This is a genomic window from Enterobacter sp. LM3, from assembly GCF_046622475.1.
Classification (GTDB): domain Bacteria; phylum Pseudomonadota; class Gammaproteobacteria; order Enterobacterales; family Enterobacteriaceae; genus Enterobacter; species Enterobacter cloacae_P.
Map to the genome: position 1 here is coordinate 1 of NZ_JBJURN010000010.1, position 56,070 is coordinate 56,070.

The window sequence follows — 56,070 nt, forward strand, 5'->3', positions numbered from 1 at the left end:
GAAGAACCCCGTACCGGAAGGTGCGGGGTTTTTTGCTTTGCGTGTTTTAAAATGCCCGGCGGCGGTTGCACCTGACCCAGCCGACAGGATACCCCCACATAAAAGTGTGAAACTAAAATTGGCTTACATACAAAGTAATCCTGTAGAACTATAATTTCTGAGGTGGGGACTCATCAGCTACGAACAAAGGGGGGTGACAATGTCCCGCATCTACCAACTCATCACAGGTGTTGTTCTCGCAATGGTTCCTGTTGCAACGACTTTAGCCGCCAACGTCCATACAGTGACAGGAACAAAGGGGCAACCCAACCAGACAATTGGCACGTCTGTGACCGGCAGTGTTACACCCGGAAACGCCATCAATGCTCCGGGTTCTGCATTCAACCCCGATGGAAATGCGGGGTCCCATTATGCGGGTACTCAGCCGCAGAATTCTAAAAATTCCAATAGCGTATCTCAGTATGATGTCGCGGGTTTCCAGCAGTCACACAAAACAAATTGATAAGTATTGCTGAGCTACACTTTCTGCTGAAACGCAAAAACCCTGAGCTGATAACTCAGGGTTTTTATTTAATCGATCAATTTCAGGCCTGAGTTACGCTGTCTCTTCTGTGAACGTCGCTTCTGATGAACTGCTTTACGGATGTAGTCGGTTCTGGGCTGCTCATTTTGTACAACGGGAAGCGGACCTGGAGGAGAGATAAGGGCGGTAACTACTGGTAAGCCAACAAGTTGTTGGCTCAGAAAGCAAAAACCCGCCTTTTGGGCGGGTTCTTTAAATAGTGGTGCCCGGACTCGGAATCGAACCAAGGACACGGGGATTTTCAATCCCCTGCTCTACCGACTGAGCTATCCGGGCAACGGAGCGCATTAAACCGCAATCGAGCATGGCCGTCAACATTATTTCGGGAAAAACGGTTCAACTGCTTAAGTTTGCGGCAATTTGTCGGTTTGTGCGTCGAAATTGCATAAATCGTTCAGACCGAGCCCGTGTTAAGTGGTTCCTGATGATATCCGTTGCACGTCCCTGAATCAGGTCAGTGCGCCACCCATACGACACTGGGCAAAACGCAGTATGTCTTCAGCCAGACGGTGCGCGGTATCCACATCGGCCTGGCTACGGTTCACCAGCATGCGGCTCAGGCAACCTTCCAGCACCAGTTCCATCTGTTTCGCCACCATCGCCGGGTCATCCACTTCAAGCATGGTCAGCAGCTCGTGGGTAAAATCATGCGCCGCACGTTTTTGCTGATCTGCTAACTGGTGGATCGGATGGCTGGGGTCGGGGAAGAACGTACAGGCAGCGATAAAAAGGCAGCCCGGATAGCGGTTGTTGCTCACACATTCGGTCAGCGCGGTATAGCGTGCCAGCAGCTTTTGTTCCGCAGTCAGTTCTTCATTCAGCATCAACTGTCTGCGCCAGACATCAACCTGTTGGCTGAGATGGCGCAGGGCATCATAAAGCAGCGCTTCTTTATCGGGCCAGAAGCGCTTTAGCTCATTCAGAGGGTAATCGATACGGTCGGCTACCATCTCAAGCGTGGTGCTGGCGATCCCTTGAATCTCAAGTAATTGCAGGGCTTGTCCCAGTACGTCTTCACGTTGCACGGTTTTCTCCTCCGCTATTCCCAACGGTTGTCCCGTTTAAAGTGTTGTTTATGGTTGGTGATCGCGCAAATGTGCGCTGAATGCCGCCGCATCCATAAACCCGGTTACACGCTGCATCGACTGCTCTTCACCTTGTTCATTGAAGAATAAGATAGTGGGCAGCCCAAGCACATTAAGTTGCTTCAGCAGGGTCTTATCCTGCGCGCTGTTTGCTGTAACGTCCACCTGAAGCAGAACCGTTTCTTTCAGCGCGTTTTGCACCTGTGGGTCGCTAAAGGTGTATTTTTCAAACTCTTTACAGGCCACACACCAGTCAGCATAGAGATCGAGCATAACCGGTTTACCTTTAGCCTGCGCCAGGGCACTGTTAAGTTCGTCTACGTTCTTAATCTGCGTGAAGTTCAGGTGTGCCTGCGTTTGCGTAGCCGGAGCGCCAAATGCCCAGTCCTGAAGTGGGCGCACGCTCACCAGTGCAGCCGCGAGCAGCAGGATTTGCACCAGGCGCATCCACGGTTTTTTTGCCCCCAGGCTAACGATAAACGCCCAGGCAAAGAATGCGACGCCAAGCATCGCCCACAGACGAATGCCCCAGACGTCACCAATGATGCGCTCCAGCAGGAACACCGGCAGCGCCAGAATGACAAAACCAAACGCGGTTTTCACCGTCTCCATCCACGGGCCACTCTTCGGTAGCAGACGGTTACCAAACACCGTCATCATGATCAGCGGCAGACCCATGCCCAGTGCATACAGATACAACGTACCACCGCCAAGCCACATATTGCCGCTCTGAGCGATGTACAACAAGATAGCGCTGAGTGGTGCGGTTGTGCAGGGGGAGCAAATCAACCCGGCAATGGCACCCATCGCAAATACGCCACCTGCCGATCCGCCTTGCTGACGGTTGCTCATCAACGTTAAGCGGGTTTGCAGGGAGGAGGGCAACTGCAGGGTGAACAGACCAAACATCGACAGGGCCAGCAGAATAAACACAACTGACAGGCCGATGAGCACATAAGGGTGTTGCAGCGCTGCCTGGAACTGTAGCCCGGCAGCAGCGACCACGAGACCAAGTGCCGTGTAGGTCAATGCCATACCCTGCACGTAAATAAAGGCCAGCAGCAGCGCACGGGCGGTGGAAAGACGTTGCTTACCGCCAAGCACAATACCGGAAATCAGCGGGTACATTGGCAGTACACACGGCGTAAAGGCGATGCCAATGCCAATCAGTAAGGCCCAGAGTGCGGAGAAGGGGAGGTCTGAAGTGGTTTCGCCTTCTCCCCTCACACTGACCCTCTCCCCGGAGGGGCGCGGGGAAACGTCAGTGACAGTTTTCACTTCGCTCAGCGGAACAATCTTCGTTTCCGGTGGATAGCAGAAGCCAGCGTCGGCGCAGCCCTGATATGTGACGGTCAGCGTGGCTCCTTTCCCGGCCTGATTAACCGTGACGGGTACGCTTAAGTGCTGGCGATAAATTTCACTTTTGCCATAAAACTCGTCTTCATGCCACTCGCCTGCGGGCATCTGCAATGCACCCACGTTTGCCTGAGCCGGCGTGATGCTAACTTGCTTGCGATAGAGGTAATAGCCCTCTTTCACCTGCCATGTGAGGTTGAGGTCATGCTGGTTCTGTTGAAAGTCGAAAACGAATGCCTGGTCGGCAGGGATAAAATTCGAGCGGCCGGGTGTGTCAAACAACCCGGCAAAAACTGACGTGCTGCAGAGCAGCAGGATCAGCGTAAAGAAGCGTTGAGCCATGAGAGATAATCGTTATCGCCGTGGGCCACTGGCAGTACCAGCAGTTCCGGGGTTTGATAGGGATGATGAGATTTGAGGCAGTCCAGGAGCGCCTGCTGGTTTGTCAGATTGGTTTTTAGCAGCATCTGGACTTCGTATTCCTGCTCCAGTTTCCCTTCCCAGTAGTACAGGGAGGTGGCTCCTGGGAGGAGTGTAACGCAGGCTGCCAGTTTTTCGGCCAGCACTTTGGCGGCGAGATCCTGGGCAGAGGCTTCATCAGGGGCGGTACAAAGTACAACAACAGCATCAGGCGTGTTCACAGGTCGACCTCCTCATCACGAAAGTCTTCACTATATCACGCAAGGCGATTGCTCATTAATGAATCGGGCCGCAGAGCGGCCCGATTTTAACTATTTTTACAACTCCCCGGCGTTTACAGCACAACGCCGCCGATGATAAAGCCGAGAATGACGCAAAGGGTGATCGCGACGACGCCCGGGATCAGGAATGCGTGGTTAAACACGTACTTACCGATACGGGTAGAGCCGGTATCATCCATCTCAACCGCTGCCAGCAGGGTTGGGTAGGTTGGCAGCACGAACAGTGCAGAAACCGCTGCAAATGAGGCAATCGCCGTCAGAGGGGTCACACCCAGCATCAGTGCCGCAGGCATCAGCGCTTTGGTGGTGGCCGCCTGGGAGTAAAGCAGGGTGGCGGCAAAGAACAGTACCACAGCCAGCAGCCACGGGTAATTGTGCAGCAGGTCACCCGCAACGGTCTGGATATCGCTGATGTGTGCTTTCACGAAGGTATCACCGAGCCAGGCTACGCCCAGTACGCACACGCAGGCGCTCATACCGGATTTGAAGGTGCTGGCATTCAGCACTTCACTGGTGTCGATTTTACAGGTGATGCTGATAAGTGTTGCGATCGTCAGCATGAACACCACGATTGCTTCGTTACGTGGCAGTACCGGGTTCTGGATCAGACCCACGGTGTCACTGATGGCGGTCGCGTAGAACATCACCGCGACAATACCGATCAGGAACAGCAGCACGGAACGTTTTGCGTGTGGCTTCAGCTTGAAGACCTGGCTGCCACGCAGTTTCACTTCACCTTTTGCCAGACGTTCCTGGTAAACCGGATCGTCTTTCAACTCAGCGCCGAGGAAGTTGCACAGCACGGCAGTGATCATGACGGCAATCAGCGTCACCGGAATACAGATTGCCAGCAGCGTCAGGTAGCTCACACCCATCGGTTCGAGGATACCGGCGAAGAAGACCACGGCGGCAGAAATGGGTGATGCGGTGATCGCAATCTGGGACGCGACCACGGCGATAGAGAGCGGACGAGATGGGCGAATACCCTGCTCTTTCGCCACTTCAGTGATCACCGGCAGCGTAGAGAACGCGGTGTGGCCAGTACCGGCGAGAATGGTCATAAACCAGGTCACCAGCGGGGCAAGGAAAGTGATGTATTTTGGATGGCGGCGCAACATACGCTCCGCCAGGCTCACCAGGTAGTCCATACCGCCTGCCACCTGCATGGCTGCGATAGCGGCAATGACCGCCATGATGATTTCGATGACGTCAAAAGGAATTGCGCCGGGTTTGATTTGAAAGATAAGGGTAAGAACGAGCACCCCGAGACCACCAGCAAAACCGATGCCGATACCCCCGAGTCTTGCTCCCAAATAAATCGCCAACAAGACGATGACGAGTTCTGCTCCAAACATAAGGACCTGCCTTGTTTATTAACAAGTTGATATTGAATTGTTGTATTTTGGTAACGCCTAAAAAGAAAAAAGGCACGTCACAAGTGACGTGCCTTTCGCAAGCTTAGCCTGAACTGTTACTGTTCGCTTTCATCGGTATAACGTTTCGCTTTATAGGCCGGGTGCATCAGGTTTTGCGCCGAGAAAATATCGTCCAGCTCGGCTTCGGTCAACAGCCCACGCTCCAGTACCACTTCACGCACGCTCTTACCGGTTTCGGCACAAATCTTACCGACGATGTCGCCGTTATGGTGGCCGATGAACGGGTTGAGATAGGTGACGATCCCGATGGAGTTATACACATAGCCTTCACACACGGATTTGTTCGCGGTAATGCCGTTAATGCATTTTTCCAGCAGGTTGTAGCAGGCATTAGTCAGGATGTGGATAGATTCAAACATCGCCTGGCCAATGACGGGCTCCATCACGTTCAGCTGCAGCTGACCCGCTTCAGAGGCCATTGTCACGGTGGTGTCGTTACCGATGACTTTAAAGCAGACCTGGTTCACGACTTCTGGCACCACCGGGTTAACTTTCGCTGGCATGATGGACGAACCCGCCTGCAGTTCTGGCAGGTTGATTTCGTTCAGGCCAGCGCGTGGGCCGGAGGAGAGCAGGCGCAGGTCGTTACAGATTTTGGACAGTTTCACCGCCAGACGTTTCAGGGCGCTGTGTACCATGACGTATGCGCCGCAGTCAGAGGTGGCTTCAATCAGGTCTTCAGCAGGCGTAACCGGCAGGTTAGAGACTTCAGCCAGTTTCTGTACGGCCAGTTGCTGATAGCCATCCGGCGTATTCAGTCGTGTGCCGATGGCGGTTGCCCCCAGGTTCACTTCCAGCAGCAGCTCGGAGGTGCGCAGCAGGTTTTTGGTCTCTTCGTTCAGCAGAACGTTAAACGCGTGGAACTCCTGGCCGAGGGTCATTGGCACCGCATCCTGCAGCTGGGTACGACCCATTTTCAGGATATCCTGGAACTCAACCGCTTTATGCTGGAAGCCATCGCCCAGTTGATTAATCGCGTCGACCAGTTTCACCACAGAGGCATACACTGCGATGCGGAAGCCGGTTGGGTAGGCATCGTTGGTAGACTGACATTTGTTAACGTGGTCGTTCGGGTTCAGGTACTGGTATTCACCTTTCTGGTGACCCATCAGCTCCAGGCCAATGTTTGCCAGCACTTCGTTAGTATTCATGTTGACGGAGGTACCCGCGCCGCCCTGATAGACGTCAACCGGGAACTGATCCATGCATTTTCCATTGTTCAGCACTTCATCGCACGCGGCGATAATCGCATTTGCAGCGCTTTTTGGAATGGTTTGCAGCTCTTTGTTTGCCAGTGCTGCCGCTTTCTTCACCATAACCATGCCACGTACAAATTCAGGGATGTCACTGATTTTGCTATTGCTGATGTAGAAGTTTTCAATCGCTCTCAGAGTGTGAACACCATAGTAGGCATCCGCTGGAACTTCCCTGGTACCCAACAAATCTTCTTCGATACGAATGTTGTTTAACATGTGAACCTTCTTTTCAAGCTGCCGATGGATTGTACTAAACACACAGTATATATGTGGTTTTGAATATTTTCTGACCGACGATTATTCCCTCAATCAGCCAGATGCTCGAGATCATATGCTGATGATAGCGAATTGCCGTAAGCTGGATCACTTATTATCGTCTCGAATGCATGATAATTATTAATCTGTGAAATGAGTCACCGCTTTAATATTTCCAGAAAAAATATCCGTGCAAACCGATTGAATTTTGGCTAACCGTCTCCATCTCTTACAGACGCGTTTCGCGAACACATTCAGACAGGGGCCAGATGGCACCTGCCATACAGGAGATGCCAGTGCGCTGGGTACCGTTTATTGCTTTCTTTCTCTATGTTTACATTGAGATTTCAATTTTCATCCAGGTTGCCCATGTGTTGGGTGTCCTGCTGACACTGATTCTGGTGATCTTCACCTCTGTCATCGGCGTGTCGCTGGTGCGCAACCAGGGTTTCAAAAATTTCCTGTTAATGCAGCAAAAGATGGCTGCAGGCGAAAGCCCGGCTGCCGAGATGATCAAAAGCGTGTCGCTGATTATTGCGGGCCTGCTGCTGATCCTGCCGGGGTTCTTTACTGACTTCCTCGGTCTGTTGCTGCTGTTGCCGCCGGTGCAAAAGCACCTGACCATGAAGTTGCTGCCACACCTGCGTTTCAGCCGCATGCCGGGTGGTGGGTTCAGTACAGGGCCAGGGGATACGTTTGAAGGGGAGTATCAGCGTAAGGACGAGCAGAACGACCGTTTAGATCACAAAGACGATCGTTAAGCTGATTTTGCCCGGTGGCGTTGCACCTGCCGGGCCTACAACACCTTAAACCACACTGCGCTTCGGTAAGAACAGCCACAGTCCCGTCAGCATAATAATGGCGTACAAACTCTTCCATCCCACCATCGCCAGCAGTAGCAGACACAGCACACCCCCTATGACTGCCAGCGCTTTAAAACGCCCCTTTAGCAGACGACAGCCCGCCAGCATGCACAGCAGATAGATCATGATGAAGATGCCGTTGGCGTAGACAATCAGCGCATCCAGATTGATGTTCAGCCCGTAAATACACAGCGTGCTCAGCACGCAGCAGCCGAGTACGGTATTCAATGCATTTAACGGGAGCTGACGTTTTGACAGGCGAGCAAGGCGGCTTTGCGGTTTATATTGCGCCTGAGACCACACCAGACGGGCAAAGCTCTGAATATAGATATTGAGGCTGGCAAAACAGGCCAGATAGCCGATGACGCAGGCGACCCATAGTGCTTTCACGCCAAACAGCGCAACCACGATGCCCGGCAGCGATGCGGCGGCGGCTTTATCCGCCCCGAACGCGTTGAAGTGCAACACCAGCACGGTACAGGCCCAGTAAACCGTGCCTGCCAGCAGCAGGCCAATCATCAAGGCTCGGGGAAAATCACGTTCCGGCTGCTTAAACTCGGATGCCAGGTGAGCGAACGCTTCCAGACCGACAAAACACCAGAACATTACCGAAAGTGCGGCGAACAGCTGGGAATGATCGACATCCGTGATAGCCGGGAAAGGGATCTCTGCCAGGGAGATATCGCCCGCCCACCAGATGGCGGCAATGAGTGCGACGATCAGCACCGCGACCAGCGTTTGCAGGTTGGCGCTGGAACTGGCTCCGCGTGAGCCGACCCACCAGACAATTGCCAGCGTGCCCAGTTCGGCCAGCAGCAGTTGTTCGTTATGCCAGCCGAAGAGTGCCTGCCCAAAGCCCGTCGCGATATGCAATGCCGCAGGCAGGCCGACCGGGATCACAGAAAGAAATAGCCAGCCGGTAACGCGTTCCAGACGCGGGCCAAATGCCATGCCGACAAAGTGTGCAACACCGCCTGCGCTGGGAAAATGTCGCCCGAGCACGGCAAAGACAATCGCTACCGGAAACACCAGCACAATCAGTACCGGCCATGCCCACAGGCTGTTATTTCCGGCCACCAGTGCCGCCAGCGCGGGTACTGCAAACACGCCCGTGCCTAACAAGGAGGTTGAGAGCAGGCCAATGCCCTGTGCCAGCCCCAACTCCTGCTTGAGTCCACTCATTTACATCGTCCTGCCACCATCAAAAGAGAAGCGATGGTAACACTTTCGCAAATTTTTTTTCGACTCCCCCTTGAAGGGGGAAAAAGCTATCCCCATCTCTCAGAGCACTAGCCGGAAAACCGCATGCGGATCGGCGTCATCCATAACTGATAAAGACTTTCTCAAAGGAGAGCTATCAATGAGTATTCGTCCGTTACATGATCGTGTGATCGTCAAACGTAAAGAAGTTGAAACCAAGTCTGCTGGCGGCATCGTTCTGACCGGTTCTGCAGCAGCCAAATCAACGCGTGGCGAAATCATCGCTGTCGGTAAGGGCCGCATTCTGGAAAACGGAACTGTGCAGCCACTGGACGTTAAAGTTGGTGACATCGTCATTTTCAACGATGGCTACGGCGTGAAATCCGAGAAGATCGACAATGAAGACGTGTTGATCATGTCCGAGAGCGACATTCTGGCAATTGTTGAAGCGTAATTTACGCACGAGAATTTGAGGAAATAAGAACATGGCAGCTAAAGACGTAAAATTCGGTAACGACGCTCGTGTAAAAATGCTCCGCGGCGTAAACGTACTGGCAGACGCAGTTAAAGTAACCCTGGGCCCGAAAGGCCGTAACGTAGTGCTGGACAAATCCTTCGGCGCGCCAACCATCACGAAAGATGGTGTTTCTGTAGCACGTGAAATCGAGCTGGAAGACAAGTTCGAAAACATGGGCGCGCAGATGGTGAAAGAAGTGGCCTCTAAAGCGAACGACGCTGCAGGCGACGGTACCACCACCGCGACCGTGCTGGCTCAGGCTATCATCACCGAAGGTCTGAAAGCCGTTGCTGCGGGCATGAACCCAATGGATCTGAAACGTGGTATCGACAAAGCTGTCGCGTCCGCTGTTGAAGAACTGAAAGCGCTGTCCGTACCGTGCTCTGACTCTAAAGCCATTGCTCAGGTAGGTACCATCTCCGCTAACTCCGACGAAACCGTAGGTAAACTGATCGCGGAAGCGATGGATAAAGTCGGTAAAGAAGGCGTGATCACCGTTGAAGACGGTACCGGTCTGGAAGACGAACTGGACGTGGTTGAAGGTATGCAGTTCGACCGCGGTTACCTGTCCCCATACTTCATCAACAAGCCAGAAACTGGCGCTGTTGAGCTGGAAAGCCCGTTCATCCTGCTGGCTGACAAGAAAATCTCCAACATCCGCGAAATGCTGCCAGTGCTGGAAGCCGTTGCGAAAGCAGGCAAACCGCTGGTTATCATTGCTGAAGACGTTGAAGGCGAAGCGCTGGCGACCCTGGTGGTTAACACCATGCGTGGCATCGTGAAAGTGGCTGCGGTTAAAGCACCTGGCTTCGGCGACCGCCGTAAAGCGATGCTGCAGGATATCGCTACCCTGACCGGCGGTACCGTCATCTCTGAAGAGATCGGTATGGAGCTGGAAAAAGCGACCCTGGAAGACCTGGGCCAGGCTAAACGTGTTGTGATCAACAAAGACACCACCACCATCATCGATGGCGTGGGCGACGAAGCGGCGATTCAGGGCCGTGTTGGTCAGATCCGTAAGCAGATCGAAGAAGCCACTTCCGATTACGACCGTGAAAAACTGCAGGAGCGCGTAGCGAAACTGGCAGGCGGTGTTGCGGTAATCAAAGTCGGTGCTGCGACTGAAGTTGAAATGAAAGAGAAAAAAGCACGCGTTGACGATGCCCTGCACGCGACCCGTGCTGCGGTAGAAGAAGGCGTGGTTGCTGGTGGTGGTGTGGCGCTGGTGCGTGTTGCCGCGAAACTGTCCGGCCTGACTGCTCAGAACGAAGATCAGAACGTGGGTATCAAAGTTGCGCTGCGCGCAATGGAAGCTCCACTGCGTCAGATCGTGTCCAACGCCGGTGAAGAGCCATCTGTTGTGACCAACAACGTGAAAGCAGGCGAAGGTAACTACGGTTACAACGCAGCAACTGAAGAATACGGCAACATGATCGACTTCGGTATCCTGGATCCAACCAAAGTGACCCGTTCTGCTCTGCAGTACGCGGCATCTGTCGCTGGCCTGATGATCACCACCGAGTGCATGGTGACCGACCTGCCTAAAGGCGACGCACCTGACTTAGGTGCTGCAGGCATGGGTGGCATGGGCGGTATGGGCGGCATGATGTAATCATGTTGTTCTGCGTCTTGCGGAAATAAAGAAGCCCCCGGCAGAAATGCCGGGGGCTTTCTTTTAGAAGAGTAATTGCATCACCCAAAGTGAAAGCAGGGCGTTAATCACGCAGATAGTAATGATGTGTGGATAGTATTTAGGGTTCACGCCTGCAGTGCCGAGGCAACGGCCAGTGTTTTGCACTGGATTACCCATCAAATAAATCGCAGGCAGGAGAATAGTCGCATCATGGCCGTTAAGCGTACTGGTGGCAACCAGGCTCGCACAGACGCCGACGCCACCTCCCATGCTCATGACTGCTGCCAGCAGAACGGTAGCGGCTTCGCCGGGCAATCCCCAAATCGCCATAATGGGGGCGCACACCTTGCCGACAATATCCAAAAGCCCCGTAACTTTCAGTGCCTGAATAATGACAAAGGCCATCACGACGTTAGGCAGCAGGCTGGTGGTGGCAATGGTAAACCCACGGCGGGCTCCATCGATAAACATATCCATGATGTTTTTACGCACGAGTGCTGTCACTTTGTGGCTCCTTTAGCTGTCGGTTTTCAATCCGGGCAATCCACAGGCGTAAAAAATTGGCACCGATAAACTTAAAAATAAGGATAACGACCAGGGGAGTAATCACCGGAACCGTGATACTGGTAAACAGCGCAGCACCTGATGAGAAGTAATTGGTAATAATGGCGCTGCCGCTGGTCTGGAAGGTGGCGAAAATAGCCCTCTCCCTGTCGGTGATCGTGCCGTCATCCGCCATTTCTTTCGTCATCCCGGCAGCGGCATCGGTGTTTTGCAGGTTGGCGATCAGCGCCAGAGAGCAAATACCAGGGATACCCAGCAGGGGTTTGAGGATCGGCGTCATCAGCTGTTGTGCTGCGCGAAGACCGCCCAACCCTTCGGTTACGGCAATAATACCCAGAGATAAAATGACCGATGGGGCGAGCTCTAAGGCAAAAAGAAAGCCATCCTTTGCACCTGTGCCACCAATACCGCGAAAAGAGGCGGGGGTTGCCGCGACCCCATTGACCTGACCAAACGTGCCGTTCAGTACGGTAAAATCAAACACTCGCCACCATTCGGTGGTTTTCGAGAACAAACCGGAAAAGAAAATAATGGTGATAATGAAAACGAGATACCCCGACCATGTTACTTTTCTCTGGCTGTGGGGGGGATTGCTCATGTTGCCTCCTTATGAATTTATCCCTGGGGCGCAGGAAAATACGCCAATGGAGTGCTACTTAGAGCAAAAAAAGCCGTAAAAGACGATACCGATACGGCTATTATCAGAATCTATTTAGGGACGTAACGCTTTCTCGCGGGGATGTCGCAGATAATGACCGGTGGTTTTTCTTTTGGTCATCTTTTTAGTATAAGATTTACACACGGACAACTACTGTCCAGCTTATTGAAAACGAGGAATAACATGCGCGTAAAAGTCTGTGCAGGGATCGTAGGGGCAGCATTGCTGCTGGCGGGTTGTAGCTCCAGCAATGAGCTGTCGGCCGCGGGTCAGGGTGTTCGCTTTGTGGAAGATAAGCCGGGCAGCGAATGCCAGTTTTTAGGCACGGCAAGCGGTGAGCAAAGCAACTGGATGTCGGGCCAACACGGCGAAGAAGGTGGCTCTATGCGTGGTGCGGCAAACGCCCTGCGTAACCAGGCTGCGGCAATGGGTGGTAACGTGATTTACGGTGTGAGCAGCCCAACGCAGGGTATGCTGTCCAGCTTCGTGCCAACGGCCAGCCAGATGAATGGCCAGGTGTATAAGTGCCCGAACTGATTGTCTTTTTCCCTCTCCCCTGTGGGGAGAGGGTGAGGGAAACTAGCTCTGCCGCAGTTGCAAATCCAGTGGTGTCTTACTCGGCTCACCGCCAATTTCACGTGCCAGCTTTGGCACCATATAGCCAGAAACCAGCGTTAACAGTTCGCGCATAATCTGCCGGGCTTCTTCATCCGTGACCATGAAATGCGCCGCACCCTGCACGCGATCCAGCACGTGCAGGTAATAAGGCATCACACCCGCATCAAACAAGGCATTGCTCAGGTTGGCCAGCACGTGGGCACTATCATTCACACCGCGCAGCAACACGCTCTGGTTCAACAGCGTCACACCCGCTTTACGCAGACGCGCCATTGCGGAACGGAACGCTTCGTCGATTTCGTTCGCGTGGTTGATATGGTTTACCAGCAGTACCTGCAAACGAGACTGTTCAACGCGCGACACCAGCCCGTCAGTAATACGTGCCGGGATCACGACCGGCAGGCGGCTGTGAATACGCAGGCGTTTAATGTGCGGGATAGCTTCAAGCTGGGTCAGCAACCAGTCCAGCTCATGATCTTTTGCCATCAGCGGATCGCCACCGGAAAAAATAATCTCATCCAGCTCTGAATGGGCCGCAATGTAATCCAGCGCAACCTGCCAGTTGCGTTTATTGCCCTGATTTTCGGCGTACGGGAAGTGTCGACGGAAGCAATAACGACAATTTACCGCACAACCGCCTTTCACCAGCAGCAGCGCGCGGTTGAGGTATTTGTGCAGTAAACCGGGCACCACGCTGTTCTGCTCTTCCAGCGGATCGGTGCTGTAACCCGGTGCAGTCACAAACTCATCCTGTGAGGTAAGTGTTTGTTTTAATAGCGGGTCATCAGGATTGCCTTTCTCCATGCGGGCAACAAATGCGCGGGGAACGCGCAGGGCAAAGAGCCGCTTCGCCTCACGGCCTGCAAGCAACTCTTGATGCTGATCGAGGTCTAAAAGACGCAGCAATTCATCAGGACTGGTGATTACATCGGCAAGTTGCGATAACCAATCTTCTCTGGACGGGGTGTTTAGGGTTACAATATGCGCCATTTTGTGGCTTAGCTACCAGTTAACAAATTTAGAGGGCCTTATGGCAACGTACTATAGCAACGATTTTCGTGCTGGTCTTAAAATCATGATGGACGGCGAACCGTATGCGGTTGAAGCCAGCGAATTCGTTAAACCAGGTAAAGGCCAGGCATTCGCACGCGTTAAGCTGCGCCGCCTGCTGACTGGCACCCGTGTTGAGAAAACCTTCAAGTCTACTGACTCTGCTGAAGGCGCTGATGTTGTTGATATGAACCTGACCTATCTGTACAACGACGGTGAGTTCTATCATTTCATGAACAACTCAACTTTCGAACAGCTGTCTGCTGATGAGAAAGCAGTAGGCGACAGCGCTAAATGGCTGCTGGATCAGGCTGAGTGCATCGTGACCCTGTGGAACGGCCAGCCTATCGCTGTGACCCCACCAAACTTCGTAGAGCTGGAAATCGTTGAAACCGATCCAGGCCTGAAAGGTGACACCGCAGGTACCGGCGGTAAGCCAGCCAAACTGTCTACCGGTGCAGTGGTTAAAGTTCCACTGTTCGTACAGACTGGCGAAGTGATCAAAGTGGATACCCGCTCCGGCGAATACGTGTCCCGCGTGAAGTAATTCATGTAAATGACGTAAGGCGCAGTGTCCGCTGCGCCTGATTTTTCAGGCAGGGATGATGAAACGTACCGTTAAAATTCTGCTTCTGTTAGCGCTTTCTGGCGCACTCCTTTCTGGCTGTAATACTGCCCGTGGCGTCGGTGAAGATGTCCAGGATCTGGGGCATATCATCTCTCACGCCGCCAGCTGATTACGTCCAATTTTCTGAAAACCGTATTCCTTTCCGTCAACTAACGGGATTTTGTCTATCCTTAAATGGCTATACACAACATCACGTTGGCGATAAAAGGACGACATTATGGTTAAAAAGACAATTGCAGCGATCTTTTCTGTTCTGGTGCTTTCATCAGTTTTAACCGCCTGTAATACCGCGCGTGGCGTCGGTCAGGATATTTCTGAAGGTGGTAGCGCAATCTCTGGTGCGGCAACCAAAGCTCAGCAGTAATCATAAACGGTACGGGACTAACGGGTGCCGTACCGTCAGCTTTCTGCTTCCTGCAGAGCTAAAAACGGTGAGAAACGCGTATCCATATGCAGCTTCATGCGGATATTCCGTTTATAGGTATACACCGTTTTTCCATTGATACTCAGGTGGCTGGCAATTTTCTGATTGCTTGCGCCGTCCATCCACAATGTCAGCACCTTCTCCTCCTGGCGGGTCAGCAGAGGGGCGGCAACTTGCGGTATTTCAAAGCTTGCACAGGATGTTAAGGCGTCGTTGATCACCACAGCCAGCTCCTCAAGGTCGGCGTTTTTCAACAACGAAGACCATACCGGGAACTGTGCCAGGTATCCCGCCATTTCCTGTTCTTCACCCGACTGCAGTAAAATAAAGGGTAACGTTTTACTGGCATGCAGCAGAGAAGAGAGTTGCTGAAAATGATGAAGATCCTGCCGGAAACCGTGCAGATCGGCGATAACCAGCGTCGGTTTCCATTGCAGGATGTGCTCTCTGGCGAGGATGAGGTTATTCAGCCCGGTCACGACGAAATGGCCAGGGAATAAACCGGAATGATTGAGCCACGCTTCAAACCCTGCGCGGGTGAAGTGACACCGGTCAATCAAAAGAATTTTGAACATATTGTATTCGCAGTCGGCTAGTGGTTTGGCTTCCTGCCATCAGAAAGCACACCATCATAGGGAAGTCGGATGAGTGGTAAATGCCGGAACTACGCGGCATACTGAGGCTATTTCTTGCCTTAACCCGTTCAGCACAAAAGTATTGAAAAAAAATCGCACGCTAACCAAAATATGCGGCGTAATCTCTGCCTTACGGGACGACCCGTAAGCGCTTTACTCACCGGGGACGGCCCCAACTTACCTTTAAGTTAAGGAGCCTGATATGTCCTGGATTATTCTTGTTATTGCCGGTCTGCTCGAAGTGGTATGGGCGATAGGCCTGAAGTACACCCACGGTTTTACCCGCCTGACACCCAGCGTGATTACTCTTACTGCAATGATTGTGAGCATTGTCCTGCTGTCGTGGGCTATGCGCTCCCTGCCAGTGGGGACGGCTTATGCCGTCTGGACGGGAATTGGTGCCGTAGGCGCAGCCATCACCGGCATTCTGCTGCTGGGGGAGTCAGCGAGTCTGGCGCGCATCGCCAGCCTCGCCCTGATTGTGGCGGGTATTATTGGGCTGAAGCTCAGCGCACATTAATGCGGCTGTTCAACCCAGATAAGTTTTGAGACATCAAAACCTTGCCGGGTCGCGACGTCCAGCATCTGCTGTTTCATTTCTGGTGAAAGGGTCGGGGTGCGGGAGAGTATCCACAGATAATCGCGATCCGGCCCGCAAACCAGCGCATGGCGGTATTCTCTGTCGAGCGCTATCACGTTATATCCGCCGTAGAACGGGCCAAAGAATGAGACTTTCAGCGCGGCCCGGTGCGGGTCGCCGGTAAAGTACGCCTGACCAATTGACTGCTGCCATATCCCCCGTTCCGGGTTGTAACCACGGTTGATGACCTGAATACCGCCATCATCCATTGGGCTGTAATTGGCTGTGACTTTCTCTAAGCCCCGTTCGAACCGATGATCAAAACGGGCGATTTCATACCATGTGCCGAGGAACCGTTGCGCGTCGAAATTACTGACGACGGTGACACCGGGAGGCGGAGTAGGGGAACTGCAGGCAACCACTAAAAACGCGGCTGTCACTGCGGCGATAACAGGCAGAATGCGCATAGTTGTTTCCTTACTGTTTTTTGTTAAGTGTAGATTACAGCAAGGAAAATGTAGGGGGTTTTGCCGGGTAAGCATAGCGCCACCCGGCAATGTTTTACTGCAGAGAACTTAAGATACGGTAAGCCGCTTCAACGCGCGCCGGATTTGGGTAGCTCTTATTCGCCAGCATCACGATGCCGAGCTGCTTTTCCGGAATAAAGGCCACATAGCTGCCGAACCCGCCCGTCGACCCCGTTTTATGTACCCAGGAGGCTTTCACAGCAGGTGCTGCCGGGTGAATTTCCACGGCAGGCAGTGGAGCCAGTGCCACGTTATTGTCGCTGCCATTAACAACGGTTTTGGCATCTACCGGCCAGTTGAGCATCTCCCAGCCGAGTCCCTGATACATTGCACCGACTCGCCAGTAGCGCGACTGTGCAAGAGCGATCCCTTGTTTCAGGGAAGTATCTGATACGGCATCAGATGACATATTGGCCATCACCCAGCGCGCCATATCTTTAATGCTGGTTTTAACGCCATAAGCTTCGGCGTCCAGCATTCCCGGCGAAACGTGAACCGCTTTACCGTCACGATATCCCCACGCGTAGTGCTGTTCTTCTGCTTCTGGAACATGAATCCAGGTATGCGTGAGCTTCAGGGGTTTAAAGACCCGCTCAGTCATCGCCTGTTCAAAGTTCATGCCGGAAGGTTTAACCGCCAGTGCGCCAAACAGACCGATGCTGGCGTTCGCATAAAGGCGGGTTGTGCCCGGTTTCCACTGTGGCTGCCAGGACTGGTAAAAGCGCAGCAGCGACGCATTGTCAGTAACCTCATCCGGTACCTGCAACGGCAGGCCACCGGCGGTATAGGTCGCCAGATCCAGCAGGCGAATGTCCTGCCACTGCTTGCCCGTCAGTTCAGGCCAGTATTTTGTTACCGGATCGGTCAGCGAAATCTCACCGCGGGCAATCGCATCACCACCCAGCACGCCAGTGAAGGTTTTGCTGACTGAACCTAATTCGAATAAGGTCTGTGCTGTGACGGGCTTGTTTGCCGCGACATCGGCTTTACCAAAGGTGAAATAGTAAGGTTTACCCTGATAAATCACCGCGACGGCCATCCCTGGAATGGCCTGCGCTTTCATCAGGGGGGTAACGGTTTGTTCAACGGTGTCAGCAAGCTGTTTTTCTGACAGGGTTGCCGCCAGGGCGGAACACGAGAGGCCGAGCAGAAGCGCACAGCAAAGGGTTTTTTTCATCATCAGATATCTTCCGTAATAGCGAGTCAATGGGGATGTCCTGGCCGTCAGACAAGCGTAGTCTGTTGGATTTGACTGTGTCTGACAAACGGTTAAATTTAGCATTAGCTGTTAATTTTTCTAACGGAAAGACCGATGACACGTAGCTATCTCCCTCTCAATTCGCTTCGGGCCTTCGAGGCCGCCGCAAGACATCTCAGTTTTACTAATGCTGCAATCGAGCTGAATGTGACCCATTCTGCTATCAGCCAGCACGTTAAGACGCTGGAGCACCACCTTAACTGCCAGCTGTTTGTTCGCGTTTCGCGTGGGCTGATGCTGACCACGGAAGGGGAGAATTTGCTGCCGGTACTGAACGATTCGTTCGATCGTATTGCCGGTATGCTGGATCGTTTTGCCAGCCACCGGGCTCAGGAGAAGCTGAAAATTGGCGTTGTGGGGACTTTTGCCACGGGGGTTTTATTCTCGCAGCTTGATGATTTTCGCCGCTGTTATCCGCATATCGACCTGCAGCTTTCCACTCATAACAACCGTGTCGACCCGGCAGCCGAAGGGCTTGATTACACAATCCGTTACGGCGGAGGGGCGTGGCACGGCACGGAGGCTACGTTTCTTTGCCATGCGCCGCTGGCTCCGCTTTGTTCACCTGACATTGCCGTGGGGCTACACACCCCGGCCGACATCCTGAAATTTACTCTGTTGCGCTCCTATCGGCGTGACGAGTGGTCAGCGTGGATGCAGGCTGCGGGAGAACATCCACCGTCACCAACGCATCGGGTGATGGTATTTGATTCGTCTGTCACCATGCTGGAAGCGGCACAGACAGGTGTGGGGGTAGCCATCGCACCTGTCAGTATGTTTACCCATCTGTTGAATAGCGAGCGCATTGTACAGCCGTTTGCGACGCAGATTGATCTGGGCAGTTACTGGCTGACAAGGCTGCAGTCACGGGCAGAAACGCCTGCAATGCGCGAGTTTACACAGTGGCTGGTGGGGAAAATGCAGAAATGACAGGCCCGCCGGAGGGCGGGCCTGGTGAATCAGATGGTGATCACAGCAATCAGCGTTACCACGGTCAGGATAGTTGCCAGACCGTAGAACACCCATTTACCGCTTGGCACATGGATTTTCAGGTCATGCATCGCGTGGTGAATGCGGTGCAGGCCACACCACAGCGGCAGGACGATCATCAGGAAGATGAACACACGGCCAATAAAGCTGCCCGCAAACGCCAGCACGCGCTCATAGCTCAGCGCATCTCCCGGGAACAGCCCCAGCGGCAGCATAATGCCGACCAGCAGGATGATTACCGGTGCAATGATGGCACTCCACATGCCGCCTGCGCCAAACAGACCCCAGAAGACTGGCTCATCAGAACGTTTTGGATTTGGATTGATCACAGTAGTCTCCTTACCAGAACAGTGCGACAAACAGAATGACCACGGTGGCAATGGCCGTCACTGCCCAAAGCCCTTTAATGACCGGCTCTGGTCCCATTTTCTCGCCTTTAACGATGATGTTCGCCGCTTTGGGTGCCAGTTCAAACCAGGTTTTGGTATGAAGCAGCGCCGCCGCGAGGACGATCAGGTTCAGGATCACAATGACAGGGTTTTGCAGGAACCCGACAAAACTGGCCCAGGTTTCAGGGCCATGTTTGAGGGCAAACACACCGTACATCAGCTCAAGGCTGAACCAGACCGCGGGCACTGCAGTGCCCTCACGCAGCATATAGAAGCGATAAAACGGCAGTTTCTTCCACCAGGTGGACGGCATTGGCCGCACATAGGCTTTGCGTTTAGTCGTCATCATGCACTCCTTAGCGTGGTTTCAGGGTTGCGATAAGAAAGTCTTTCGAGCTTTCCACTTTACCCTGCTGAATAGCGGCGGCCGGGTCGACGTGCTTCGGACATACTTCGGAGCAGAAACCCACAAAGGTGCAGCTCCAGACGCCGTTCTGGCTGTTAAGCTGCGCCATACGTTCTTTTTTACCGTGGTCGCGGCTGTCCTCGTTGTAACGGTGCGCCAGAGTAATAGCGGCCGGGCCGATGAACTCAGGGTTCAGACCAAACTGTGGACAGGCGGCGTAACACAGGCCGCAGTTGATGCAGCCGGAGAACTGATGGTATTTCGCCATCTGTGCAGGCGTCTGGGTATTTGGCCCCTGATCCGGCGTGCGCGGGTTGCCAATGATGTACGGCTTAATGGCTTCCAGGCTTTCGATAAAGTGGGTCATATCGACCACCAGATCGCGCTCGATCGGGAAGTTGCCTAGTGCTTCAACCTTGATGCCCTTGGTGTATTCACGCAGGAAGGTTTTGCAGGCAAGCTTAGGCACTTTGTTGACCATCATGCCGCAGGAGCCGCAGATTGCCATACGGCAGGACCAGCGGTAGCTCAGGTCTGGTGCCAGGTTGTCTTTAATGTAACCGAGCGCATCCAGCAGAGAGGTTTGCTCGTCATAAGGGACTTCATAGAAAGCGCTGTGCGGTGCGGAGTCCACTTCCGGGTTGTAGCGCACCACTTCAACTTTCAGTTTTTGCATCTCAGCCATTCGCCGTCTCCTTCTTCTCGGCTGCTTCTGCTTCTGCACCGTACACGCGTTTAGCCGGTGGCAGCGTGGTGATCTTCACGTCGCTGTAGTCCAGGCGAGTCGTGCCATCCGCGTCGCGCCAGGCGAGGGTGTGTTTCAGGAAATTGACGTCATCACGTTCGGTGCAACCTTCATCCAGACGCTGGTGCGCCCCGCGCGACTCTTTACGTGCCAGGGCAGAGTGCGCCATACATTCCGCTACGTTCAGGCCGTGACCCAGTTCGATGGTATAAAGCAGGTCGGTATTGAACACGCTGGAAGTATCGGTGATGCGCACGCGTTTGAAGCGTTCCTGCAGTTCCGCCAGTTTGTCGACGGTTTTTTGCATCAACTCTGGTGTACGGTAGATACCACAGCCTTCTTCCATCGACATGCCCATCTCGTCGCGGATTTTCGACCAGTTTTCGTTACCTTCCTGATTGACCAGATCTTTCAGACGTTTTTCGACGTCTGCGACCTGGGCATCCAGCGCGGCGCTGTTGGCTTCGCCCACGGTTGCTGCACGCTCCATTGCGCGTTCACCCGCCATGCGGCCAAAGACGACCAGCTCGGCCAGTGAGTTAGACCCCAGACGGTTTGCGCCGTGCAGGCCGACAGAGGAACACTCGCCCACGGCGAACAATCCTTTGATGCGCGTTTCACACTGCTGGTCGGTTTCGATACCGCCCATCGTGTAGTGCGCGGTTGGACGCACCGGAATCGGCTCTTTCACCGGATCGACACCCACGTAAGCTTTCGCCAGTTCGCAGATGAACGGCAGACGCTCCAGCAGTTTCTTCTCGCCCAGGTGGCGCAGGTCAAGATAGACCACATCGCCGCGTGGCGTAGAAATGGTGTTGCCTTTACGCCACTCGTGCCAGAAGGCCTGAGAGACTTTGTCGCGTGGGCCGAGTTCCATGTATTTGTTTTTCGGCTCGCCGAGCGGGGTTTCCGGGCCCATGCCGTAATCCTGCAGGTAGCGGTAGCCATTTTTGTTGACCAGAATACCGCCTTCACCGCGGCAGCCTTCCGTCATCAGAATGCCAGAGCCCGGCAGGCCGGTTGGGTGGTACTGCACGAATTCCATATCGCGCAGCGGCACGCCGTGGCTCAGCGCCATGCCCATGCCGTCACCGGTGACGATACCGCCGTTGGTGTTATAGCGGTAAACACGACCCGCGCCACCCGTTGCCATCACCACCGCATTGGCGCGGATCTGGACAAGGGTGCCTTCCATCATGTTCATCGCGACCAGACCACGCGCCTGGCCGTCATCAACCAGAATGTCGAGAACGAAATGTTCGTCAAAGCGTTGGATCTGGGGGAACTGAAGGGATGTCTGGAACAGGGTGTGCAGCATGTGGAAGCCGGTCTTATCGGCGGCAAACCAGGTGCGTTCAATTTTCATCCCGCCAAAACGGCGAACGTTGACGCTGCCGTCCGGGCGGCGACTCCACGGGCATCCCCACTGTTCAAGCTGGGTCATTTCCGTTGGACAATGATGCACGAAGTAGTCAACGACATCCTGTTCGCAAAGCCAGTCGCCCCCTGCAACCGTGTCGTGGAAATGGTATTCGAAGCTGTCATGATCCTGCGCAACGGCGGCGGATCCTCCCTCTGCGGCAACCGTGTGGCTGCGCATCGGGTAGACTTTTGAAATCAGTGCGATTTTAGCGTTCGGATTAGCTTGTGCTGCAGCAATCGCAGCACGTAATCCAGCACCGCCAGCGCCTATTACGGCAAGATCGGCTTGAAAAGTTTGCACGACATTCCTCCAGATTTTTGTTATTTCGCAATGCGATGAACTAAAGGTAGTTCAACTGTCCGAAGAGACGATTGCGAAAGCGTTTCCACTGCTCCTTTATGGGTAAAACAGTATAACCGTGTGGATGTGAGGGAAATTTGACGTGTTCGATTTTTTTGCTGTTCTGTGCGGTGATTTATCATTGCGATTGATGGAATGGGTCACATAATTTTTCCCCTAAATGAAATCGCACCTTTAGCTGTGCAAAATTTGTCTCTGTCCCCGCTAACGAGTAGACTTCGTGCCCTTGTCTGAAATCGGAGAAAAACTCATGAGCGAAACGGCCACCTGGCAGCCGAGCGCATCCATCCCTAACCTGTTAAAACGCGCTGCAATTATGGCGGAGATCCGTCGTTTCTTTGCCGATCGCGGAGTCCTGGAGGTGGAAACGCCGTGCATGAGTCAGGCAACGGTAACGGATATTCATCTGGTCCCGTTTGAAACCCGTTTTGTTGGTCCTGGTCACTCCCAGGGGATGAATCTGTATCTGATGACCAGCCCGGAATACCACATGAAGCGCCTGCTGGCAGCGGGTTGTGGCCCGGTGTATCAGCTGTGCCGCAGCTTCCGTAATGAAGAGATGGGGCGTCACCATAATCCGGAATTCACCATGCTGGAGTGGTACCGTCCGCATTACGATATGTACCGCCTGATGAACGAGGTGGACGACCTGCTGCAGCAGGTACTGGATTGCTCAGAAGCGGAAACGCTTTCATATCAGCAGGCGTTCCAGCGTTATCTTGAAATCGATCCGCTATCTGCGGACAAAACCCAGCTGCGCGAAGTGGCGGCAAAACTGGATCTGAGCAACGTGGCGGATACGGAAGAAGACCGCGATACGCTGCTGCAGTTACTGTTCACTTTTGGCGTTGAACCGCAGATTGGCAAAGACAGGCCGGCTTTTGTTTATCACTTCCCGGCAAGCCAGGCCTCGCTGGCGCAGATTAGCACGGAAGATCACCGCGTGGCGGAGCGTTTTGAGGTCTATTACAAAGGCATTGAGCTGGCGAACGGTTTCCATGAGCTGACCGACGCGCGCGAACAACAGCAGCGCTTTGAGCAGGATAACCGCAAGCGTGGCGCGCGGGGGTTACCGCAGCAGCCGATCGACACTAACCTGCTTGACGCCTTACAGGCTGGTCTGCCGGATTGCTCCGGCGTGGCGCTGGGCGTTGACCGTCTGGTGATGCTGGCGCTGGGTGCGGAACAGCTGGGCGATGTGATTGCGTTTACGGTTGACCGCGCTTAACGAAATGCCGGGTGGCGCTGTCGCTTACCCGGCCTATATCCCCCTCTGGCAATAATCCTTTCCATTTCCGCACGACAACATGAAAAACTGCCACTTTCTCTATACACAGGTTAATTTCTTAATTTGCCCGGCATAGCCACAATATTTGTCTGGTCATCTGTTACCATCCGCGGAGCTTAATACTTCTTCGGATGGTTCTATGTCTCACTCACTCAAAAAAATGACCCTCACCGGGCTCATCCTGATGATTTTTACGTCGGTCTTTGGCTTTGCCAACAGCCCGTCGGCTTTCTACCTGATGGGTTACAGCGCGACGCCGTTCTATATCGTCTCGGCGCTGTTCTTCTTTATTCCGTTTGCGCTGATGATGGCGGAAATGGGCTCGGCCTACCGGAAAGAAGAGGGTGGGATCTATTCGTGGATGAATAACAGCGTCGGCCCGCGCTATGCATTTATCGGCACGTTTATGTGGTTCTCCTCTTACGTTGTCTGGATGGTCAGCACGGCAGCGAAAGTCTGGGTACCCTTTTCCACATTTTTGTTCGGGGCAGATAAAACGCAGGTCTGGTCTCTGGCAGGTCTGAGCTCAACACAGGTGGTGGGTATTCTGGCAGTCTGCTGGATGGTCGTCGTTACGCTGGTGGCCTCGAAAGGGATCAACAAAATTGCCCGCATCACTGCCGTGGGCGGTATTGCTGTAATGTGTCTGAACCTGGTGCTGCTGCTGGTCAGTATCGCGATTCTCTGTCTGAACGGTGGGCACTTTGCACAGGAGGTGAATTTTGTGTCGTCACCGAATCCGGGCTATCAGTCCGGCCTTGCCATGCTCTCTTTCGTGGTGTTTGCCATCTTTGCCTACGGTGGTATTGAGGCGGTGGGCGGCCTGGTCGACAAAACCGAAAACCCGGAAAAGAACTTTGCCAAAGGGATCATCTTCGCGGCGATTGTTATCTCCATCGGCTACTCGCTGGCGATTTTCCTGTGGGGCGTCAGCACCAACTGGCAGCAGGTGTTGAGTAACAACACCACTAATCTGGGTAACATCACCTATGTGCTGATGAAGAGTCTTGGCATGACGCTGGGGCAGGCCATGCACCTGACGCCGGACGCAGCGACAATGATGGGAGTCTGGTTTGCGCGCATTACCGGGCTGTCGATGTTCCTCGCCTATACGGGGGCCTTCTTCACGCTGATTTACTCTCCGCTGAAAGCCATTATTCAGGGCACGCCAAAAGCGCTGTGGCCCGCGCGTATGACACAGCTCAACACCACCGGGATGCCAGCCAACGCGATGTGGATGCAGTGCCTGCTGGTATGTGTGTTTATTCTGCTGGTGTCATTTGGCGGGGATACCGCCTCGGCGTTTTATAACAAGCTGACTCTGATGGCGAATGTGTCAATGACGCTGCCTTATCTTTTCCTGACGCTGGCGTTCCCGTTCTTTAAAGCAAAGCAGGATCTGGAACGTCCGTTTGTGATTTTCAAAACCCGCGCGGCTACGCTGCTGGCTACCACGGTGGTGGTGCTGGTGGTGGCGTTCGCTAACATTTTTACGGTTATTCAGCCAGTGATTGAGGCGAATGACTGGAACAGCGCGCTGTGGATGGTAGGTGGCCCAATCTTCTTCTCTCTGCTGGCGATGGGGATTTATGAGAATTACCGTCGCCGCTCAACGGTCTATATCGCGGAAACGGTGTAGTGGTTTAAAACCCCCTCCCGAACGGGAGGGGGAGATGGTTACAAACTTCCCGCCGGGCGGCTACGTGCCGCTGATGTTAACGTTCTTCCCGTCTTACGCCCGTCCAGTGTTTCCAGACGCATCTGGAACGGTGGGAATGGCATATCAATACCGTGTTCACGGAAGCCTGCCAGAATCAGCTGGTGGATCTCATGACGTAGCGGCATGCGGTGTCCCATTTCGGCGGCGTAGATACGCAGTTCGAAGATCTGGATCCCCTGCTGTAAATCCACCAGGAATACTTCCGGGGCCGGGTTGTCGATCACCAACGAGCAGCGTTCTGCTGCGGTGTAGAGGATCTGCGTTACCTCTTCGCTGTTGGCATCCGACGGGGCCGGTACGGTCAACACCACACGGGTAACGGAGTCGGACAACGACCAGTTAATAAACTGCTCAGTGATAAACGCCTTGTTCGGCACGATGATCTCTTTACGATCCCAGTCGCTGATCGTCGTGGCTCGGGTGTTGATCTTCGTGATGCTGCCGGTCAGGTCGCGGATCGTCACCGTATCGCCAATGCGAATCGGTTTTTCGAACAGGATAATCAGGCCGGAAATAAAGTTGGCGAAAATCTCCTGTAAACCAAAACCTAACCCCACACCGAGCGCGGCGACCAGCCACTGCAGCTTCGACCACTCAATACCAATCATCGAGAAGCCAACCAGCCCACCAAACAGCATGATTAAATATTTGGTGATGGTGGTAATGGCATAACCCGTGCCGGGGGTTAAATCCAGGTGTTGCAGCAGTGCCAGCTCCAGCAGAGCAGGGAAGTTACGCACCAACTGGGTCGTAATGATCAGCACCAGAATGGCAACCAAAACCGCACCCAGCGTAATGGGCTCCAGACTTTCTACCCCCCTCACCGTGGATGTTACGTCCCACAGAGAGATGTTCTCCAGGAAGCCAAATGCAGAGTGGATCTCTGACCACAGGACGATCACCGAGAGCAGGGCAATCAGCATCAGGATGGAGCGTACCAGCCGCAGGGACTGGGTACTGATGGCGTCCAGATCCAGTTCGACATCGTCCGTTTCTGACGTTCCTTCGGTACTGTTGGTGTGGTGGGAGTCTTCTTCTCCCCGTGCGCGCTGGGCCAGAATTTCAGCCCGGCGATGCCTGGCGCGGTCAAACGCCAGACGGCGTCGCTGGATCAGCATCCAGCGGCGGATGATGTGGTAGACCACCAGAAGCAGGAACCAGATCGCGACGGAGGTTTCCAGACGCGCCAGCAGCGCCTGTGCAGTGGCGAGGTAACCGACCACTGCCGCCAGAATCGCCGCCAGAGGGGCACTAAGCAGCAGGTTCCACAGCAAACGGTTGAACATGTTTTCACCGCTACCCGTTTTATCGAGGTAAAGCGGTATACCGGCACGCTTCAGGCTAAGCGTCACTATTGCCAGCGCGCCGCAGATCAACATAAAGCACAGGCGACCCAGGGAACCAGAAAATTCACGGTCGTTGAGATTATCGAACATGATCAACGCCATAATCAGCGGCACGATAAGCCCGATGCTCATCAGGTAGTAGCGCATGGCGCGCGCAACGCGATTACGCGGCCAGCCAAAGTGGGCAATGAACAGACCATTTGGCCGCGCGAACGTGGCGCAAATCATCACCACCCACAGCAGGGGAACGGTGGCAGTGACGCCATCGCCAATCGCCACCGCGAGCGGGTAGGGCCAGGCTTCCCGCAGGCCGTATCCCAGCGTCATCCAGAGCACTGGCAGCGGTGAGGCGACGAGGATCGACCAGAAGACGGTGCGTAGCGTCAGCCAGAAGTGATCCTGGGTGACTTTCCCCACCCGGGCGCTGGAGCGCTCAAGGAAACGGGTAAAATGCCGGCGTGAGTAAATGCTGAAGCCCACCAGAATCAACGCCCCCAGCAGCGGGAAGATAGTCTCTTTGCTGGTAATCATCATCACGCTGGCCTGGCCTAACTGGCTGAAGGTATCCAGCGAAATCAGGCGGCGCAGGTCTTGTACGATCTCAATCGGCCACGCGAAGGTCATCGGGCGCACGTCGGATGTCCAGAAGAGATAGCGGTGCGTCGCTTCGCTGACCTCTTTCAGCGCATCTTCCAGCTGGCTGTTGGAGACTTTCAGCTTGGTTAGCTCAAGGATCAGCGTATCGCCACCCTGTAGCAAGGAGTTCAACAGCTCACGCTGGGTTCGCAACTGGGCTTCCAGAATGCGGTTTTGCTCGCTGGTGAGCGGTTGCCCGTCCGCCTGACGGATCTGACGGATTTGTGGCTGTTTGTTGAGGAGGTCTTCAAAGTGCAGGCGCTGAACGCGCAGCTGCGCCATCTCAGTATCCAGCTGCTGTGGTTTCGGCATTTCCGGCAGGCGGGCAACCTGTGCACGTAACGCTTCGCCCAGAAGGTTTGATGAACCCAGCCACTGGGACTGTTCGCGCAGAGTGTTCAGTGCCTGGCGAACCTGTAGCGTTTGGTTGGTGGCCTGGCGCTGTTGCGACGCCACCAAATCCATACGCTGTGCCTGCTGGTTCAGCGCGGCAGACAGTTCACGGTTGACCTTAAACTGGTCGACTATCCCGGTGGGCAGGTTAGCGCTGTTTTCCGCCAGCAGTTCGGTGCTTTCCAGTGCGCGCTCGGCTTCACGCTGGCGCTGGCTGTTTAACTGGTTGCGAAGAGCCTGGAGGTAAGCATCAAGTTGCTGGCTCTGCTTTTGCGCCAGCTCAGACCGCATCCGCGATAGCTCCTGGCGGTTGTTGGCGGAGAGCTGAGCAAGTTCCAGTTCATCAACCAGCGCTTTGAGCCTGGCAGATTCGGCCTGCAGCCCAAGATTTTGTGCCTGGATTTGCGGCGTATTGCCGGATTGCGTACCGACGCGGCGTTCGACATCGTTTAGCTGACGACGGGCATCGGTTTGTTGTTGCGGAAGCTGGCTGAGCGAGTCGGCAATTTCACGCGCGCGCTCTTGTTCCTGCTGGGCTATACGACTCGTGTCCAGAAGCTGGCTGCTGACCTGCAGGATCTCCTGGTTCAGCGCGTCGGAAGTCATACCTTCCGGCACATCGCGCGGTTCATCACGCAGGTTATTAAGCTGAGAGCGTAACGTCTGGGAGAGTTTGGGGAAGTTATCGATAACCTGCTGATATTGCCGCGCACGCTCAAGGGAGCCTTTTCGCTCCTCAAGTGCGTTCAGTGCGGCCTGGAGCGACTCGACGGTGTCTGGCTGAGCGGGTTTTGCCGCTTTTGCCTGCTCCAGCTCCTGGGTGATTTGTTTGGCGTCGGGGGCCGTCGCTGCGTACGCCCCCATGCTGAGGCACCAGGCCATCAGTAGTACGATAATCGGGCGCACGTCAGCAATCCTTCTGTTGTTAGCCTTCGTCTTTTTTGTCGTCAACCTGCGGGCTGACGTCGTGTTCGGCGTTCATCTCTTCCTGTACCAGCGGTGCTGGCTCAGCATCTGGCGTCACGAACGTTTCGGTAGACATCGCCAGCGGCTGACCCAGTTTAGTGACTGACAGGCTTTCCAGCTGTTCAACCAGGTTCACTTTACCCGGTGCAAACAGGTTGATTACGGTAGAGCCCAGTTTGAAGCGACCCATCTCCTGGCCTTTCAGCAGAGCCACAGAGCCTTCTGCTTCACCTGCAGGCCATGTCCAGCGCTTGATCACACCTTCACGAGGTGGGGTGATGGTGCCCGCCCAGACGGTTTCAATGCTGCCTACGATGGTCGCACCTACCAGGATCTGCGCCATTGGACCAAATTCCGTATCAAACAGGCAAATGACGCGCTCGTTACGGGCGAACAGGTTCGGTACGTTTTGCGCGGTCAGGTGGTTCACAGAGAACAGGTCGCCCGGCACGTAGATCATTTCGCGCAGAATACCGTTACACGGCATGTGGACGCGGTGGTAATCACGTGGTGACAGATAGGTGGTCGCGAACGAACCGTTGCGGAACAGGTCTGCCATCAGGTAATTACCTGCCAGCAGTGCTTCCAGGCTGTAGTTGTGACCTTTCGCCTGCAGAATTTTGTCGTCTTCGATTGTCCCCAACTGGCTGATGACGCCGTCAGCTGGCATGACCAGCACGTTGGGATCGGTATCCACCGGGCGCACTTCTTCGCGCAGCGGGCGTACAAAGAATTCGTTAAAGGTGCGATAGCTGGCTGTATCCGGCTTTTGCGCCTCTTTCATGTCGACCTTGTAGTATTTTACGAACAGGTCGATGACCAGTTTGGTCAGCCAGCCTGCTCGTTTGCTTGCGCCCCAGCCCGCCAGGCGAGTGAGCCACAGTTTCGGCAGAATGTATTGAAGCGAAAGTTTAAATGAGTTTAACAAGGTAGCCTCCAGGCCATTGTTTTGTCGTTCCTGATCCGGCTGTGAGCAGCCGGAACCTGAAAAAAGGGGGACGATTTTAGCGATGCTTAGCTTAGTTGTCAGTCATCAGTTTCAGAAAAGCTTTTACGTGTTTTTACCTGCGCCATGCTCTCAAGAATACGGTGATAGTTTTCGAAACGGGTTTCCGCAATGTCACCGTTCTCAACCGCTGCACGGATAGCACAGCCAGGATCATTATCATGTTTACAGTCGCGGTATTTGCAAGCGCCTAAATAATCATGGAATTCGACAAATCCGTTGAAGATTTGTTCCGGCTCCAGGTGCCACAAGCCGAATTCACGCACGCCTGGGGAGTCAATTACATCGCCGCCGTGCGGGAAATGATACAGACGTGAAGCGGTGGTGGTGTGCTGACCAAGACCAGAGACATCGGACACATCGTTGGTGAGGATCTCTTGCTGGAGGCCGAGAAGGTTGTTCAGCAGGCTGGATTTACCGACACCGGATTGACCCGCAAAGATGCTGATACGATCGGTAAGCGCCTCTTCCAGTGGTTTCAGACCATCTTTGGTGTAGCTGGAGACCATCAGCACGCGATACCCAATCTTGCGGTAGATATCCATCTGCTCATTCACGAAGTCCATGCCTTCGTCATCCAGCAGATCGATTTTGTTGAGCACGATGATAGGTTCAACCTGTAGCGTTTCACAGGCGACGAGATAGCGGTCGATAATATTGAGCGAAAGCTCGGGTAAAATCGCCGAAACGATGACTATCTGGTCAATGTTGGCCGCAATAGGTTTGACCCCGTCGTAGAAATCAGGGCGAGTCAGCACCGACGTGCGTTCATGCACGGCTTCAACGATACCTTTTACCGTGACCCCAACCGCGGCCTCTTTACCCGGACGCCAGACTACACGGTCACCGGTGACCAGCGAGCGAATTGTGCGGCGGATGTTGCAGCGGTGAACGCCACCATCGGCGGATTCCACGTCGGCATGCATACCGAAACGGCTGATAACGACGCCTTCAGTGGGTTCGCCAAACAGGTTGTCGTCGTAATCCGGCTTCTCCGAAGTGGTTTTAAGACGGCGCTGGTGGTTGGCGTTGACGCGGCGCTGCTGCCCTTTGGAGAGTTTATTTTTACTCAATCGCGCTGGCTCCTGGTCGCCCGTGATGGGCAAAACCTCTATGATACACTCTAATTAATACTAGTTAACCTGCTACCGCTGGTTATACGAGAAGGGTGGAAAATAACATGAGCGCAGATGAAAACAACCTGATTTGGATTGATCTTGAAATGACCGGGCTGGATCCCGAGCGCGATCGCATCATTGAGATTGCCACGCTGGTCACTGATGCAAACCTCAATATTCTGGCGGAAGGGCCAACCATTGCAGTTCATCAGTCTGATGAGCAACTTGCGCTGATGGACGACTGGAACGTGCGTACCCATACCGGCAGCGGTCTGGTGGATCGTGTGAAGGCCAGCACGCAGGGCGATCGTGATGCCGAGCTTGCGACCATTGAGTTTCTGAAACAGTGGGTTCCGGCAGGTAAATCACCTATTTGCGGTAACAGCATTGGGCAAGATCGCCGCTTCCTGTTTAAGTACATGCCAGAACTGGAAGCCTACTTCCATTATCGTTATCTGGATGTCAGCACCCTGAAAGAGCTGGCTCGTCGCTGGAAACCCGAAATTCTGGACGGCTTTAAAAAACAGGGCACCCATCAGGCGATGGATGATATCCGTGAGTCCGTCGCGGAACTGGCTTACTACCGCGAGAATTTTATTAAGCTGTGATTTTTGAGGCCCGGTACCCTTGCGCTGCCGGGTTTTTGTCGCTAAATTGTGCAGCTTGCCGATTAATTAATCACTTGAACAAGATTTTGAAAAAATCGCTTTCAGGGGGGTTGCAGCTAAAAGGATTTCTCGTATAATGCGCCTCCCGTAACGACAGAGAATTACACGTTACGACAGCAACAAAAGCAGTGCAGATTTGCGGGAATAGCTCAGTTGGTAGAGCACGACCTTGCCAAGGTCGGGGTCGCGAGTTCGAGTCTCGTTTCCCGCTCCAAAATTTGAAAGTATCGTAAGATACGCACAGCACCAGAACCACCCAAGCGGGAATAGCTCAGTTGGTAGAGCACGACCTTGCCAAGGTCGGGGTCGCGAGTTCGAGTCTCGTTTCCCGCTCCAAAATTTGAAAGTATCGTAAGATACGCACAGCACCAGAACCACCCAAGCGGGAATAGCTCAGTTGGTAGAGCACGACCTTGCCAAGGTCGGGGTCGCGAGTTCGAGTCTCGTTTCCCGCTCCAAATTCTTCTTCGTCTCAAAAATATCCACAGCGAAATGCTTCGTTGGGGACGTTTTCTATTGTATCTGAAATACTCTTGTAAACAGAGTTATCCACAGAACCTGTTGTTTATCTGATAATGGTAAAAACTTCGCAGGGTGAATAGTATCTCTTTAATTTATTGAATTTTATTAAGAAAATTTGATTTCAAAATGTTAGTGAGATCACTTGACCTGTTTGCCAGGCCAGATGGCGCTTGAGTTTTTATTTTTATTCACAGGCTGTGAATATATCAAGCATCCCGTGTAAGCCCTTTTTCAATTACCCGCACCAGACGTTGTTTCTTCGGTAACTGCACCTCGACCACGCAGGCATTTCGCTTCTCGATTTGCTGCGCAATCGCCCATTCTATGTGCTCATCGAGAAGTGGGTGCTCACCTCTACGGTTTTCGAGTGCCTGAATGTTGGCTTCATCCCACGGGGCGTTACCCAGTGCAACGGCGACATTACGCAGCCAGCGCAGATGGCCGATACGGCGAATGGCCGAACCTTCTGTTACTTTCAGGAACCAGGCTTCGGTCCAGGCAAACAGCTCGATAAGTTGAGGGGCGTGCAGCGCTTTACGCGGGCTGAAGTCCTCTTCGTCCGTGAGCTGTGAATAGCGGTTCCACGGGCAGATCAACTGGCAGTCGTCGCAGCCGTAGATGCGGTTGCCGATAAGCGGGCGAAATGCTTCGGGGATCGCCCCTTCCAGTTCGATGGTGAGATAGGAGATGCAGCGGCGGGCGTCAACGGTATAGGGCTCGACAATAGCGCCGGTCGGGCAGATGGTCATGCAGGCTACACAGCGGCCACAGCCTTCCTCTACCGGGCCATCCACCGGCAGCGGTAAATCAATGAGCAGTTCACCGAGAAAGAAGAACGATCCGGCGTCGCGGCTAAGGATAAGTGAGTGCTTACCTGTCCAGCCAAGCCCGGCTTTTTCGGCGATAGGGCGCTCAAGAACAGGCGCAGAGTCGACAAACGGTCTAAAATTCAGCGAAACACAGTGCTGCTGAATAGTTTCCCCGAGTTTTTTTAAGCGGTTACGCAGGAGCTTATGGTAATCACGCCCCAGGGCATACCGGCTGACGTAACCGAGGGAGGGGTTTTTGAGCGTGCGCGCAAATGCCGCGTTAGCCGGCAGGTAGTTCATGCGCACGCTGATGACGCGTAATGTGCCCGGCAAAAGCTCGTGTGGACGCGCACGCATCATGCCATGACGCGCCATCCATTCCATTTCGCCGTGGTATTGTTTGTCCAGCCATGCCTGAAGTTTCGGCTCGCTGGCGGAAAGGTCGGTATCGGTAATACCTACCTTCTGGAAGCCAAGCTCAGCACCCCACTGTTTTATGTTTTGCGCTAACTGATTGAGATCGAGGGGCTGTGACATGACGGACCATACAGTGAAGAAAAACCCTGCAAGTATACCACATTCCATCTGGCATGCGGATGACCTCCGACGCACCGAAAAAGAGGCCGCAGACAGCCTCGGCATTACCCTTTATGAACTGATGCAGCGCGCGGGCGAAGCGGCGTTCAACGTTGCCCGGGAGGCCTACCCGTGCTCCTCACACTGGTTGATTTTATGCGGGCATGGCAATAACGGTGGAGACGGCTATGTCGTGGCGCGTCTGGCCGTTGCGACCGGGCTCCGTGTGACGTTGCTGGCGCTGGAGAGTGATAAGCCGCTTCCTGATGAAGCTCGTATGGCGCGGGAAGCCTGGCTGAATGCCGGTGGTGTGATTCACGCGGCGGATATTGTCTGGCCGGATGAGATCGACGTGATTATTGATGGCCTGCTGGGTACTGGCCTGCGCAGTGCTCCGCGTCAGGATCTTGCGGCGCTGATTGAGCATGCTAATGCGCATACCTCGCCGATCGTGGCACTGGATATTCCTTCGGGTCTGATAGCGCAGACCGGAGCGACCCCGGGTGCGGTGATCTATGCCTCGCACACCATAACGTTTATTGCCCTGAAACCTGGATTACTCACCGGGAAAGCGCGGGATGTGGTGGGTACACTACACCATGATGCGCTGGGGCTGGCGCACTGGCTTGCCGGACAGGTGACGCGCCTTTCGCGCTTTGATGCTTCGCAGCTTGTGCAGTGGCTACCACCGCGCCGTCCGACATCGCATAAAGGCGAACATGGCCGTCTGGTGATTATTGGCGGCGACCACGGCACGGCAGGTGCTATCCGCATGGCGGGTGAAGCGGCTGTACGCAGCGGTGCGGGGTTGGTTCGCGTGCTGACGCGCAAAGAAAATATTGCGCCAATAATCACCGCCCGCCCGGAACTGATGGTGCATGACCTGACGCCACAAATGCTTGAGGAAAGCCTCGAATGGGCGGATGTCGTGGTGATTGGTCCTGGGCTCGGGCAGCAGGCCTGGGGCAAACAAGCCCTGAAAAAAGTTGAGAATTTTCGTAAACCGATGCTGTGGGATGCCGACGCGCTGAACCTTCTGGCAATCAACCCGGATAAGCGTCACAATCGCATTCTGACACCACACCCCGGCGAAGCCGCGCGGCTGCTTAACTGTAGCGTGGCAGAAATTGAAAGCGATCGCTTACTTTCTGCTCAGCGTCTGGTAAAACGTTATGGAGGTGTTGCCGTGTTAAAAGGGGCGGGAACCGTTATCGCCAGCGACGATGCACAAGGCATTATTGATGCCGGAAACGCAGGTATGGCGAGCGGCGGCATGGGCGATGTGCTTTCTGGTATTATCGGCGCATTGCTTGGACAGAAACTTCCCCTTTATGATGCAGCCTGTGCGGGCTGCGTGGCCCACGGCGCAGCGGCTGACAGGCTTGCTGCACGTTATGGAACACGCGGTATGCTGGCCACCGATCTTTTTTGCACGCTGAGGCGTGTTGTTAACCCGGATGTGATTGACGTAGAAAATGACTAATCGAGCGATTCCTTTACCTGATGAACAAGCCACTTTAGATCTCGGCAAGCGCGTGGCGCAGGCCTGTCAGGGGGCAACCGTCATTTATCTGTATGGTGATTTAGGCGCGGGTAAAACAACCTTCAGCCGTGGTTTTCTGCAGGCGTTAGGCCATAACGGAAACGTAAAAAGCCCAACCTACACGCTGGTAGAACCGTACGCGCTTGAAAACCTCATGGTGTATCACTTCGATTTATATCGCCTTGCGGATCCTGAGGAGCTGGAGTTTATGGGGATCCGCGATTATTTTGCCAACGATGCCATTTGCCTGGTGGAGTGGCCGCAACAAGGTGCGGGTGTGTTGCCTGACCCGGATGTCGAAATTCACTTAGATTACCAGGCACAAGGGCGTGAGGCACGCATCAGTGCTGTTTCCTCATCAGGGTGTTCCTTACTGGCGCGTTTAGCCGGTTGAACGTAGGGATAACGGGATGATAAATCGCGTTAAAGGTTGGTTGCTGGCTGCGACGGTACTGCTGTGCGCACAGGCCGGGGCGGCAAGCCTCTCGGATATTCAGGTGTCGAACGGGGATAGCCAGGCCCGGATCACGCTCAGCTTTATGGGCGATCCTGAGTATGATTTTTCACAACCAGACAGCCACAGTGTGGCGCTGGATATCAAACAGACTGGTGTGATCCAGGGATTGCCGCTGCAGTTCAGCGGTAACAACCTGGTGAAAAGTATTCGTTCCGGTACGCCTAAAGACAGTCAGTCGCTCCGACTGGTGGTCGATTTGACCGAAAAGGGCAAAACGAAGGCCGTGAAGCAGCAAAACGGCGCGAATTATATGGTGGTCTTTACCATCAATGCTGACGTACCTCCGCCTCCACCACCGCCACCGGTTGTGGCAAAACGCGTGGAAGAGCCAGTTTATACCCCGCGTCCTTCTGAACCTGCGCGTAACCCGTTTAAATCGGACAATGATCGTATTACCAGTCTCACCAGCAGTAATACGGCAACACCGCGTCCGGCGGCCAGTGCGCGTCGTGCGGTCAGTGGCGATAAAGTCATTATCGCTATTGATGCAGGCCACGGTGGACAGGATCCTGGTGCGATTGGCCCTGGCGGTACGCGAGAGAAAAACGTCACTATCGCTATTGCCCGTAAGCTGCGGATGCTTTTAAACGACGACCCGATGTTTAAAGGTGTGCTGACCCGCGACGGGGATTATTTTATTTCGGTCATGGGACGCTCGGACGTTGCACGTAAGCAGAATGCCAACTTCCTGGTCTCAATCCATGCGGATGCTGCGCCAAACCGCGATGCAACCGGCGCTTCCGTCTGGGTGCTCTCAAACCGTCGGGCCAACAGCGAAATGGCGGGCTGGCTGGAGCAGCATGAAAAGCAATCTGAACTGTTAGGTGGTGCGGGAGATGTGCTGGCAAACAGCCAGTCTGACCCTTACCTCAGCCAGGCAGTACTGGATTTACAGTTCGGTCATTCTCAGCGCGTCGGGTATGATGTGGCCACTAATGTATTGAACCAGTTGCAAAGCATTGGCGTGCTGCACAAGCGTCGTCCTGAACATGCCAGCCTCGGGGTTCTGCGTTCGCCGGATATTCCGTCCATCCTTGTAGAGACGGGCTTTATCAGCAATAACGGTGAAGAACGTTTGTTGGGAAGCGACAGTTACCAGCAGCAAATTGCCGAAGCGATTTATAACGGTCTGCGTAAATATTTTGACGCGCATCCGCTGCAGTCCGCCCCGCAGGGTGGAGCAGGCCAGACGGCCAGTGCCGCGCTACCGGGTGAGATGACCGCGACAAACTAAGGAGAATTCATGCCGATTCAGGTTCTACCGCCGCAGCTTGCGAACCAAATCGCCGCCGGTGAGGTGGTGGAACGTCCTGCATCGGTGGTGAAAGAGCTGGTAGAAAACAGCCTTGATGCGGGCGCAACCCGCATTGATATTGATATCGAACGTGGTGGCGCAAAGCTTATCCGCATACGTGACAACGGCTGTGGCATCAAAAAAGACGAGCTGGCGTTAGCGTTGGCGCGTCATGCCACCAGTAAAATTGCCTCGCTTGACGATCTGGAAGCGATTATTAGCCTCGGTTTTCGCGGTGAGGCGCTGGCCAGTATCAGTTCTGTTTCCCGTTTAACGCTCACCTCCCGCACGGCTGAACAGCAGGAAGCCTGGCAGGCTTATGCTGAAGGGCGTGATATGGACGTGACGGTCAAGCCTGCGGCTCATCCTGTCGGTACCACGCTGGAAGTATTAGACCTGTTCTACAACACTCCCGCCCGGCGCAAGTTTATGCGTACCGAGAAGACCGAATTTGGCCATATTGATGAGATTATCCGCCGTATCGCGCTGGCGCGTTTCGACGTTACCATCAATCTCAGCCATAACGGCAAGGTGATGCGTCAGTACCGCGCGGTGGCGAAAGGCGGGCAGAAGGAGCGCCGCTTAGGCGCTATCTGCGGAACACCGTTCCTGGAAAATGCGCTGGCCATCGAGTGGCAGCATGGCGATTTGGCCCTGCGCGGCTGGGTTGCCGATCCAAACGCAAGCAGCGCCGCATTTGCTGAGATCCAGTATTGCTACGTAAATGGTCGTATGATGCGTGACCGTCTGATTAACCACGCCATTCGTCAGGCGTGTGAAGACAAGCTGGGCGCGGATCAGCAGCCCGCGTTTGTGCTCTATCTGGAGATCGACCCGCATCAGGTTGACGTGAATGTCCACCCTGCCAAGCACGAAGTTCGTTTTCATCAGTCACGTCTGGTGCATGATTTTATCTATCAGGGAGTGCTGAGCGTCTTGCAGCAGCAGGTTGCACCGACGCTGCCGCTGGAAAATGAGGTTCAGGTACCGCGTCCGTTGCCGGAAAACCGGGTAGCGGCGGGGCGTAACCATTTTGCTGAACCTGCTGTTGCACGCGAACCGGCAGCGCCGCGTTTTTCATCGACGGAGAGCGCACCGCGCCCAACCGGAGCGAACTATCCGAACGCCCAGCCCGGCTATCAAAAGCAGCAAGGGGCATTGTACCGTAAATTGCTGGATACTCCGGCTGTGGAGCGTAAGGCACACATTGAGGTGCCGACGTCTTCCCTGGAAGGCCATAGTCAGAGTTTTGGGCGGGTACTGACGATTGTTGCTCCTGACATGGCATTACTTGAACGTGATGGCAGGCTGGTGCTGTTGGCCTTACCGGTAGCGGAGCGTTGGCTAAAACAGGTGCAGCTCACGCCGGGGGAAAATGCGGCCTGCGCACAGCCGTTGTTGATCCCGGTCCGGCTAAAAATATCCCCTGAAGAAACAAAGGTATTACAGCGTGTAGAAGCGCAGCTTGCCCGGATGGGTATTGAAATCGTACTGGAAGCACAGCATGTGACAATTCGTGCAGTGCCTTTACCCTTACGCCAACAAAATTTACAAAACTTGATTCCTGAACTGATAGGCTACCTGGCGCAGCAAACTACGTTTGATGCGGCCAATACCGCGCAGTGGATCGCCCGCCATCTGGCAAGCGAACACGCACCGTGGAGCATGGCGCAGGCGATTACCGTGCTGGCGGAGGTTGAACGCCTTTGCCCGCATCTGGTGAAAATGCCGCCGGGTGGATTATTACAACCTGTTGATTTACAAACGGCGATGACCGCCCTGAAACATGATTGACGTAAGCAAGGCGAGCCTGCCTAAGGCGATTTTTTTAATGGGGCCAACGGCCTCCGGCAAAACGGCGTTAGCCATTGAGTTACGTAAAGTTTTGCCTGTAGAGTTGATTAGTGTTGATTCCGCCCTCATCTATCGGGGAATGGACATCGGCACGGCGAAGCCAGACGCAGAAGAACTGCGCGCGGCACCGCATCGTTTGCTGGATATTCTTGACCCGGCTCAGGCTTACTCCGCAGCGGACTTCCGCCGCGATGCCTTAGCCGAAATGGCCGAGATAACGGCGGCGGGACGTATACCGCTGTTGGTTGGCGGAACCATGCTCTATTTCAAGGCGTTGCTGGAAGGGTTATCACCACTGCCATCTGCGGATCCGGAAGTCAGAGCAAAAATTGAGCAGCAGGCAGCAGAGCAGGGATGGGACGTTTTGCATCAGCAACTGGCGAAGATTGATCCCGTTGCCGCAGCACGTATTCATCCAAATGATCCGCAAAGGCTTTCCCGGGCACTGGAAGTTTTTTTCATTTCGGGTAAAACTTTAACGGAACTGACGCAAACGTCAGGAGACGCTCTGCCGTATCAGGTGCATCAGTTCGCCATCGCCCCGGCGAGCCGTGAACTGCTCCATCAACGAATTGAGCAGCGTTTTCATCAGATGTTAGCTTCAGATTTTGAAGCAGAAGTGCGGGCGCTTTTTGCCCGTGGAGATTTGCATACGGATATGCCTTCCATTCGTTGTGTGGGATACCGCCAGATGTGGTCGTATCTTGAAGGTGAGATTTCATACGATGAAATGGTTTATCGAGGTGTTTGCGCCACAAGACAGTTAGCGAAGCGCCAGATTACCTGGTTACGCGGTTGGGACGGTGTTCACTGGTTAGACAGTGAAAAACCGCAACAGGCGCTAAACGAAGTGATTGAGGTTGTTGGTGATATCGCTCACTGAATGTGTACAATTGAATCGTATCGTGCGCAATTTTTCAGAATCGCAAGGTTCTAAGTACAAAACAAGCATATAAGGAAAAGATAGAATGGCTAAGGGGCAATCTTTACAAGACCCATTCCTGAACGCATTGCGTCGGGAACGTGTTCCAGTTTCTATTTATTTGGTGAATGGTATTAAGCTGCAAGGTCAGATTGAATCTTTCGATCAGTTCGTGATCCTGTTGAAAAACACGGTCAGCCAGATGGTTTACAAGCACGCTATTTCTACCGTTGTTCCGTCTCGTCCGGTATCTCATCACAGCAATAACGCTGGCGGCGGCACGGGTAGTAACTACCATCATGGCAGCAGCGCGCAGGGTTCTTCAACTCCAGCGCAGGACAGCGAAGAGAACGAATAAGGTCTCTGGCTGTTATCCACACGGGGAGCCAGGGATCCTGCGTTCCCCGCTGATCATTTTTGAGGGGTTTACGCTTGTTTGACCGTTATGATGCCGGTGAGCAGGCGGTGCTGGTACACATCTATTTTTCGCAAGACAAAGATATGGAAGACCTCCAGGAGTTTGAATCTCTGGTCTCTTCCGCCGGTGTCGAAGCAATGCAGGTGATTACCGGTAGCCGTAAAGCGCCGCACCCAAAGTATTTTGTTGGTGAAGGTAAAGCAGTTGAAATTGCGGATGCCGTAAAAGCAACCGGTGCGTCAGTCGTGTTGTTTGATCATGCGCTGTCTCCGGCTCAGGAGCGTAACCTTGAAGCGCTTTGCGAATGCCGTGTCATCGATCGCACAGGATTGATTTTAGATATTTTTGCTCAGCGCGCGCGTACCCACGAAGGGAAGCTGCAGGTTGAGCTGGCGCAGTTGCGCCATCTGGCAACGCGGCTTGTGCGTGGCTGGACCCACCTTGAAAGACAAAAGGGCGGGATTGGTTTGCGCGGTCCGGGTGAAACCCAGCTCGAAACCGACCGCCGTTTGCTGCGTGGCCGTATTACCCAGATCCTTTCGCGTCTGGAAAGAGTCGAAAAACAGCGTGAACAAGGGCGTCGGGCGCGAACAAAAGCCGACATCCCGACGGTGTCGCTGGTGGGGTATACCAACGCCGGTAAATCCACCCTGTTTAACCAGATTACTGAGGCCCAGGTGTATGCCGCAGACCAATTGTTTGCGACCCTGGATCCTACGTTGCGTCGTATTGACGTTGCCGACGTCGGTGAAACCGTTCTGGCGGATACCGTAGGGTTTATCCGTCATTTGCCGCATGACCTGGTGGCGGCGTTCAAAGCCACCCTGCAGGAGACGCGACAGGCGACCCTGCTGCTGCACGTGATTGATGCTGCAGACGTGCGCGTGCAGGAGAACATCGACGCGGTAAACGTGGTGCTCGAAGAGATCGACGCTCACGAAATTCCAACGCTGTTGGTGATGAATAAGATCGATATGCTGGACGATTTTGAACCGCGTATCGATAGAGATGAAGAGAACAAACCGATTCGGGTCTGGCTTTCTGCCCAGACCGGTATTGGCGTGCCACTGCTTTTCCAGGCTTTGACAGAACGTCTTTCCGGTGAGGTAGCTCAGCACACGCTGCGATTGCCGCCACAGGAAGGCAGGCTGCGCAGCCGGTTTTATCAGCTTCAGGCGATAGAAAAAGAGTGGATGGAGGATGACGGCAGCGTGGGGATGCAGGTGCGTATGCCGATCGTTGACTGGCGTCGCCTCTGTAAACAAGAACCTGCACTGGTCGACTATATCGTCTGATCGGAAAGGGGATGCCTGAATAATTCGCCCTTGCATAACAAATATGGAGCATATACATGGCGTGGAATCAGCCCGGTAATAACGGACAAGACCGCGACCCGTGGGGAAGCAGCAATAATCAAGGCGGCAACTCTGGGGGAAATGGCAACAAAGGTGGTCGCGAGCAGGGGCCGCCGGATCTGGATGATATCTTCCGCAAGCTCAGCAAAAAGCTGGGTGGTCTTGGCGGAGGTAAAGGTTCTGGCTCGGGTGGAAATTCCACTCAGGGGCCGCGCCCGCAAATGGGTGGCCGCGTGGTGGGCATTGTTGCCGCTGCCGTGGTGATCATCTGGGCTGCCACCGGGTTCTACACCATTAAAGAAGCAGAACGCGGTGTGGTCACCCGTTTCGGTAAGTTCAGCCATCTGGTTGAACCGGGTCTGAACTGGAAACCGACCTTTATCGACGATGTGACCGCAGTGAACGTGGAGTCTGTCCGTGAACTGGCGGCCACCGGCGTAATGCTGACCTCTGACGAAAACGTGGTGCGCGTTGAGATGAACGTACAGTACCGCGTGACCGATCCTGAACGTTATCTGTTTAGCGTAACCAGCGCTGATGACAGCCTGCGCCAGGCGACCGATAGCGCACTGCGTGGCGTGATTGGTAAATACACGATGGACCGTATCCTGACCGAAGGTCGTACCGTTATTCGTAGCGATACCCAGCGTGAGCTGGAAGAGACCATTCGTCCGTACAACATGGGTATTACCCTGCTGGACGTCAACTTCCAGGCAGCCCGTCCGCCGGAAGAGGTGAAAGCCGCGTTTGATGATGCGATTGCCGCTCGTGAAAACGAACAGCAGTACATCCGTGAAGCGGAAGCGTACACCAACGAAGTTCAGCCACGTGCTAACGGTCAGGCACAGCGTATTCTTGAAGAAGCGCGCGCGTACAAGACCCAGACTGTCCTGGAAGCGCAGGGTGAAGTGGCTCGTTTCGCGAAGATCCTGCCGGAATATAAAGCCGCGCCGGAAATTACCCGCGAGCGTCTCTATATCGAGACGATGGAAAAAGTGCTGAGCCATACGCGTAAAGTGCTGGTTAACGACAACAAAGGTGGAAACCTGATGGTTCTGCCGTTGGATCAGATGCTGAAAGGCGGTTCTGCTCCGGCAGCGAAGGCTGACACCAGCGGTGCCAACAACCTGCTGCGTCTGCCACCTGCATCATCCAGCAGCTCAAGCGCAACAACCACGCCTTCTTCGAACGATGGTGACATTATGGACCAACGCCGTGCTAACGCGCAGCGTAACGACTACCAGCGTCAGGGGGAATAAGGATGCGTAAGTCAGTTATTGCGATCATCATCATCGTACTGGTCGTACTTTATACCTCTATCTTTGTCGTGAAAGAGGGTGAGCGTGGGATTACCCTGCGTTTTGGTAAAGTTCTGCGCGACAGCGAGAACAAACCGCTGGTCTATGCGCCAGGCCTGCACTTTAAAATCCCACTGATTGAATCAGTGAAAACGCTCGACGCTCGTATCCAGACGATGGATAACCAGGCTGACCGTTTCGTGACCAAAGAGAAGAAAGACCTGATCGTTGATTCCTACATCAAATGGCGTATCAGTGATTTCAGCCGCTACTACCTGGCAACGGGCGGTGGTGACGTTTCTCAGGCGGAAGTGCTGCTGAAACGTAAGTTCTCTGACCGTCTGCGTTCTGAGATTGGTCGTCTGGATGTGAAAGACATCGTGACCGACTCCCGTGGTCGTCTGACCCTGGAAGTGCGCGATGCGCTGAACTCCGGTTCTGCGGGTACAGAAGACGAAGTCTCTACCCCGGCAGCAGATGATGCGATTGCCAAAGCGGCTGAGCGTGTTCAGGCTGAAACCAACGGCAAAGTGCCGGTGATTAACCCGAACAGTATGGCGGCACTGGGTATCGAAGTGGTCGATGTGCGTATCAAGCAGATCAACCTGCCAACGGAAGTGTCTGAGGCGATTTACAACCGTATGCGCGCTGAGCGTGAAGCGGTTGCCCGTCGTCACCGTTCACAGGGCCAGGAAGAGGCTGAAAAGCTGCGTGCTGCGGCGGATTACGAAGTGACCAAGACGCTGGCTGAATCTGAGCGTCAGGGCCGTATTCTGCGCGGTGAAGGTGATGCCGAAGCGGCGAAGCTGTTTGCCGATGCATTCAGCCAGGATCCGGACTTCTATGCCTTTATCCGTAGCCTGCGTGCATACGAGAATAGCTTCCAGAGCAACCAGGATGTGATGGTGCTCAGCCCGGACAGCGATTTCTTCCGTTATATGAAGACGCCAGCTAACGCAACGCGATAAACTCAGGCTCGTTTGAGTATTCAAACCACCGCTCTCTACGGAGCGGTGGTTTTCTTTTATAAGGAACCAAAATGAATTCAACGATCTGGCTGGCACTGGCGCTCGTTTTAGTCCTTGAAGGGCTGGGGCCGATGCTTTATCCACGCGCCTGGCGTCGTATGATCGCCACCATGAGCCAACTTCCGGATAATATTTTGCGTCGATTTGGCGGTGGTCTTGTGGTTGCAGGTATCGTTGTCTACTACATGTTGAGTAAAACGATTGGCTGATCAAAAAGTGGTCGGATTTGGCATGTTTTAAGGTCAAAAAGTGCTGTATATCTGAAAAAGCGGTGGTAGAATCCATTTTTAAGCAAACGGTGATTTTGAAAAAAATGGGTAACAACGTCGTCGTACTGGGCACCCAATGGGGTGACGAAGGTAAAGGGAAGATTGTTGATCTTCTGACTGAACGGGCTAAATATGTTGTACGCTATCAGGGCGGTCACAACGCAGGCCATACTCTCGTAATCAACGGTGAAAAAACCGTCCTCCATCTTATTCCATCAGGCATTCTTCGTGAAAACGTCACCAGCATCATCGGTAACGGCGTTGTGCTGTCTCCTGCTGCGCTGATGAAAGAGATGAAAGGCCTGGAAGACCGTGGTATCCCGGTTCGCGAGCGTCTGCTGCTCTCCGAAGCCTGCCCACTGATCCTTGATTATCACGTTGCACTCGACGTCGCGCGTGAAAAAGCACGTGGCGCGAAAGCGATCGGTACCACCGGTCGTGGCATCGGCCCGGCTTACGAAGACAAAGTTGCACGTCGCGGTCTGCGTGTGGGCGACCTGTTTGATAAAGCGACCTTCGCTGAAAAACTGAAAGAAGTGATGGAATATCACAACTTCCAGCTGGTGAACTTCTACAAAGCGGACGCTGTTGACTACCAGAAAGTGCTGGATGACGTCATGGCGATTGCTGACATCCTGACCGGTATGGTTGTTGATGTTTCCGATCTGCTGGACCAGGCGCGCAAGCGTGGCGATTTCGTCATGTTTGAAGGTGCGCAGGGTACGCTGCTGGACATCGACCACGGTACCTATCCGTACGTAACCTCCTCTAACACCACCGCTGGTGGCGTGGCGACTGGCTCTGGCCTGGGCCCACGTTATGTGGACTACGTTCTGGGTATCATCAAAGCTTACTCCACTCGCGTGGGTGCAGGTCCATTCCCGACCGAGCTGTTTGATGAAACCGGCGAGTTCCTGTGTAAGCAGGGTAACGAGTTTGGCGCGACCACCGGTCGTCGTCGTCGTACCGGCTGGCTGGATGCGGTTGCAGTGCGTCGCGCAGTGCAGATCAACTCCCTGTCTGGCTTCTGCCTGACCAAGCTGGACGTGCTGGACGGCCTGAAAGAAGTAAAAATCTGCGTAGGCTACCGTATGCCAGATGGCCGCGAAGTGACCACCACTCCGCTGGCTGCTGACGACTGGGAAGGCATTGAGCCAATTTACGAAACGATGCCAGGCTGGTCTGAAACGACCTTTGGTGTGAAAGAGCGTAGCGGCCTGCCGCAGGCGGCGCTGGATTACATCAAGCGTATTGAAGAACTGACTGAAGTGCCGATCGATATTATTTCTACCGGCCCGGATCGTACTGAAACGATGATCCTGCGCGACCCGTTCGACGCATAATCTTCGTTACTGCTGGCCTGCGGGGAAACCTGCAGGCCGGTTAAGCGTCGCGCCATCCGGCGAACGCTCTCTGATACCCGCTTTTTCGCCCCGTCTGTCAAATAAATTAGCCGCTAACTATCTGGCTGGTTTATCATCATTAATGAATATCTCTGCGGTTTGACCGCGCTTTCCCTTTTTTCCTGAGGTTGATGTGCAGTTAACAAGTTTCACCGATTACGGCTTACGTGCGCTGATTTACATGGCGTCGTTACCCGATGGGAAAATGACCAGTATCTCTGAGGTGACAGAGGTCTACGGTGTGTCCCGTAATCATATGGTCAAAATAATCAATCAACTTAGTCGCGCCGGATATGTGGCTGCCGTCCGCGGGAAGAATGGGGGGATCCGTCTCGGTAAACCGGCGCAGAGTATTCGCGTTGGCGATGTGGTTCGAGAACTGGAGCCGCTGTCTCTGGTGAATTGCAGCAGCGAGTTCTGCCACATTACCCCCGCTTGCCGCCTGAAACAGGCGCTTTCTAAGGCTGTGCAAAGTTTTCTCAAGGAACTGGATAACTACACGCTGGCCGATTTGGTTGAAGAGAATCAACCGCTTTATAAATTATTGCTGGTGGAATGAAGAAAATTTCCACCGGAGCTGACAACGGAGGAACCGACATGTCACACGATCCTTTCCAGGAACGCGAAGCCGAAAAATACGCGAATCCTATTCCCAGCCGTGAGTTCATCATTGAACACTTAACAAAACGCGAAAAACCCGCCAATCGTGAAGAACTTGCCGTTGAATTAAACATTGAAGGTGAAGAGCAAACTGAAGCCCTTCGCCGTCGCCTGCGTGCGATGGAGCGCGACGGGCAACTGGTCTTTACCCGCCGTCAGTGCTACGCGCTGCCAGAACGTCTCGACCTGCTGAAAGGTATGGTCATTGGTCACCGTGATGGCTATGGCTTCCTGCGCGTGGAAGGCCGTAAAGACGATCTGTACCTCTCATCCGAACAGATGAAGATGTGTATGCATGGCGATCAAATCCTGGCGCAGCCGCTGGGTGCCGATCGTAAAGGTCGTCGTGAAGCGCGCGTGGTACGCGTGCTGGTGCCGAAAACCAGCCAGATTGTAGGCCGCTACTTTACCGATGCGGGTGTGGGCTTTGTGGTACCGGACGACAGCCGTCTGAGTTTTGATATTCTGATCCCGCCTGAAGAGGTGATGGGCGCACGTATGGGCTTTGTGGTGGTGGTTGAGCTCACCCAGCGTCCAACCCGTCGTACCAAAGCGGTGGGTAAAATCGTTGAAGTGCTGGGCGACAACATGGGTACCGGCATGGCCGTCGATATGGCGCTGCGTACGCATGAGATCCCATACATCTGGCCAAAAGCGGTTGAAGAGCAGATCGTTGGCCTGAAGGAAGAAGTACCAGAAGAGTCCAAAGCGGGCCGTGTGGATCTGCGCGACCTGCCGCTGGTGACGATTGATGGTGAAGACGCCCGCGACTTCGATGATGCCGTTTACTGTGAGAAAAAACGCGGTGGCGGCTGGCGTCTGTGGGTTGCTATCGCCGATGTAAGCTATTATGTCCGCCCGCACACCCCGCTGGATAATGAAGCGCGCAGCCGCGGTACGTCGGTTTACTTCCCGTCTCAGGTGGTGCCGATGCTGCCGGAAGTGCTCTCCAACGGCCTGTGCTCCCTGAACCCGCAGGTTGACCGTCTGTGTATGGTCTGCGAGATGACCGTCTCTACCAAAGGTCGTTTAACCGGTTACAAGTTCTACGAAGCGGTGATGAGCTCTCACGCACGTCTGACCTATACCAAAGTCTGGCATATGCTGCAGGGCGACCAGGATCTGCGTGAACAATATGCGCCGCTGGTTAAACACATTGAAGAGTTGCATAACCTCTATAAAACGCTGGATCAGGCGCGCGAAGAGCGCGGTGGGATCTCGTTTGAAAGTGAAGAGGCGAAATTTATCTTCAACGCTGAACGTCGCATTGAACGTATCGAGCAGACCCAGCGTAACGATGCGCATAAGCTGATTGAAGAGTGTATGATCCTGGCGAACATCTCGGCGGCACGTTTCGTTGAGAAAGCCAAAGAGCCTGCGTTGTTCCGTATTCACGACAAACCGTCGACGGAAGCCATCACTGCATTCCGCTCTGTTCTGGCAGAACTCGGTCTGGAGTTGCCTGGCGGTAACAAGCCGGAGCCGCGTGATTATGCCGAGTTACTGGAGTCCATTGGCGATCGTCCTGACGCAGAAATGCTACAGACGATGCTGTTGCGCTCCATGAAGCAGGCGATTTACGATCCAGAGAACCGTGGTCACTTCGGCCTGGCGCTGCAGTCTTATGCACACTTTACCTCGCCAATCCGCCGTTATCCTGACCTTTCCCTGCACCGTGGGATTAAATATCTGCTGGCGCAGGAACAGGGCCACAAAGGGAACAGCACTGAAACTGGCGGCTACCATTGTTCGATGGAAGAGATGCTGCAGCTGGGTCAACACTGTTCTATGACCGAACGCCGTGCTGATGAAGCAACGCGCGAAGTCTCTGACTGGCTGAAATGTGACTTTATGCTGGATCACGTTGGTAGCGTCTTTAAAGGCGTGATTGCCAGCGTGGCCGGATTTGGTTTCTTCGTCCGTCTGGACGAGCTGTTTATCGATGGTCTGGTGCATGTATCGACTCTGGATAACGACTACTACCGTTTCGACCAGGTCGGGCAGCGCCTGATTGGCGAATCCGGTGGCCAGACCTATCGTCTTGGCGATCGTGTTGAAGTGAAGGTTGAAGCCGTCAATATGGACGAGCGAAAAATCGACTTCAGCCTGATCTCCAGCGAACGTGGCCCGCGTAACGTGGGTAAAACGGCGCGTGAAAAGGCGAAAAAAGGCGGCAATGCGGGCGGTAAACGTCGTCAGGCCGGTAAGAAGGTGAACTTCGAGCCAGACAGCGCCTTCCGTGGCGAGAAGAAACAGAAGCCGAAGGCTGCGAAGAAAGAGGCCCGAAAAGCGAAAAAGCCATCGTCTAAAACGCAGAAAATTGCCGCTGCCACCAAAGCAAAGCGCGCAGCAAAGAAAAATCAGGCGGAGTAAATTCTCCCCTCACCCTGACCCTCTCCTCAAAGGGGAGAGGGGAAATGCACATTATGAGAACCATCAATGAGTGAAATGATTTACGGCATCCACGCGGTGCAGGCCCTGCTGGAGCGCGCACCGGAGCGTTTTCAGGAAGTCTTTATTCTGAAAGGGCGTGAAGATAAACGTCTGATGCCGCTGATCCACGCGCTGGAAGCGCAGGGCGTGGTGATCCAGCTGGCGAACCGCCAGTTCCTGGATGAGAAAAGTGAAGGTGCGGTTCACCAGGGGATCATTGCCCGCGTGAAGCCGGGTCGTCAGTATCAGGAGAACGATCTGCCGGATCTGATCGCCACGCTGGATAACCCGTTCTTCCTGATCCTGGATGGCGTGACCGATCCACACAACCTCGGCGCGTGTCTGCGTAGCGCCGATGCGGCGGGCGTACACGCCGTGATCGTGCCGAAAGATCGCTCCGCTCAGCTGAACGCAACGGCGAAGAAAGTCGCCTGTGGCGCGGCGGAAAACGTTCCGCTGATCCGTGTAACCAACCTGGCGCGCACCATGCGTCTGCTGCAGGAAGAGAATATCTGGATCGTCGGGACTGCCGGTGAGGCGGATCATACGTTGTACCAGAGCAAAATGACCGGCCGTCTGGCGCTGGTGATGGGTGCAGAAGGCGAAGGTATGCGTCGCCTGACCCGTGAACACTGCGATGAGCTGATCAGTATTCCAATGGCTGGCAGCGTCTCATCCCTGAACGTGTCTGTCGCAACGGGCATCTGCCTGTTTGAAGCGGTGCGTCAGCGCGGGTAAACAGAAAGGCCGTCCTGATGACGGCCTTTAGTGTTTTCGCTCTCTCCCATCGGGAGAGGGCATCAGACGGTGGTCAACTCACTCTTCCAGCGATCGCAAATGATCATCTTTCCTCAGCGTCATCAGCGCCACCATACTCACCACCGCCGTTGCCATGACGTAGTAAGCCGGAATATCCAGGTTGCCCGTCTCTTTGATCAGCCCGGTAATAATCAACCCGGCACAGCCAGAGAAGAGGGCGTTCGACAGGGAGTAAGCCAACCCAAGCCCGGTATAGCGTACCCGTGTCGGGAACATCTCCGACAGCATCGCAGGCCCTGGCCCTGCCAGCATTCCCACCAGGCCACCCGCAACCAACACCACGAGCGCTTTCACCGCCAGCGTGCTGGACTCTGCCTGCAGAATTTTCAGCAGCGGCAGGGCGAGGATCAGCAGTAATGCAGTGGCGATAATCATCACCGTACGGCGTCCGATCCTGTCACTCAGGATCCCCGATGGCATAATGGTGAGTGCAAAACCGATGTTAGAAATTACTGCAATCAACAGCGCCTGGTTGAATCCGGTATGTAATGCAGATTGCAGGTAAGTGGGCATAATCACCAGATAGGTATAACCCGCGGCAGACCAGACCATCACGCGTCCAATCCCCATCACGATGGCTTTGAGCGTGGCGGCAGTATCGGCCTGAGCGATGGCCGGTTTTTCCTGCTGGTGGACAAAGCTTGGTGTCTCTTCCATGCTCACTCGTAACCACAGGGCAACAACCCCCATCGGGATTGCCAGGAAGAACGGAATGCGCCAGCCCCAGTCGTGCAGAGCGTCGGGTGTGAGCAGCGTGGAAAGGAGCGCGACCACGCCAGCCCCCGCGAGCAGTCCCAGCGCGACGGTGAAGGACTGCCATGCTCCGTAGAGCCCTCGCTTGCCGCGCGGTGCGAACTCTGTCATCAGCGAAACGGCTCCCCCGTATTCACCCCCGGCAAACAACCCCTGTAGTATACGAAGCAATGTGATAATCAGCGGTGCAGCAATACCGATGCTGGCGTAGACCGGCACCATGCCGATGGCGGCAGTGGCCAGCGTCATCAACACCAGCACAATAATCAGGGTAGGTTTTCGGCCAATACGGTCGCCAATACGGCCAAATACCACCGCGCCCAGCGGGCGAAAGAAGAAAGCGATGGCAAACGAAGCGTAGGTGAGGATCAGGCTGGTCAACCCCGATTCCCCTTCGAGCTGGAAGAAGTTTTTCGCAATGACGGTCGCCAGAAAACCGTAAACCGCGAACTCATACCATTCGATGAAGTTACCAATGGAGCCAGCAATTAACGCGCGCTTGTGCGCATCCGGCGCACGGTGGGAAGGTTGCATAACGTGCCTCGCAGAATAAAGTAAGAATAAATTATTCAACAAAACGGAATGTATGAAATAGTTTATTCTTGTGTTCTGTGAGCTATTTCACGAATGATATCAGCGGGATCGCCAGCGTGTGACTCCACTCCCATGCAGTGTGAGCGTGGTCTGTCCATACTTACCTTCATTGCCACTGAAGGAGGGACACAGCATGCACTGGCAGACGCATACCGTTTTTAATCAACCCGTACCGCTTTCGAACAGCAACCTTTTTCTCTCTGATTGCGCACTGCGCGATGCGGTGATACGTGAGGGTGCTGGCTGGGATGTTGAGCTTCTCGCCAGCATCGGGCAACAGTTAGGGACGGCTGAGTCACTGGAGCTGGGCAGGCTGGCAAACGTCAACCCGCCGGAGCTGCTACGTTATGACGCCACCGGGGAGAGGCTGGACGACGTTCGTTTTCACCCGGCGTGGCATTTGCTGATGCAAGGTCTCTGTGCCAACCGGGTACACAACCTGGCGTGGGAAGAGGAGGCGCGGAAGGGATCATTTGTCGCCCGGGCTGCGCGTTTTATGCTCCACGCCCAGGTGGAAGCAGGCACGCTTTGCCCCATCACCATGACCTTTGCCGCCACACCGCTGTTGCAACAGTCGCTGACTGGCGATTTTCGTCACTGGCTCACGCCATTACTGAGCGATCGTTACGATCCACATTTTTCTCCCGGTGGGCAGAAGCGTGGCCTGTTGATTGGTATGGGGATGACGGAAAAGCAGGGCGGCTCGGATGTGCTCAGCAATACCACCAAAGCGGAAAAGTGCAGTGACGGCAGCTATCGGCTGGTGGGGCATAAATGGTTTTTCTCCGTGCCGCAAAGTGATGCACACCTGGTGCTGGCGCAGGCGAAAGGTGGGTTGTCCTGCTTTTTTGTCCCGCGCTTTTTACCTGACGGGCAACGTAACGCCGTACGCCTGGAGCGTCTGAAAGATAAGCTGGGTAACCGCTCTAACGCCAGCAGTGAAGTGGAGTTTCTTGATGCCTCCGGATGGTTGTTAGGGGAGGAGGGGGAAGGGGTTCGGCAGATCCTCAAAATGGGGGGACTCACGCGGTTCGACTGTGCGCTGGGTAGCCACGGATTGATGCGCCGGGCACTATCCGTGGCGCTGTACCATGCCCATCAGCGGCAGACATTTGGTAAGAACCTTATCGAGCAGCCATTAATGCGCGATGTACTGAGCCGTATGGCGCTGGTGCTGGAGGGGCAAACGGCACTGTTATTCCGCCTTGCCCGCGCGTGGGATAAGCGCGCCGATGCACAAGAGGCGGCCTGGGCGCGGCTTTTCACCCCGGCGGCGAAATACAGCGTGTGCAAAGCGGGGATCCCCTTTGTGGCAGAAGCGATGGAGGTGTTGGGGGGGATCGGCTATTGCGAAGAGAGTGAGCTTCCCCGTTTGTACCGGGAGATGCCGGTTAACAGTATCTGGGAAGGCTCAGGCAATATCATGTGTCTGGATGTTCTGCGCGTGCTGGCGAAGCAACCGGGCATTCTTGAGCTGCTCACTGACGATTTTGCCCAGGTAAAAGGACAGGACAGACACTTCGATCGCTGCTGGCGGCAGCTTCAGCAAAAACTGCGTAAACCACAGGAGGCACAGGGCAGAGAGATCGCTCAGCAGATCTTTTTACTGGGAGCCGGGAGCCAGATGCTGCGGTACGCATCACCACCAGTGGCGCAGGCGTGGTGCCGTATGATGCTGGACAACCGTGGCGGTTCGCTTATGAGTGAACAGGTGCAAAATGACCTGTTGTTACGCGCCACGGGCAGAGTCGGCTAGCGTCAACCTGGCTCACGTGTTGTTGATGATTTTCTTGATTTACAAATACGAAAAGCCACTCAAAAAGTGGCTTTTATCTGGAGGAATTAAACATAGAGGATAGCTTGTACCCGCCAATGGTCGACATGGTTGTCTTCCTGCATCTGGATGATGCGATACCAGGAAGCGCCCTGTTCATCAGCTTTTAATGCAACGACACGTTCAACGTCTTGCGGGCTCCCCGAAATATTATTGACGGAGATGAGGCCAATTTCATTCAGGCCAGTCACGCAATCAGCACTGGCGAATTCAGCTGATTGTGCGGTTGTGCTCACAAGGCCAGCTGAGAGCAACAAAGAGGTCAAAGCAAGAGTTCGTTTCATCGTCAGCTCCATTTCACATGTCTCCGGTATCCGCCGGGCACTCCTTTGCAAATAAACTCACTTCCATTGTTGCGGGCATGGAGTTTATTGTGGACAGGAAAATATCTATGGACGCAAAGCAGTGTAAATGTCGTTCAAATTATGACCTTCACTTACGGTACAAAATTGCCTGTGAGTACCACTGTCCCGTAATGATGGTTTCGTCGATCATAATGATGACGTAATAATCTGCTTTGGCGGCGACGGCTTGTGCTTCAATTGCTTCTTCCGCGTCATCCGGGGAACCGCGAACCAGCGCGGAGACGGTACCCATACGTTGTAATCCTTCCGTCTGATTACGACGAATTTCCTGCGGGTGATCGGCTACAGGGGGAGCGGGTTGCGGCGTTCCCTGCAGCGCACTACAGCCACCGAGCAGAGACACCAGCAATAAAGCAGCAAGCCTGTGCATAACCATATCTCGTTTCCTGATAGACATAGTGTAGTTGTCTGTGAATTTAGTTTTAGGGGAATGTTCCCGAAGTGTTATCTGGGGCGTAAATTTCGAATGAAAATATCGTGAAAGCGTAACCCAGTTCTCAACATTATGAATCATTCATTAGCACAGGATCGACAATGATTGAACTTGAAACACGCCGCCTCGGTGACCATGAAATATTACACGCAATACCGGCAGGGAAAAGTGAGCAACCGCTACCTGTTGTGGTTTTTTATCATGGGTTTACTTCATCAAAGCTGGTCTATAGCTATTTTGCGGTGGCGTTGGCACAGGCTGGGTTTCGTGTCGTCATGCCGGATGCTCCTGACCACGGTGCGCGGTTTACGGGCGATGAGCAGGCACGGCTGGGGCAGTTCTGGCCAATCCTTTACGGTAGTCTGACCGAGTTTGCCGGGTTGCGTGATGCGCTTTATCAGGCCGGTCTGGTGGCCGACGATCGTCTGGCAGTGGCCGGGGCTTCGATGGGCGGGATGACAGCGCTTGGGATCATGACGCATCACCCCGAAGTGAAATCCGTGGCCTGCCTGATGGGGTCGGGCTATTTCACCTCACTGTCACAGACGTTGTTTCCACCACCAGTGCAGGACGGTACTGAAGCCTTGCTGGCATCACTGGCGGAGTGGGACGTCACCCGGGCATTACCGCGCCTGGCTGAACGTCCATTACTGTTGTGGCATGGTGGCGCAGACGATGTGGTTCCCGCTGTCGAAACCTTCCGTTTACAGCAGGCGCTACAACGCGAAGGTCTGGACGGCAATCTGACCTGCCTGTGGGAAACTGGGGTTCGGCATCGTATTACGCCGACGGCGCTGGATGCCACCGTCGACTTTTTTCGCCAGCACCTTTAAACGCGCAGAACAGTGACACCCTGGGCTTCCAGCTTCTGGAGGATCTCCGGGTTGGCATTTTTGCCGGTGATTACCATGTCTATCTGTTCAGCCCGGCTGAACAGCATGCCTGCGCGTTCACCTACTTTGCTGCTGTCTACCAGCACAACGAGCTTGCCCACCACGTTGAGCATATTTTGTTCCGCCATTGCGGTCAGCATATCGGTTTTATACAACCCATCAGCGGTCAGACCTTTACCGCTGGTAAACATCCAGTGCCCGGCATAGAGGCTGTTTTCGCTGTCCTGCGGGCTGAGGGTGATGGACTGGCTCTTATTGTACTGCCCCCCCATAATCACCACGCTTTCATGTTCCTGGTCGATGAGATAGTTGGCGAGTGGCAAATAATTGGTGATGATTTGCACCGGCTTCCCACACATCTCCCGGCCCAGAAGAAACGCCGTGGAGCCGCAGTTGATGACCACGCTCTCACCGGGATTCACCAGCTGTGAGGCGGCTCTGGCAATCCGCACTTTTTCATCGTGGTTTTGTGCCTGATGGATGTTCATCGGCGTCCAGCGGGGGCGCTGCTGGCTGATGGCTTCCGCGCCGTTGCGGACTTTTTTCAGTTTGCCGCTTTCATCCAGCTTGTTGATATCCCGCCGTGCCGTCGCCGGGGAGATCCCTAAACGTTCGATCACTTTCTCGACGGTGACAAACCCTGTTTGCGCCAGGAGTTCCAGTAAAATTTGATGCCGTTGCGCTTCCGTCATGAGCTATTCCGATAAGAATTGATTTGAAAAGATGATATTTGAAATAGCGTGAGATTACTAAAATAAATATGAAATCGCCAGACACTCAGGTCTGGCGATTTGGCTTCACAATCAGAGGAATGACTTGAACGGCAGGTCTGGCTCAATGGTGAAGCAATCATCGAAGCCCCGAGGGTAGTGGTACTCGAGATTGTCCTTATCCAGCGGCCAGGTGAACTTGCCCCCCACCTGCCAGATAAACGGCTTGAAGCCATACTTCAGGCGGTCTTTTTTCATCTCCCACAGTACGCGGATTTCCTGTGGATCGGCCTGGAAGTTTGACCAGATATCGTGGTGGAACGGGATCACGACTTTGGTGTTCAGCGCTTCCGCCATGCGCAGCATATCGGCGCTGGTCATCTTGTCCGTAATGCCGCGCGGGTTCTCGCCGTAGGAGCCCAGCGCCACGTCGATCTGATGCTCGTTACCGTGCTTCGCGTAGTAGTTGGAGTAGTGAGAGTCACCGCTGTGGTACAGGGAACCACCAGGCGTTTTGAACAGGTAGTTCACCGCACGTTCGTCCATCCCATCTGGCAGCACGCCAGCGGCTTTCTGGTCGGCAGGCAGGGTAATCAGTGCGGTACGGTCAAAGGCATCCAGCGCGTGGATTTCAATGTCTTTGATTTTCACTACGTCGCCTGGTTTCATCACAATGCAACGCTCTTTTGGTACACCCCAACCGATCCATAAATCGACGCAGGTCTGCGGCCCAATGAACGGTACATCGTCAGCGCAGTTTTGCATGACGGCTGCTGCCACGTTTACATCAATGTGATCGTTGTGATCGTGGGTAGACAGCACGGCATCAATCTGACGAATGGCAAAGGGATCAAGGACAAATGGCGTGGTACGCAGGTTGGGCTGAAGTTTTTCAACGCCCGCCATACGCTGCATCTGATGGCCTTTTTTCATCAACGGATTGCCGTGGCTCTGTTTGCCCGTTCCGCACCAGAAATCGACGCAAATATTCGCGCCACCTTCTGATTTCAGCCAGATCCCCGTACAACCCAGCCACCACATTGCAAAGGTGCCAGGAGCGACCTGTTCCTGCTCAATCTCTTCATTCAGCCAGCTACCCCATTCCGGGAAGGTGCTCAGAATCCATGATTCACGGGTGATGGTGTTCACTTTACTCATCGTTTGACTCCTGGTTTTAATCAAAAGTAATCACATTGTGATTTGTTGTGATTCAATGCTGTCACCCTTTTATCGGGTTTGCAATGGGTAAATTGCGTAATTTTACCCTGCTAACCTCACGGAAAATCTGCATAAACCTTGTTAGACTTACGGCTATAAAGTATTAACTAAATGAATTATATAGAATAATTTATTGTTTTTATGCGGTAGTGAAAATCATTACTAACAATATGGAAATAATTTGCGTGATACGTCACAAATAATCAAATGCAATCTTGTGATGATTATTTGTGATTAATAGAGTGATGGCACCAACCACACAGGGATTG

At 54.1% G+C, this 56,070-nt stretch carries 54 protein-coding genes and 4 tRNA genes; 32 read left to right on the forward strand and 26 right to left on the reverse strand.

What is annotated here, in order from left to right:
- Window positions 1–199 precede the first annotated feature (199 nt).
- Window positions 200–502, forward strand: coding sequence for an adenylate cyclase (locus tag ACJ9N4_RS12410; RefSeq protein WP_182919281.1), 303 nt, complete (start codon window positions 200–202; stop codon window positions 500–502).
- 281 nt (window positions 503–783) lie between these two features.
- Here the strand turns inward: ACJ9N4_RS12410 and ACJ9N4_RS12415 are convergent.
- From ACJ9N4_RS12415 to aspA, 6 genes are all read right to left on the reverse strand, one after another.
- Window positions 784–859 (reverse strand) — tRNA-Phe (locus ACJ9N4_RS12415).
- 173 nt (window positions 860–1,032) lie between these two features.
- A complete protein-coding gene (locus ACJ9N4_RS12420) occupies window positions 1,033–1,608 on the reverse strand; it encodes a transcriptional regulator (protein ID WP_182919282.1) in 576 nt (191 codons plus the stop codon).
- Between the two features lie 48 nt (window positions 1,609–1,656).
- Window positions 1,657–3,366 carry a protein-disulfide reductase DsbD gene (locus tag ACJ9N4_RS12425; RefSeq protein ID WP_411500524.1) on the reverse strand — a complete coding sequence of 570 codons (1,710 nt, stop codon included), beginning with the start codon at window positions 3,364–3,366 and terminating at the stop codon, window positions 1,657–1,659.
- On the reverse strand, window positions 3,342–3,665 hold the full coding sequence (gene cutA, locus ACJ9N4_RS12430) for a divalent cation tolerance protein CutA (protein WP_182273458.1): 324 nt from the start codon (window positions 3,663–3,665) through the stop codon (window positions 3,342–3,344). Before cutA ends, ACJ9N4_RS12425 begins: the two co-directional genes overlap by 25 nt.
- A gap of 113 nt (window positions 3,666–3,778) precedes the next feature.
- Entirely contained in the window at window positions 3,779–5,080 is a 1,302-nt protein-coding gene (locus ACJ9N4_RS12435; RefSeq protein ID WP_182273459.1) for an anaerobic C4-dicarboxylate transporter, read from the reverse strand.
- Between the two features lie 116 nt (window positions 5,081–5,196).
- On the reverse strand, window positions 5,197–6,633 hold the full coding sequence (gene aspA, locus ACJ9N4_RS12440; protein WP_411500525.1) for an aspartate ammonia-lyase: 1,437 nt from the start codon (window positions 6,631–6,633) through the stop codon (window positions 5,197–5,199).
- A gap of 335 nt (window positions 6,634–6,968) precedes the next feature.
- Between aspA and ACJ9N4_RS12445 the strand changes: the two genes are divergently transcribed.
- A complete protein-coding gene (locus ACJ9N4_RS12445; RefSeq protein WP_182274609.1) occupies window positions 6,969–7,433 on the forward strand; it encodes an FxsA family protein in 465 nt (154 codons plus the stop codon).
- Between the two features lie 45 nt (window positions 7,434–7,478).
- On the opposite strand, the gene yjeH is transcribed toward ACJ9N4_RS12445, so the two are convergent.
- Window positions 7,479–8,717: an L-methionine/branched-chain amino acid transporter gene (gene yjeH / locus ACJ9N4_RS12450; protein ID WP_182273461.1), complete on the reverse strand. Its 1,239-nt coding sequence runs from the start codon at window positions 8,715–8,717 to the stop codon at window positions 7,479–7,481.
- Window positions 8,718–8,895: 178 nt separating this feature from the next.
- Here yjeH and ACJ9N4_RS12455 point away from each other — a divergent pair, with 178 nt between their 5' ends.
- Window positions 8,896–9,189 carry a co-chaperone GroES gene (locus tag ACJ9N4_RS12455; RefSeq protein ID WP_048971807.1) on the forward strand — a complete coding sequence of 98 codons (294 nt, stop codon included), beginning with the start codon at window positions 8,896–8,898 and terminating at the stop codon, window positions 9,187–9,189.
- A 31-nt stretch (window positions 9,190–9,220) separates the two neighbouring features.
- Window positions 9,221–10,864: a chaperonin GroEL gene (gene groL / locus ACJ9N4_RS12460; RefSeq protein WP_182273462.1), complete on the forward strand. Its 1,644-nt coding sequence runs from the start codon at window positions 9,221–9,223 to the stop codon at window positions 10,862–10,864.
- Between the two features lie 63 nt (window positions 10,865–10,927).
- On the opposite strand, the gene ACJ9N4_RS12465 is transcribed toward groL, so the two are convergent.
- A complete protein-coding gene (locus tag ACJ9N4_RS12465; protein ID WP_182273463.1) occupies window positions 10,928–11,389 on the reverse strand; it encodes a YjiG family protein in 462 nt (153 codons plus the stop codon).
- Entirely contained in the window at window positions 11,370–12,047 is a 678-nt protein-coding gene (locus ACJ9N4_RS12470; RefSeq protein WP_182273464.1) for a nucleoside recognition domain-containing protein, read from the reverse strand. Before ACJ9N4_RS12470 ends, ACJ9N4_RS12465 begins: the two co-directional genes overlap by 20 nt.
- A 243-nt stretch (window positions 12,048–12,290) precedes the next feature.
- Here ACJ9N4_RS12470 and ACJ9N4_RS12475 point away from each other — a divergent pair, with 243 nt between their 5' ends.
- Window positions 12,291–12,644 (forward strand): DUF4156 domain-containing protein, encoded by a 354-nt coding sequence (locus ACJ9N4_RS12475; RefSeq protein WP_182273465.1) that lies wholly within the window; start codon window positions 12,291–12,293, stop codon window positions 12,642–12,644.
- 42 nt (window positions 12,645–12,686) lie between these two features.
- Here the strand turns inward: ACJ9N4_RS12475 and epmB are convergent, their stop codons facing one another.
- A complete protein-coding gene (epmB, locus tag ACJ9N4_RS12480; RefSeq protein WP_182273466.1) occupies window positions 12,687–13,715 on the reverse strand; it encodes an EF-P beta-lysylation protein EpmB in 1,029 nt (342 codons plus the stop codon).
- A gap of 40 nt (window positions 13,716–13,755) precedes the next feature.
- Here epmB and efp point away from each other — a divergent pair, with 40 nt between their 5' ends.
- The 3 genes from efp to ecnB all read left to right on the forward strand — a co-directional run bounded on the left by efp (window position 13,756) and on the right by ecnB (window position 14,767).
- Complete coding sequence (gene efp, locus ACJ9N4_RS12485; RefSeq protein ID WP_010427766.1) at window positions 13,756–14,322, forward strand: elongation factor P; 567 nt, start codon at window positions 13,756–13,758, stop codon at window positions 14,320–14,322.
- A gap of 58 nt (window positions 14,323–14,380) precedes the next feature.
- Complete coding sequence (locus ACJ9N4_RS12490; RefSeq protein WP_182919993.1) at window positions 14,381–14,512, forward strand: entericidin A/B family lipoprotein; 132 nt, start codon at window positions 14,381–14,383, stop codon at window positions 14,510–14,512.
- Window positions 14,513–14,620: 108 nt separating this feature from the next.
- Entirely contained in the window at window positions 14,621–14,767 is a 147-nt protein-coding gene (ecnB, locus tag ACJ9N4_RS12495) for a lipoprotein toxin entericidin B (protein WP_182273467.1), read from the forward strand.
- Between the two features lie 35 nt (window positions 14,768–14,802).
- On the opposite strand, the gene ACJ9N4_RS12500 is transcribed toward ecnB, so the two are convergent.
- Window positions 14,803–15,402 (reverse strand): helix-turn-helix transcriptional regulator, encoded by a 600-nt coding sequence (locus ACJ9N4_RS12500; RefSeq protein ID WP_182273468.1) that lies wholly within the window; start codon window positions 15,400–15,402, stop codon window positions 14,803–14,805.
- A gap of 262 nt (window positions 15,403–15,664) precedes the next feature.
- On the opposite strand from ACJ9N4_RS12500, the gene sugE reads away from it, so the two are divergent.
- Window positions 15,665–15,982, forward strand: a complete 318-nt coding sequence (sugE, locus tag ACJ9N4_RS12505) for a quaternary ammonium compound efflux SMR transporter SugE (protein ID WP_182273469.1) — start codon at window positions 15,665–15,667, stop codon at window positions 15,980–15,982.
- Here the strand turns inward: sugE and ACJ9N4_RS12510 are convergent.
- Together ACJ9N4_RS12510 and ampC are read right to left on the reverse strand one after the other, a co-directional pair.
- Window positions 15,979–16,509 carry a lipocalin family protein gene (locus ACJ9N4_RS12510; protein WP_182273470.1) on the reverse strand — a complete coding sequence of 177 codons (531 nt, stop codon included), beginning with the start codon at window positions 16,507–16,509 and terminating at the stop codon, window positions 15,979–15,981. The genes sugE and ACJ9N4_RS12510 overlap by 4 nt on opposite strands.
- A gap of 94 nt (window positions 16,510–16,603) precedes the next feature.
- A complete protein-coding gene (ampC, locus tag ACJ9N4_RS12515) occupies window positions 16,604–17,749 on the reverse strand; it encodes a CMY2/MIR/ACT/EC family class C beta-lactamase (protein WP_182919286.1) in 1,146 nt (381 codons plus the stop codon).
- 132 nt (window positions 17,750–17,881) lie between these two features.
- Here ampC and ampR point away from each other — a divergent pair, with 132 nt between their 5' ends.
- Window positions 17,882–18,757: a LysR family transcriptional regulator AmpR gene (gene ampR / locus ACJ9N4_RS12520; protein ID WP_182273472.1), complete on the forward strand. Its 876-nt coding sequence runs from the start codon at window positions 17,882–17,884 to the stop codon at window positions 18,755–18,757.
- Window positions 18,758–18,786: 29 nt separating this feature from the next.
- Here the strand turns inward: ampR and frdD are convergent, their stop codons facing one another.
- The 4 genes from frdD to frdA are packed head-to-tail and all read right to left on the reverse strand — an operon-like array spanning window position 18,787 to window position 22,080.
- Window positions 18,787–19,146 carry a fumarate reductase subunit FrdD gene (frdD, locus tag ACJ9N4_RS12525; protein WP_128312491.1) on the reverse strand — a complete coding sequence of 120 codons (360 nt, stop codon included), beginning with the start codon at window positions 19,144–19,146 and terminating at the stop codon, window positions 18,787–18,789.
- 10 nt (window positions 19,147–19,156) lie between these two features.
- A complete protein-coding gene (gene frdC, locus ACJ9N4_RS12530; protein ID WP_182274611.1) occupies window positions 19,157–19,552 on the reverse strand; it encodes a fumarate reductase subunit FrdC in 396 nt (131 codons plus the stop codon).
- Between the two features lie 10 nt (window positions 19,553–19,562).
- Window positions 19,563–20,297, reverse strand: a complete 735-nt coding sequence (locus ACJ9N4_RS12535) for a succinate dehydrogenase/fumarate reductase iron-sulfur subunit (protein WP_182273473.1) — start codon at window positions 20,295–20,297, stop codon at window positions 19,563–19,565.
- Window positions 20,290–22,080 carry a fumarate reductase (quinol) flavoprotein subunit gene (gene frdA / locus ACJ9N4_RS12540; protein WP_182273474.1) on the reverse strand — a complete coding sequence of 597 codons (1,791 nt, stop codon included), beginning with the start codon at window positions 22,078–22,080 and terminating at the stop codon, window positions 20,290–20,292. Before frdA ends, ACJ9N4_RS12535 begins: the two co-directional genes overlap by 8 nt.
- Window positions 22,081–22,390: 310 nt before the next feature.
- Between frdA and epmA the strand changes: the two genes are divergently transcribed.
- Together epmA and yjeM are read left to right on the forward strand one after the other, a co-directional pair.
- A complete protein-coding gene (gene epmA, locus ACJ9N4_RS12545) occupies window positions 22,391–23,368 on the forward strand; it encodes an elongation factor P--(R)-beta-lysine ligase (protein WP_182273475.1) in 978 nt (325 codons plus the stop codon).
- A 199-nt stretch (window positions 23,369–23,567) separates the two neighbouring features.
- Entirely contained in the window at window positions 23,568–25,067 is a 1,500-nt protein-coding gene (gene yjeM / locus ACJ9N4_RS12550) for a glutamate/gamma-aminobutyrate family transporter YjeM (RefSeq protein ID WP_182919287.1), read from the forward strand.
- A gap of 38 nt (window positions 25,068–25,105) precedes the next feature.
- Here yjeM and mscM read toward each other — a convergent pair whose 3' ends face one another.
- From mscM to rsgA, 3 genes are all read right to left on the reverse strand, one after another.
- The gene (gene mscM / locus ACJ9N4_RS12555; RefSeq protein ID WP_182919288.1) at window positions 25,106–28,429 is read right to left on the reverse strand and encodes a miniconductance mechanosensitive channel MscM; all 3,324 of its coding nucleotides are present in this window, start codon (window positions 28,427–28,429) and stop codon (window positions 25,106–25,108) included.
- Window positions 28,430–28,448: 19 nt separating this feature from the next.
- Window positions 28,449–29,417: an archaetidylserine decarboxylase gene (asd, locus tag ACJ9N4_RS12560; RefSeq protein ID WP_182273478.1), complete on the reverse strand. Its 969-nt coding sequence runs from the start codon at window positions 29,415–29,417 to the stop codon at window positions 28,449–28,451.
- Window positions 29,418–29,515: 98 nt separating this feature from the next.
- The gene (gene rsgA / locus ACJ9N4_RS12565; protein WP_182273479.1) at window positions 29,516–30,568 is read right to left on the reverse strand and encodes a small ribosomal subunit biogenesis GTPase RsgA; all 1,053 of its coding nucleotides are present in this window, start codon (window positions 30,566–30,568) and stop codon (window positions 29,516–29,518) included.
- A 107-nt stretch (window positions 30,569–30,675) separates the two neighbouring features.
- Between rsgA and orn the strand changes: the two genes are divergently transcribed.
- From orn to ACJ9N4_RS12585, 4 genes are all read left to right on the forward strand, one after another.
- The gene (orn, locus tag ACJ9N4_RS12570; RefSeq protein WP_182273480.1) at window positions 30,676–31,221 is read left to right on the forward strand and encodes an oligoribonuclease; all 546 of its coding nucleotides are present in this window, start codon (window positions 30,676–30,678) and stop codon (window positions 31,219–31,221) included.
- A 198-nt stretch (window positions 31,222–31,419) separates the two neighbouring features.
- Window positions 31,420–31,495 (forward strand) — tRNA-Gly (locus ACJ9N4_RS12575).
- A gap of 46 nt (window positions 31,496–31,541) precedes the next feature.
- A tRNA-Gly gene (locus ACJ9N4_RS12580) sits at window positions 31,542–31,617 on the forward strand.
- A 46-nt stretch (window positions 31,618–31,663) separates the two neighbouring features.
- Window positions 31,664–31,739, forward strand: a tRNA-Gly gene (locus tag ACJ9N4_RS12585).
- A gap of 270 nt (window positions 31,740–32,009) precedes the next feature.
- Here ACJ9N4_RS12585 and queG read toward each other — a convergent pair.
- Entirely contained in the window at window positions 32,010–33,149 is a 1,140-nt protein-coding gene (queG, locus tag ACJ9N4_RS12590) for a tRNA epoxyqueuosine(34) reductase QueG (RefSeq protein ID WP_182273481.1), read from the reverse strand.
- On the opposite strand from queG, the gene nnr reads away from it, so the two are divergent.
- The 14 genes from nnr (at window position 33,148) to rlmB (ending at window position 48,920) form a co-directional block, all read left to right on the forward strand.
- On the forward strand, window positions 33,148–34,671 hold the full coding sequence (gene nnr, locus ACJ9N4_RS12595) for a bifunctional ADP-dependent NAD(P)H-hydrate dehydratase/NAD(P)H-hydrate epimerase (protein ID WP_411500526.1): 1,524 nt from the start codon (window positions 33,148–33,150) through the stop codon (window positions 34,669–34,671). The genes queG and nnr overlap by 2 nt on opposite strands.
- Complete coding sequence (gene tsaE / locus ACJ9N4_RS12600; protein WP_182273483.1) at window positions 34,664–35,125, forward strand: tRNA (adenosine(37)-N6)-threonylcarbamoyltransferase complex ATPase subunit type 1 TsaE; 462 nt, start codon at window positions 34,664–34,666, stop codon at window positions 35,123–35,125. Before nnr ends, tsaE begins: the two co-directional genes overlap by 8 nt.
- 16 nt (window positions 35,126–35,141) lie before the next feature.
- Window positions 35,142–36,482, forward strand: coding sequence for an N-acetylmuramoyl-L-alanine amidase AmiB (gene amiB / locus ACJ9N4_RS12605; RefSeq protein ID WP_182919290.1), 1,341 nt, complete (start codon window positions 35,142–35,144; stop codon window positions 36,480–36,482).
- Window positions 36,483–36,491: 9 nt separating this feature from the next.
- A complete protein-coding gene (gene mutL / locus ACJ9N4_RS12610) occupies window positions 36,492–38,336 on the forward strand; it encodes a DNA mismatch repair endonuclease MutL (RefSeq protein WP_411500527.1) in 1,845 nt (614 codons plus the stop codon).
- The gene (miaA, locus tag ACJ9N4_RS12615) at window positions 38,329–39,279 is read left to right on the forward strand and encodes a tRNA (adenosine(37)-N6)-dimethylallyltransferase MiaA (RefSeq protein WP_182273486.1); all 951 of its coding nucleotides are present in this window, start codon (window positions 38,329–38,331) and stop codon (window positions 39,277–39,279) included. Before mutL ends, miaA begins: the two co-directional genes overlap by 8 nt.
- A gap of 85 nt (window positions 39,280–39,364) precedes the next feature.
- On the forward strand, window positions 39,365–39,676 hold the full coding sequence (gene hfq, locus ACJ9N4_RS12620; RefSeq protein WP_182273487.1) for an RNA chaperone Hfq: 312 nt from the start codon (window positions 39,365–39,367) through the stop codon (window positions 39,674–39,676).
- Between the two features lie 74 nt (window positions 39,677–39,750).
- Window positions 39,751–41,031, forward strand: a complete 1,281-nt coding sequence (hflX, locus tag ACJ9N4_RS12625) for a ribosome rescue GTPase HflX (protein WP_023310136.1) — start codon at window positions 39,751–39,753, stop codon at window positions 41,029–41,031.
- A 56-nt stretch (window positions 41,032–41,087) separates the two neighbouring features.
- Window positions 41,088–42,350: an FtsH protease activity modulator HflK gene (gene hflK, locus ACJ9N4_RS12630; RefSeq protein WP_182273489.1), complete on the forward strand. Its 1,263-nt coding sequence runs from the start codon at window positions 41,088–41,090 to the stop codon at window positions 42,348–42,350.
- Window positions 42,351–42,352: 2 nt separating this feature from the next.
- On the forward strand, window positions 42,353–43,357 hold the full coding sequence (gene hflC / locus ACJ9N4_RS12635) for a protease modulator HflC (protein ID WP_182273490.1): 1,005 nt from the start codon (window positions 42,353–42,355) through the stop codon (window positions 43,355–43,357).
- Between the two features lie 71 nt (window positions 43,358–43,428).
- Window positions 43,429–43,626, forward strand: a complete 198-nt coding sequence (locus ACJ9N4_RS12640) for a DUF2065 domain-containing protein (protein ID WP_182919292.1) — start codon at window positions 43,429–43,431, stop codon at window positions 43,624–43,626.
- A 104-nt stretch (window positions 43,627–43,730) separates the two neighbouring features.
- Window positions 43,731–45,029 carry an adenylosuccinate synthase gene (locus ACJ9N4_RS12645; RefSeq protein ID WP_006178975.1) on the forward strand — a complete coding sequence of 433 codons (1,299 nt, stop codon included), beginning with the start codon at window positions 43,731–43,733 and terminating at the stop codon, window positions 45,027–45,029.
- A 193-nt stretch (window positions 45,030–45,222) separates the two neighbouring features.
- Window positions 45,223–45,648, forward strand: a complete 426-nt coding sequence (gene nsrR, locus ACJ9N4_RS12650; RefSeq protein ID WP_014068620.1) for a nitric oxide-sensing transcriptional repressor NsrR — start codon at window positions 45,223–45,225, stop codon at window positions 45,646–45,648.
- A gap of 38 nt (window positions 45,649–45,686) precedes the next feature.
- Window positions 45,687–48,122: a ribonuclease R gene (rnr, locus tag ACJ9N4_RS12655; RefSeq protein WP_182273492.1), complete on the forward strand. Its 2,436-nt coding sequence runs from the start codon at window positions 45,687–45,689 to the stop codon at window positions 48,120–48,122.
- A 66-nt stretch (window positions 48,123–48,188) separates the two neighbouring features.
- On the forward strand, window positions 48,189–48,920 hold the full coding sequence (gene rlmB, locus ACJ9N4_RS12660; protein WP_182273493.1) for a 23S rRNA (guanosine(2251)-2'-O)-methyltransferase RlmB: 732 nt from the start codon (window positions 48,189–48,191) through the stop codon (window positions 48,918–48,920).
- A gap of 78 nt (window positions 48,921–48,998) precedes the next feature.
- On the opposite strand, the gene ACJ9N4_RS12665 is transcribed toward rlmB, so the two are convergent.
- Window positions 48,999–50,288, reverse strand: coding sequence for an MFS transporter (locus ACJ9N4_RS12665; RefSeq protein ID WP_182273494.1), 1,290 nt, complete (start codon window positions 50,286–50,288; stop codon window positions 48,999–49,001).
- A gap of 193 nt (window positions 50,289–50,481) precedes the next feature.
- Between ACJ9N4_RS12665 and ACJ9N4_RS12670 the strand changes: the two genes are divergently transcribed.
- The gene (locus ACJ9N4_RS12670; RefSeq protein ID WP_182273495.1) at window positions 50,482–52,104 is read left to right on the forward strand and encodes an isovaleryl-CoA dehydrogenase; all 1,623 of its coding nucleotides are present in this window, start codon (window positions 50,482–50,484) and stop codon (window positions 52,102–52,104) included.
- A gap of 86 nt (window positions 52,105–52,190) precedes the next feature.
- On the opposite strand, the gene yjfN is transcribed toward ACJ9N4_RS12670, so the two are convergent.
- Window positions 52,191–52,466 carry a DUF1471 family protease activator YjfN gene (gene yjfN, locus ACJ9N4_RS12675; protein ID WP_182273496.1) on the reverse strand — a complete coding sequence of 92 codons (276 nt, stop codon included), beginning with the start codon at window positions 52,464–52,466 and terminating at the stop codon, window positions 52,191–52,193.
- A gap of 148 nt (window positions 52,467–52,614) precedes the next feature.
- Entirely contained in the window at window positions 52,615–52,944 is a 330-nt protein-coding gene (gene bsmA / locus ACJ9N4_RS12680) for a biofilm peroxide resistance protein BsmA (RefSeq protein WP_182273497.1), read from the reverse strand.
- A 137-nt stretch (window positions 52,945–53,081) separates the two neighbouring features.
- Here bsmA and yjfP point away from each other — a divergent pair, with 137 nt between their 5' ends.
- Window positions 53,082–53,813, forward strand: a complete 732-nt coding sequence (gene yjfP / locus ACJ9N4_RS12685; protein WP_182273498.1) for an esterase — start codon at window positions 53,082–53,084, stop codon at window positions 53,811–53,813.
- Here yjfP and ulaR read toward each other — a convergent pair.
- Together ulaR and ulaG are read right to left on the reverse strand one after the other, a co-directional pair.
- Complete coding sequence (gene ulaR / locus ACJ9N4_RS12690) at window positions 53,810–54,565, reverse strand: HTH-type transcriptional regulator UlaR (RefSeq protein ID WP_182273499.1); 756 nt, start codon at window positions 54,563–54,565, stop codon at window positions 53,810–53,812. The genes yjfP and ulaR overlap by 4 nt on opposite strands.
- 111 nt (window positions 54,566–54,676) lie before the next feature.
- Window positions 54,677–55,741, reverse strand: a complete 1,065-nt coding sequence (ulaG, locus tag ACJ9N4_RS12695) for an L-ascorbate 6-phosphate lactonase (RefSeq protein WP_010427455.1) — start codon at window positions 55,739–55,741, stop codon at window positions 54,677–54,679.
- Window positions 55,742–56,070 lie beyond the last annotated feature (329 nt).

What these genes read in the sequence shown, in the direction of transcription:
- ACJ9N4_RS12410 (WP_182919281.1), top strand. Translation starts at nt 200, where the DNA reads ATGTCCCGCATCTACCAACTCATCACAGGTGTTGTTCTCGCAATGGTT.
- ACJ9N4_RS12425 (WP_411500524.1), bottom strand. Translation starts at nt 3,366, where the DNA reads ATGGCTCAACGCTTCTTTACGCTGATCCTGCTGCTCTGCAGCACGTCA.
- ACJ9N4_RS12435 (WP_182273459.1), bottom strand. Translation starts at nt 5,080, where the DNA reads ATGTTTGGAGCAGAACTCGTCATCGTCTTGTTGGCGATTTATTTGGGA.
- aspA (WP_411500525.1), bottom strand. Translation starts at nt 6,633, where the DNA reads ATGTTAAACAACATTCGTATCGAAGAAGATTTGTTGGGTACCAGGGAA.
- yjeH (WP_182273461.1), bottom strand. Translation starts at nt 8,717, where the DNA reads ATGAGTGGACTCAAGCAGGAGTTGGGGCTGGCACAGGGCATTGGCCTG.
- ACJ9N4_RS12455 (WP_048971807.1), top strand. Translation starts at nt 8,896, where the DNA reads ATGAGTATTCGTCCGTTACATGATCGTGTGATCGTCAAACGTAAAGAA.
- groL (WP_182273462.1), top strand. Translation starts at nt 9,221, where the DNA reads ATGGCAGCTAAAGACGTAAAATTCGGTAACGACGCTCGTGTAAAAATG.
- ACJ9N4_RS12470 (WP_182273464.1), bottom strand. Translation starts at nt 12,047, where the DNA reads ATGAGCAATCCCCCCCACAGCCAGAGAAAAGTAACATGGTCGGGGTAT.
- ACJ9N4_RS12475 (WP_182273465.1), top strand. Translation starts at nt 12,291, where the DNA reads ATGCGCGTAAAAGTCTGTGCAGGGATCGTAGGGGCAGCATTGCTGCTG.
- epmB (WP_182273466.1), bottom strand. Translation starts at nt 13,715, where the DNA reads ATGGCGCATATTGTAACCCTAAACACCCCGTCCAGAGAAGATTGGTTA.
- efp (WP_010427766.1), top strand. Translation starts at nt 13,756, where the DNA reads ATGGCAACGTACTATAGCAACGATTTTCGTGCTGGTCTTAAAATCATG.
- ACJ9N4_RS12490 (WP_182919993.1), top strand. Translation starts at nt 14,381, where the DNA reads ATGAAACGTACCGTTAAAATTCTGCTTCTGTTAGCGCTTTCTGGCGCA.
- ecnB (WP_182273467.1), top strand. Translation starts at nt 14,621, where the DNA reads ATGGTTAAAAAGACAATTGCAGCGATCTTTTCTGTTCTGGTGCTTTCA.
- ACJ9N4_RS12500 (WP_182273468.1), bottom strand. Translation starts at nt 15,402, where the DNA reads ATGTTCAAAATTCTTTTGATTGACCGGTGTCACTTCACCCGCGCAGGG.
- sugE (WP_182273469.1), top strand. Translation starts at nt 15,665, where the DNA reads ATGTCCTGGATTATTCTTGTTATTGCCGGTCTGCTCGAAGTGGTATGG.
- ACJ9N4_RS12510 (WP_182273470.1), bottom strand. Translation starts at nt 16,509, where the DNA reads ATGCGCATTCTGCCTGTTATCGCCGCAGTGACAGCCGCGTTTTTAGTG.
- ampC (WP_182919286.1), bottom strand. Translation starts at nt 17,749, where the DNA reads ATGATGAAAAAAACCCTTTGCTGTGCGCTTCTGCTCGGCCTCTCGTGT.
- ampR (WP_182273472.1), top strand. Translation starts at nt 17,882, where the DNA reads ATGACACGTAGCTATCTCCCTCTCAATTCGCTTCGGGCCTTCGAGGCC.
- frdC (WP_182274611.1), bottom strand. Translation starts at nt 19,552, where the DNA reads ATGACGACTAAACGCAAAGCCTATGTGCGGCCAATGCCGTCCACCTGG.
- ACJ9N4_RS12535 (WP_182273473.1), bottom strand. Translation starts at nt 20,297, where the DNA reads ATGGCTGAGATGCAAAAACTGAAAGTTGAAGTGGTGCGCTACAACCCG.
- epmA (WP_182273475.1), top strand. Translation starts at nt 22,391, where the DNA reads ATGAGCGAAACGGCCACCTGGCAGCCGAGCGCATCCATCCCTAACCTG.
- yjeM (WP_182919287.1), top strand. Translation starts at nt 23,568, where the DNA reads ATGTCTCACTCACTCAAAAAAATGACCCTCACCGGGCTCATCCTGATG.
- orn (WP_182273480.1), top strand. Translation starts at nt 30,676, where the DNA reads ATGAGCGCAGATGAAAACAACCTGATTTGGATTGATCTTGAAATGACC.
- nnr (WP_411500526.1), top strand. Translation starts at nt 33,148, where the DNA reads ATGACGGACCATACAGTGAAGAAAAACCCTGCAAGTATACCACATTCC.
- queG (WP_182273481.1), bottom strand. Translation starts at nt 33,149, where the DNA reads ATGTCACAGCCCCTCGATCTCAATCAGTTAGCGCAAAACATAAAACAG.
- tsaE (WP_182273483.1), top strand. Translation starts at nt 34,664, where the DNA reads ATGACTAATCGAGCGATTCCTTTACCTGATGAACAAGCCACTTTAGAT.
- amiB (WP_182919290.1), top strand. Translation starts at nt 35,142, where the DNA reads ATGATAAATCGCGTTAAAGGTTGGTTGCTGGCTGCGACGGTACTGCTG.
- mutL (WP_411500527.1), top strand. Translation starts at nt 36,492, where the DNA reads ATGCCGATTCAGGTTCTACCGCCGCAGCTTGCGAACCAAATCGCCGCC.
- miaA (WP_182273486.1), top strand. Translation starts at nt 38,329, where the DNA reads ATGATTGACGTAAGCAAGGCGAGCCTGCCTAAGGCGATTTTTTTAATG.
- hfq (WP_182273487.1), top strand. Translation starts at nt 39,365, where the DNA reads ATGGCTAAGGGGCAATCTTTACAAGACCCATTCCTGAACGCATTGCGT.
- hflK (WP_182273489.1), top strand. Translation starts at nt 41,088, where the DNA reads ATGGCGTGGAATCAGCCCGGTAATAACGGACAAGACCGCGACCCGTGG.
- hflC (WP_182273490.1), top strand. Translation starts at nt 42,353, where the DNA reads ATGCGTAAGTCAGTTATTGCGATCATCATCATCGTACTGGTCGTACTT.
- ACJ9N4_RS12640 (WP_182919292.1), top strand. Translation starts at nt 43,429, where the DNA reads ATGAATTCAACGATCTGGCTGGCACTGGCGCTCGTTTTAGTCCTTGAA.
- ACJ9N4_RS12645 (WP_006178975.1), top strand. Translation starts at nt 43,731, where the DNA reads ATGGGTAACAACGTCGTCGTACTGGGCACCCAATGGGGTGACGAAGGT.
- rnr (WP_182273492.1), top strand. Translation starts at nt 45,687, where the DNA reads ATGTCACACGATCCTTTCCAGGAACGCGAAGCCGAAAAATACGCGAAT.
- rlmB (WP_182273493.1), top strand. Translation starts at nt 48,189, where the DNA reads ATGAGTGAAATGATTTACGGCATCCACGCGGTGCAGGCCCTGCTGGAG.
- ACJ9N4_RS12665 (WP_182273494.1), bottom strand. Translation starts at nt 50,288, where the DNA reads ATGCAACCTTCCCACCGTGCGCCGGATGCGCACAAGCGCGCGTTAATT.
- ACJ9N4_RS12670 (WP_182273495.1), top strand. Translation starts at nt 50,482, where the DNA reads ATGCACTGGCAGACGCATACCGTTTTTAATCAACCCGTACCGCTTTCG.
- yjfN (WP_182273496.1), bottom strand. Translation starts at nt 52,466, where the DNA reads ATGAAACGAACTCTTGCTTTGACCTCTTTGTTGCTCTCAGCTGGCCTT.
- bsmA (WP_182273497.1), bottom strand. Translation starts at nt 52,944, where the DNA reads ATGTCTATCAGGAAACGAGATATGGTTATGCACAGGCTTGCTGCTTTA.
- yjfP (WP_182273498.1), top strand. Translation starts at nt 53,082, where the DNA reads ATGATTGAACTTGAAACACGCCGCCTCGGTGACCATGAAATATTACAC.
- ulaR (WP_182273499.1), bottom strand. Translation starts at nt 54,565, where the DNA reads ATGACGGAAGCGCAACGGCATCAAATTTTACTGGAACTCCTGGCGCAA.
- ulaG (WP_010427455.1), bottom strand. Translation starts at nt 55,741, where the DNA reads ATGAGTAAAGTGAACACCATCACCCGTGAATCATGGATTCTGAGCACC.